Here is a 57,671-nt window from a genome sequence, read left to right on the forward strand (position 1 = left end):
GTGGACCTCGACCGGACGAAGCAGGCCGGCAAGGACGGCTTCGACGAGGGGGTGCAGGGCGCCAAGGAGGGCCTGAAGCTGGCCTCCGCCGGCGGTGGCGGTGGCGGGGGCAAGGGCTTCCACATCGAGCACGACGAGCACGACCAGGCCGGCACCCGGCTGAACGGTGTGAGCGCCGGCATCCACGGCAGGACCGCGGGCAAGCTGACCAAGGCCAAGGGGCATCAGGGCCGCAACAAGGGCCGGGACGACATCGCCGACGCCCTCGACCCGGTCATCGAGAAGGCCATGGGCGCCCTCGTGAAGTCCGCCAAGACCATGGGCGACCACATCGGTGACACCCTGCCCAAGGCCGTCAAGCAGATCTCCAAGGACCACAAGAACAACGACGACGACACGGCCGCCCGCATCGCCCGCCAGCGCAAGGGCGACCACGACAACGGCAGCGGCGGCAAGCCTGACACCGGCAACCGCAAGCGAGACGACCTCGGCACGGCGCGGACAAGGCCGGAGCCGCTGAGGGACGCGGCCTCCGATCCGCGCCGCAACGGCATCGAGCTCAGGAAGAAGACCTGCGAGACCGACCCGGTCGACGTCGCCACCGGGGAGATGACTCTGCAGCAGACGGACCTGTCCCTGCCGGGAAGCCTCCCCCTGGTCCTCGGCCGCACGCACCTCTCGGACTACCGTTACGGCCAATGGTTCGGCCCTAGCTGGGCCTCCACCCTGGACGAACGTCTTGAACTCGACCCGAGCGGTGCCGGCGCCGTCTGGGCCCGCGAGGACGGCTCCCTCCTCGTCTACCCGCACCTGCCCGTGCCCGGCGGCGAGCCCGTCCTGCCGCTGGAGGGCCCGCGCCTCGCACTGCTCCACGGCGGACAGGAGGAGGACCGGACGACCTACCAGGTCACCGACCCGCACACCGGACTCACCCGATCCTTCACCGGCAGCCCTTATCAGCCCTCCATCGGCTACTGGCTCACTGCCATCAGGGACCGCAACGACAACTGCATAGCCTTCTCCCGCCGCCCCGACGGCTCCCCGACCGCCGTGACACACAGCGGCGGATACACGGTTCAGGTCACCACCGACAACGCCCGCGTTCACGCGCTCGCCCTGCGAACACCCGCGGGACCGGTCACCGTCATGCGCTTCGGCCACGACGAGCACGGCCACCTCACCGAGGTCTTCAACGACTCCGATCTGTCCTTGCGGCTCAGCTACGACCCCGACGGCCGGATCACGTCCTGGACCGACCGCAACGACTCGTCCTACCGCTACGTCTACGACTCCGCCGGCCGCGTCGTGCGCACTATCGGCCCCGACGGCTGCCTCTCCGCGACGTTCTCCTACGACACGCACCCCGAAACCGGCGATCGGATCACCCGGTTCACCGACTCGACGGGCGCGACGAAGGTCTACGTCCTCAACGACCGGCTCCAGGTCGTCTCCGAGACCGACGCGCTGGGCCACACGGTCCGTCGGACCTGGGACCGGTACGACCGCCTCCTGTCCGTCACCGGCCCTCTCGGCCACACCACCACCTACGACTGGGACGAGCAAGGCAACCGGACGAGGATCACCTGGGCCGACGGACAGACGTCCACGGCTTCCTACGACGAGCGGAACCTCCCCACCACGGTCAGCGCGCCAGGTGGAGTCGTACGGACACTGGCCTACGACGACCGCGGCAACCGAACGGCCGAGACCGACCCGACCGGCGCCACCACCCTGTTCACCTACGACCGGGCAGGGCGGCTCACCGCCGTCGAGGACGCGCTGGGAAACGTCACCCACGTGCAGTGCGACGGCGCCGGACTCCCGGTCATGGTGACCGACCCGCTCCAGGGACGCAGCCGGTACGAGCGTGACTCCTTCGGGCGTCCCGTACGCATCACGGACACGCTCGGCGCGACCACGCACCTCGAATGGACGGTCGGGGGCAGGCCTGCCCGCCGCGTCGAGCCCGACGGCACGCAGCAGTCCTGGACGTACGACGGAGAGGGCAACTGCGTCGCCTACACGGACGCCATGGGCGCGATCTCCCGCTTCGAGTACACCCACTTCGACAGGCTCTCCGCGCGCACCGGACCCGACGGCCTCAGGTACGAGTTCGCCTACGACACCGAACTCCGCCTCACGACGGTCACCGATCCTCGGCACCTGACCTGGCGGTACGCTTACGACAGCACGGGCCGACTCGTCTCGGAGACGGACTTCGACAGCCGTGTGCTGTCCTACAGCTACGACGCCGCGGGGCGCCTGACCGAACGCCTCAACGGTGCGGGGCAGCGGGTCGGATTCGCCTACAACGAGCTCGGGCAGGTGACGAGCAAGGACGCCTCCGGTTCTCTGACGTCCTACGCCTACGACGCTTCCGGGCGCATGGCACGGATCACGAGCCCGGAATCCGAACTGAGCCGCACCTGGGACCTGAGCGGACGTGTCCTCTCGGAAACCGTCAACGGCAGGACGACGACCTTCGCCTACGACGCGGCCGGCCGGCGCAGCGGGCGCACCACGCCCACGGGCGCCCATTCCGGCTGGACCTACGACGCCGCAGGCCGCCGGTCCGCCCTCCGGACCGGCGGGCGGACGATCACCTTCGAGCGGGACACGGTCGGCCGCGAACTGGCCCGTCACATCGGCGAGTCGGTCGCGGTCACCCAGAAGTTCGACGTGCAGGGCCGGGTGGCCGTGCAGGTGGTCACTGGTCGGGGTCGCCTGGCCCAGCACCGTACGTACGCCTACCGTGAGGACGGTCATCTCGTCGCGGTCGACGACCGGCTCTCGGGGAGCCGCCGCTTCGACCTCGATGCCGGGGGCAAGGTTACGGCCGTCACAGCCGAGGGATGGTCTGAACGGTACGCCTACGACGAGACCGGCGGCCAGACCGAGGCCTCCTGGCCCGCCTCCCATCCCGGCCATGAGGCCGTCGGCCGCCGCACCTATTCCGGCACACGTCTCGTCGAGGCGGGAAACGTTCGCTACGAACACGACGCACAGGGGCGCGTCGTCCTTCGCCAGCAGAAGCATCTCTCGCGCAAGCCCAGTACGTGGCGCTACGGCTGGGATGCTGAGGACCGCCTCGTTTCTGTCACCACACCCGACGGCGACCGGTGGCGCTACACGTACGACCCCGTCGGACGGCGCATGTCCAAACAACGCATCGCCGCGGACGGTGCGAGCATCGTCGAGCAGACCGACTTCAGCTGGGACGGCAGCACGCTCTGCGAACAGACCACCCGGGCGGACTTCCTGCCGCACCCGGTCACTCTCACCTGGGATCACGACGGTCTGCGGCCCCTCGCCCAGACCGAGCGGATCCTCGGGCGGGACACACCCCAGAGCGAGGTCGACACCCGCTTCTTCGCCATCGTGACCGACCTCGTGGGTACCCCCAGCGAACTGGTCGACGAGAACGGTGACATAGCCTGGCGCACGCGGAGCACGCTGTGGGGCGGCACGACCTGGGCAGTTGACAGTACGGCGTACACACCCCTGAGATTTCCCGGTCAGTACTTCGATCCGGAATCCGGTCTGCACCACAACTTCCGTCGGCACTACGACCCGCAGACGGGACGCTATCTCTCCCCGGATCCCCTCGGCCTCGCCCCCGCTCCGAACCCGTCGGTCTACGTCCACAATCCCCACACGTGGAGCGACCACCTCGGGCTCGCACCCGAATGCGACGACGACACGCAGTCGCTCTGGAAGGCGCCGCAAAGGGGGCAGGGCGACGCCCAGGAGAGGGACGGATACCTGGAGGAGAACTTCCCCGGCGGCCCGGACGATCCCTACATGAACGGCCTCGTCTATTTCGCGAAGGAACGGGAGCTCGCCGAGAAGTACGCGCCTCACTACGGCGAAGGAATCATCGAGGTGAGGATTCCGAGGGCAGACTACGATGCACGCTACGCCCAGTACGAGCGCCCTTACGAGGGCGGCCCCCTGACGGAGCTCGAGATACCCAACACCGTGGTGGAAGAGCTCAACAAGTACCCGAGGTTTCGACACAGATGACCCATGAAGAGTCGTGGCAGAAGGCCAAGGAAAGATACCCCGTCGGTTCCACCGCGCGGGGCGTCGTCAAGGCCCGTTTCCCCTTCGGTGTATTCCTCGAACTGGAGGAAGCATCCGCGGTGAAGGGGTTCGTCGACATCGTTTCGTACAACCCGGGCGGTCCGGGCGATGAAAGCCCGGCACCGCTCCCTGAGGTCGGCGAAACAGTCGAAGGGACTGTGGTGAGCCTGGTCGACCGGGACCAGCAGATTCGGCTTCAGGTCGGACCGCCGCCCTGGGAAGGCCGCCCCTGACGGAGCCGGCGCGGCGTGACGATGCCGGGGGGGCAGGGTCCTTGGGCATCGTCACGGGCAGGCAGGCTTCTGCGGAGACGTGGGGCCGCGCCGCCCTGTCGAGGCGATCACCATGCGCACCAGCGCCGGCCGCGGCCGTGTCTACCGTCGCTGTGGCTGCCGGGATACCCACCGCCACTGGCTCGGTGCCCGCTGCCCCCACCTGATCGCCGACGGCACCCACGGTACCTGGGGATTCGCCGTCGACGTCCCCGCCCCAGAGCACCGCAGAACGACGGTGCAGCGGCGCGGCTTCACTAGCCAGGACTCGGCCGAAGAGGCACTGCGCCGGCTCCTCGAGGGTGAGGCCGGCGGATTCGACGCGGACCCGAACCAGACCGTCGCCGCCTACCTGGACACGTGGCTGGCAGCGAAGACGCTCGTACTGAAGCCGACGACGATGGCCCGATACCAGGACTACGTAGCAACGACCTGGTCCCCGCATTCGGCACCCTCAAGCTCGAACAGCTCGAACAGCTCGCCCACGTCCCCAACGGCGCCCAGCAGACGGCGGTCCGTACGAACCGGCCCGTGTGGCTGCGACCACCGCGCGACCACATCCGCCGCCTCCGCGCAGCCCTCCAGCCGCCACGACCGTGCTGGGGCCTCGATCTCCGGCGCCGAGGTCGGCTGCCGGGACAAAGCCGGCTCGGCCTGCTCGATGGCGGCCGGCGCCCCTCGCCGAGGCCTTTGGCGGCACCTCTGAGCAGGTCGAGAACGCGCCGGGATCGGCATGGAGCACAACCTCGGCGTGGCGGGGGTCAAGGCTGTCACGGCAGCGAGTCTGGCCATGCGCGGCGACGACAGAAGGTATCCGTCAACACCGCTTCCCCTCGTGCTGCTTGCCTGTCGAGGACGGCGAACACGCCCCGCCAAATTGCGAGTTGAGCGGGAATGCATCGTGCATGATGGGCGGGTGAGTCCGGCCGGTCATCGCAGGGGGAGACGACGTGGGAACCTCGAAGCCCAGTCGAGTGCTGATCGACCAGACGATGCTGTGTGAGGCAGCACGGCTCCTGTTGAGCGCTGACGCGCCCCGGATCCGGATGGGTCACCCGCTGGCGAGGACGCCTGACACGGCCGAGCGTCTGGTCCACTTGGCGACGCTGCTTGACGCGCTGCTGCTCTACGACGAGCTCTACGTCCTCGACGCGCAGCTTCCACACGACGCCGACACGCTGCCCCTGCGACAAGTCCTGCTCGACCGTCGCATCCTTCGACCTGTCGGCACCCGCGCTCTCTCAGCGAGCGTCGCAGACGAACTCACCGGGTTCCTGCGCGACGCGGAAACCTTCCAGGAGTCCTGGAGCCCACGCGGACTCGCGTCCGGAGAAGACGTGGCCAACAGTGTCCGCCTCCTGCTCGCCCACCCGGACGAGTCCGGGGGTCCCACGAATCCTCGTGGCCGGGGGATCGCTTCGGTCATGCGCGGCGAGGTGGAGGGTGATCTCTCCGCCGGCCGCATCTGGTCCTCGCGCCCCGAGCTCCAGTCCGATCCGTTGCGCACGCTCGGCTGGACCATGCTCACCAATATCGGCTACTTCCACAGCGGCGCGATATACGGAGGCGTTTCGCATCTGCGCACCTTCGTCTACTGGCGCGTCTCCGCCCATCTCCGCATTCCGTTCCTGCCGTCCCTCCACCGGCTACCGGCCTACCACCTCATCACGGATCACGTGCGCCGCACCGTCCAGGACCGCGTCTACGAGGTCGTCGCCGACTCCTTCCGTACGACCGTGGCCGAGGTGTACGAGGACGAGAACCCGGCCCCGCTGTACCTGCCGCCCGCGCTGGCTCTCTTCCTCAACCACCTCCGCGCACACGGCGACATCGCCATGGCCGTGGACGACTTGCGCCACCAGCACCGCAAACTCCGTCGGGTTTTGGCCGAGCTCCAGCAGTCTCTTGAGCCCGGCTCGACCCTGGGCGACACCAAGGCCGCCCGTCATCGACTCAACGCGGCTCTGGACGCCCTGCGCGGCGACCTCGACCCGCACGACCAGGCCGCGGCCGGCACGGTGGACCAGCTCATCGACATCGTGCCCGGCGTGGTCAACGCGGCCGCCAATCCGCTCGACGTGGGCGGCTACGCCGAGGCGCTGGTCGCCCGCCCGGCCGAGTGGATCCGCTCCTGGTGGCTGCGACGCCCTGTTCGGTCCGCCATCAGACTGAGCTCTCGGCTGGACAACCTGAGTCGATACCATCGCCTCCTCGGGGAAGCCACAGGCCAGCATGTCGACCCGGGCCGTTTCGAGCAGCTACGCCAGGAATACGGTGCCGCCCTGACCCTCTACGGTGGGGACAGTCGGCTTCCCGCCGCGACTCCGAGCCCGAGTCCGAGTCCGACGGCAGACCCTCCGGAACAGGAAGCCCCGCCTCGGTTCGCCTAAAGGGTGTTGCAGAAGGCTTCGTTCTGGGCATTTTGCCTGTATGGGTGGGGTGTTGCGGGCTGAGCCGGTGTGGGTGGAGACGTTCACTGGCTTGCGGATGGAGCGGTTCGCGAAGCTGGTGAAGGCGGTGCCCGAACGAGGCGGGAACGGACCCGGTGGCGGCCGGCCGTGGTGTCTGCCGCTGGCGGACCGGGTGCTGCTGGTGGCCGTGTACTACCGCACGAATCTCACCATGCGGCAGCTCGCGCCGCTGTTCGGTATTTCGCCCGCCACGGTCTGCCGGGTCATCCAGCGGCTCCGTCCGCTGCTGGCGCTCGAGCGGGCTCCGCGGCCGGTTGCGGACACCGAACGGTTGTGGATCGTGGACGGCACCCTGATCCCGGTCCGCGACCGCAAGGTAGGCGCCTCGTCCCGCAACTACCGGTTCTCGGCAAACGTGCAGGTCATCATCGACGCGGACACCCGCCTGGTCGTCGCGGCAAGCCGGCCGGCGCCGGGCAACAAGGCAGACGCACATGTCTGGCGCGAGTCGGACCTGCCCGCCCTGGCGGCAAGCACGACGGTCATCGCGGACGGCGCCTACCTCGGCACCGGCCTGATCGTCCCGCACCGGAAGAGAGCCGGCCGTCCCCTCCTGCGCGGGCAGGAGGAGGACAACGCCGAGCACCGTTTCGCACCGCCGGTCACCCTCACGGGTGAGGATGACATCACCTGGCAGGCTCGCGTGGCCGACCTGCCGGACGTCGTCCACGACTACTCCGCCGATGACGCAGCAGCAGGTCTGCCGGTCGTGTGGCAGCTGTGACCACACCCACGATCACCGACGCCCCCTACCACGTGTGGGACCTGCCGGTCCGCGATCAGCCCTGGATCACCGGCCAAGCCCTCGCGCCACTGCACCGCAGCTTCTCACGGTGGCCGAGGAACCCCTGAGCTCCTTGCCCTAGGCGGCACCGACTCATTGGTGGCGGGCGTCGTCGGCTGGACCGACCTGACCGCCCCGACGTCGCCGATACCCTCGCCCGCCTGCGCGAACTCCCAGGCGCGAATCGCTTGGTGGGTATACGTCACCAGGTCCAGGAAGAGCCCGACCCCAACTGGCTGCTCCACGCCGACGTCCGGCGCGGGCTGATCGCGGTGGCCGAGGCGGGGCTGGTCCACGACCCGGTCGTCAAGCCGCACCAACTCGCGGCCGCCGTCCCCGTCGCCGCCGACCTTCCCGACCCGCTCGAACCATCGGCTGCAGACCAGCCCGTGAGTACGCTGCCCGACGCGCGCCCTGACCCGGTCAAGGTGCGCGTCGCCCCGGTCAAGTGCGCTGGTCCCCAAGTGGCCCCCAGAACGAGTCAGGGGCCGTTTCAGATCTCTCTGAAACGGCCCCTGACCTGCGACTTCGAAAAGTCGGGACGACAGGATTTGAACCTGCGACCCCTTGACCCCCAGGAGTGAGAGTCGGGGGTATTTTCTGGATTTAGCGGACTTAATCCGGACGCAGGATGTGCGGGTGGGGGTCCGTCGTGCACCGTCGCGCACACCGTGTGGTCCCCAACTGGTCCCCAAGCGCGGTGCGCGCCACCTTCGGTCGCGGGACCAGAGAGGCAGCCCTCGTGGGACGAACCCCCACCGCCCGCGAGCAGCGCCACGGCCCTCGCAGACCGCTGGTATCGTCTGTCCGCCCTTCATTGGATAGCGGTGTCAGCGACGGGGACTGTCGGTCGACGCTGAAGCCGAAAGGCGCACAACCGAAAAGCTCCGCGCATCGGCGAAGGGGCCACGGTGCCGAAGCGAGCGGCACGCTGTCTCCAAGGCGGTGCGTCAGGGTCGGCATGACTGTCAGTGCCGCGTGTCATCCTTCTGGTGGATTTTCACTGGAGGTATGACCATATGGCCGTCGAGTGGGATCGGGTCGGGCAGCCGCGGTTCGACCGCATCGTGGAGGCGCTGGTCCATCGCCTGTATGACGACACTGCGGTGGTGCAGGCAGTCAACGGCCGGGGTGGCGATCGGGGCATCGACATCCGAGTGGTCAGCGGCAACCGTCTGCGTATCTTTCAGCTGAAGTACTACCCTGACGGGTTCGCCACGTCGATGAAGGGGCGTCGGCCCTCCATCAAGGAATCATTCCAGCGCGCCATCGAGCACGATCCGTATGAGTGGATCCTCGTCGTTCCGTGTACCGTCACCGACTCCGAGCGCGCCTTCGTCGAAGGGCTCTCGGAGGAACGCAACGTGAAGGTGCGGATCATGGACCGGGCCGAGCTGGACGACCGGCTGGCCGCTCACAGTGACATCGAGGCATCGTTCACGCGCGATCAATTGCTTGAGGCAGCGAAGGTCTACGGCCAAGAAAAGGCCATCCTGCGCCGAGGTCCGAGAGACCTTGCCAAGAGACTGAAGAAGCTTGGCCGGGTGGCCGATGAGGTCGATCCGCATTGGACGATGGACTTCGCCCGCGAGGGCGACAAGGTCATCCAGACGCTACGGGGCAAGCACCCGCGTGCTCACGAAGTCAGCCCGATCAGTCTCACCTTCGCCGGGCGCACCCAGGGCCTGACGCCAGAACTCTCCTCAGCCATGACAAGGGCGTTTGGCTACGGCGTCGCCGAGGAGGTCGTCCTGCCACCAGAGGCCGTCAAACGCCTGACGATCAGCGGTCCGGACTGGCTGACGAAGACGTTCAAGAACGTCGAGGTGGCGTGGAGGCCGGCCGGTCCAGTCCCCGGAGCTGGAACACCGGCCGAGCTGGCCTTCGTTGATGGCCAGGGTCGAGTGACCGCATCGTATGCAGGACTGCTCAATGGCCTGGGTTCAGGAACCTTGGGGCGCTCGATCGACGTCGCCGTGCCAGGTGGCCAGATCCGGATTCTCAATCCCTTCGACGACGCCATCCCCCCGAAGCTTGCCTACACGTTCTCCCTCGAGGGCCTCGCACCGCACGATGCGATGAAGGCCCTGCGGCTGCGGCGGCGCCTCCTTGAAGGAAGGGGCTTCCAGGTCACCGTGGATGGCCGCACCGCAGGGGCAGGGCGGCTCTCACGTGCCGCTTCTGACGACGTCGTGCGGCGACTGGAGCAGCTGCATTTGTTCGTCGAGGACCTCGACGTTGTCCAGCGTCACTGTGAGCAGTATTTCCCTGTGCCCTTCGAACTTCCGGCTGTGGACCGGATCGCCCTGCGGATGGCCCGGCTGCTGGTCGACGGCCGATGCGTCGCGTCACCCTTCTCGCGCACGCTCACCCTCACGGTCACCGGAGCGGAGGATCCAGCCATGCGGCAGCTACTCCGCGGAAGCCCCCAATCCGTACGCCTGACAACTCCCGACTGCGCCGTTCAGATCGCGGGTCGATCACTCGACCTCGGAACTGCTTGCATGTTCCACACACGCGTGGTGGCACAGGACGGACTCTCAGCACTCGCAGCTCTGGACGCAGGTGCAGTCGAGAAGGAGATCATCCTGAGGCCGGCAGACGACGAACAGTTCCGCATGTTCCTGGCGGACACACCCGATGACGGCCTGCCGCTGACACCTGCCCCCTTCGGCCTGGACGGGTACGCCGAGCCACGCTGAGACAACAATGGTGACCGCCTTTGCGGGGACCGGAGGGTCGTAGAAGACCGCACTCAGCTTGTCGGTGAAGGGGGTTTCTCCGGACAGGGGTTCGTAGAGGATGTAGCCCATAGCTACAGATCGGTCTGGGGGACGATGAGCCCGGACTGCACGACTTGCTCGGGGGGCAGGTATCCGACGGGCCGAGCACCCGGCGGTGGCGACTCAGCCGCTGACGGCGCTTGACTACGGGCGTCGCCAACGTCCTGGGCGCGCTCGGAGAGCGCCTCGCCGCGGCGCTTTCCGCCCATAGGCGGTTCGCCCATCAGCGAGCATCGGCAGAAGCCAGACCTGGAAGGGCCCGAGCACACCGAGCGAGGAGCGTGAAGCCCGACCGCGTTCGTGAGCCAGGACCTGCAACTCCAAAACTCCCGCAGGAAGGCTCGCCGCGGCGAGCCTGTCGTGGACGCCACGTCATCACGCCAAGCAGGATGAGGAACATGCTGCAGAAGATCTGTGTACTGCGCACTGGTCCCCAAGCCTGGTCCCCAGCGGCCCGCCGAGGTGCAGAGGCGAACTGCGTCCGCCAGGCGCTCTACACAGAGCGAAAGGAGGGTCCCCGCCGGGATGCAACGGCGTGCAGCTCCCTTGCGACGGCCCGAATGCCGTAGGTCATGAGGGGGCGCACGGCGCTCACCTCACGGCTGTCCTCCCAGATTCCGGCCTCCGGCGTGAGGAAGGGAATGACGGACACCCCCCGTGCCGCGAACGGCGCTACTGCGAGGTATCGCATGCCACCGGTACCGCATAGATATCCGCGGGCACCGATGGCAGCGGCCAGGTCGGCGAGACGCTGCGATCGCTCCGGCCGAGCGGAGAGCCGGCTGCTGTGCAGAACGCGGCCCCTCCACCCCAGTAGGCGGAGGAGGATCCGCGTGGACTCCTCAGCCACATCCGCCGTCCGGCCGGTACGCCTGAACTGGAGCAGTACGGACTCCAGCTCGTGGCGGAAGAGCGGCCAGTCATTGCAGTCCCCGTAGTGCTGCGCGAGCATGAGCATGACCCGCCGGCGGGATCGTTCCGGGTCGACCAGCACCGCCTCCCCCACCAGGGTCGACCGGCCGCGCGGAAGGTGCGTGGGGATCGAGAGCCACTGACGCTGCGCGGGGTCGGACGTGCTGCCCAGGCGGGCTCGGTGCTGGTAATCGCGGCGGGCAAACTGGACGTCGTCCAGGACGATCCAGTAGTCCGCCGCGAAGATTTTGGCGAGGGTGCTCAGCCGGGGGAAGAAGTTGGGCTGGTGAATGGCGCACAGGCCGCCCGGCGGGGGCTTATCAGGCGCCGATGAGTCGGCTGGTGAAGCCGGCGTGGACGAGGGATTCGTACGCGCCATGTACGTCCTCCGGGACATGCTGCTCGATGGCGAAACCGAGCGTCGGGTACCCGATGATGCGCTGGAGGTCGCCGACGAGCATGTCGATGACGAGCTTTTCGTCGCCGATGCTCTTGAGGTAGTCGTCGAATTCCATGGGCTCCGAGGCGCAGGTCACCTCGACCTCGGGCCAGAGCTTGCGGGCCGTGGCGTAGGAGCGGCGCTCCATGTATGGCTTGGAGACAAGGAGCACGGACTTCGGGTGGATGCCGGCGGAGGCGAGCAGCGTCCGGGAGAAGTCGATGTTCTCGCCGGTGTTTCCGGCGTTCGGCTCCACCAGGATCGCGCTGTCCGGGACTCCGAGCGTGAGGGCGTGCTCGCGGAAGTGGACGGCTTCTCCGCGGGGGAAGACCTTCGCGGTGGTGGGGCTGTTGCCGCCGGTGAACACCACGGTGGGAAAGAGGCCAGCGCGGTAGAGCTCCGCTGTGAAGGCGGCGACCCCGAGGTCGTGGCTGCCGAGGCCGATCGCGACGTCGACGGGGCGGACGTCGTGTCGCATCTGGTGGAAGTCCCAGACCAGCTTGGCGTTGTGGATCTGCTCTTCGTTGATGGCCGGCTGGTTGTCGGTCACGCGCTCGTCTCCCTGATCACCGTCGTGTGGGGCTGGATGCCCCGTCGGCCGTCCTCCGGATGTCCGTGATGCTGCGTAGCTGGTGGGTGAGCCCGTACTGGGCCGCCCGCTTGGCGGCGTCATCGAGGACGTGTAACCCATCATCCAGGGTGGCCGGGTCGGACAGCAGGATGTGGCCGTACGCGGTGTCCAGGCGTACCCGCTGCATGGGGGATTCCGTCACGCCCGTGCTGCGGGCGACGTCGATGAGGCGGAGCGCGGCGTCGAGGTTGCCTGCCCCACGGTGGGCGAGTGCGAGCTTCTGCTGGGCGACCGACCAGTCCTCCTGCTCGGAGAGGTCTTCGAACTCGCGGATCGCCGTTTCCATCACGCGGGCCGCGTAGTCGTGGTGCCCGTCCTTGCTCAGCGCCGTTCCCACCCACAGACGGGCACGGGCCCGGTCGCGAGCTGCGAGGCGTTCGTCGCCGGCGAGGTCCTCGTACTGACGGGCCGCAGGCTCCAGATCGCCGGCCATCTCGGTGACGACCGCGAGCGAGAGGTCGAGCTGCGCCACCCGGCGCGGAATCTGCAGCTGTGTGTAGAGCGAGCGGGCACCGGCATACGAGCGCTGGGCCGAGAGCGGCCCGACGACGGCGCCTTGGTCCCGTTTCAGGTCGCCCTGGAGAGCAGTAGCCCGGGCTAAGAGGTACAAGCCGCGTTCATCCAGGTCTGACGTGCTGTAGCGAGACGTCCACCGGTGAAGCAGGTCGGTGGCGAACGCGAAGTTCTGGTGTGACAGAGCGACGACGGTGCGCTCGATGTCCTCGGACCACGACTCGTACTCCCATGCCCGCGGACGGGGAATGGTGACTCGCGCGACGCTCGAGGCGGGGGCGCTTCCCTCGCCGAGTTTCGCGAGCTCCGTCTCGAATCGGACATGAGTCGTGGCATCCGCCTGGGCCAGCGCAGTGTCGAGGATGGCCTGGCTCTCCGTGTTGGGGCGCCGCGTAGCCCGGTGCTTCTCCCAGTTGCTGATCGTGTTGACCGCAACGCCCAGGTGCTCGGAGTAGGCGCGCACGCTCAACCGGAGGGCTTTGCGGAGGGCAAGCGCCTCCAGCCCGGTCCATTCGTGAACGGTCGCCACTTGCCTCTCCCTTCCGTTGCCATCGAAGCACGCGGACCACGGCGGGAGGGGCAGTTGTGGGACAGAAGTGGGACAAGCGTGGATTCCCCGATCGCCGCGTCACGGCCAGGCTCGGAGTGTCACTTCACCCGAGCCCAATGGACGGTCATGATCATGGAACTCCTCACGGAGCAGCGGAACGTCACGGGACCGCTCGTGTTCGGATTCCTCCGGCTCGTGGGAGTGTCCGCCCGCCGGCAGCAGGCATTGGCGACGACGATCAGTGATTACTGCCGTCGTCACGAACTGACCCTGGCCGCCGTGTACATGGAACGTTGTTCTTCGACGTCCTCGGCCTTCGTCGGGATGCTCGACGCACTCGCGGTCACGCGACCGTACGGCATCGTGATCCCCGCACCGTCCCACCTGGGGCCCAGGGACATTGCGCCTGACCGTCGGAGTCGACTCGCCGCCGCAGGAGCGCAGATCCTCCTCGTCCGGGGCGCTCAGTCCACAGCGACGAGTGGTTCAGCGCCGGCACCTGCCGCAGGGGGTGCCGCGTCGTGAACGCCTCCCAGAACCGGTTCGTTCAGGTACCGACCGCCATGAAGACCCGGCTGGTCAGACCAAGCATCCGGCCCGGCACCGGTGCCCCGTCAACGTTCGGCTGCATCCCGCCAGTAGTCCGTCAACATCTCGCCGGGCCACGAAGGCTGCGTTACGGGACCGCGCGGGAGGAACTCCTTGAAAACCGCGACCAGGTCGATCACGAGCGTGCCCTCGTCCGCGTCCAGATCGGTGACGTGCAGGTCGCGTCCATCCACGCGGAGCAGCCGCGGGAACGAGACGCCGAGCCTCGCCGGGCGCCGATGGTTGTGGTGCACGAAGGTGCCGGTCGCCGGCCACCCCGGATTGTCGCGTGGGCTGCGCGCGTGCAGTGCGACGTCCTCGGGCGAGCCCAGGTTGAAGAACCAGGTGACTTGGAGATGCGAGAACTCCTCGATCCCCTGCAGCGTCTCCACCGGGAACTCAGGACGAAGCCGGATGATCGACTCCACTCCCCCCTTGAAGTCGTCGAGCTTCCCGGTGTGCCCTCCGACCACGTCGGCGATCACCGGAACCTCGATGGACCCTGTGGACACGGACTCCCTCTTCTCGGCTCGCAGCAGGGCGATTCGGGCACTCGTACGGTGCCTCGGTTCGCCGCGATGACGCCGTCAGGCTACTCGTTCGAGTACGGCCTTGGCGCGCTCGTCGATCTCCGTCACCGCGCTGATTCCGCGGTGACGGAAGGGGGAGAGCACCCGGCGCATGTTCACGACGGCGTCGCGGGCCCGACCCGACTGGACCCCTTCCATGGCGTCCAGGGCCTGTCCCCACGTGGTGCAGGCGGCTTCGACATTGCCCTTTCGGGCCTGCACCGTTCCCATGTAGCCCAGCGTCACGGCGTGGGTTCGGCTGAAGGTGTCTGCCTTCCTGGTCAGGACGCTGTTGTCGAACTCCCTGAGCGCCCCTTCCAGGTCGCCGAGCGTCCACAGCGTGCGGGCGGTCTCGTGGGCCAAGGAAGCTCGCTGGAAGAACCAGACCCGATGCGGGTCTCCGTCACCGGGCGCCGCGGTAGCGAGATCGTCCTCAGCCCGGAGGAGCGCGGCGATCGCTTCCTGCCTCTGCCCGTTCGCGGCCAGGCTTCGCGCCTGCACCACGCAGAGCAGAGCCCGCTCGCGGGGCGTTGCCAGGGTGTACCGCTTGCGCTCCACGGAAGCGGTGGCGAGGTCTACGGCCGCCTGCGGGTGCCCAAGGTCGGTCGCCTGGTGCGCCATCGCTCTCAGGATGTGTCCCGCCAGCGGCGCGTCGTCAGCTTCGGCCGCCAGTTTGAGCGCCAGGCTGAAGTAGCGTCGCGCGGCCTCGTGGTGGGAGGCGTCGAAGCTCATCCAGCCGGCGACGTACACCGCCTCGGAGGCGGCGGCGAGGAGGTCGCGACGCGTCTCCTCGCTGGTGAAGACCCCGCCGACGTACCTCGCAACGTCGTCCACGAGGTACTGGTGAAGCGCCGTACGACCGTCCATCCCCCCGTGTCGCTGGTCTCGCCGGGAGAAGAACTCCGTCATCTCACGGACGTTGCCGACCTCGGCGAGCCCGACTCTGCGACCCGTGGCGCTGTGGCGAGACCTGGCCCGCTGAGGGGCCTCGTCCCACCATTGCTGCCCGGGCAGAGCCAGCCCGCCCACGGAGTAGGCAGCGCCTGCGAGCAGTTGGCGGCGTTCCAGGTCCACGTCGCTCCTCCCAAGGTCTACCAGCGCGCTCAGCGTATCCACGTGCCATTCGGATGCCTGTGCCGCGCTTCCGCCGGGCGTCGAAAGTCCGATCTCGGCCGGCGTGACGGGGCGTTGAAGTCGCCGGGACAGCGTCTCGCACAAGATAGCGGGCGCTCTGCCCGAAGGGTGCGTCCCTGCCACCCACATGGCGATGTGCGAGCGGCTCGTTCCCAGGAGTTCCCGCGCTCCGACCTCGGCCGCCACCCTCACGAAGGCGGCCGCGACCTTGGGCTGCGACCAGCCCGTTTCCGCGATCGCGTCGGCCAGCTTCACGTTCCGCTCGCGCGCCATCGTCTACCTCGGTTCACCAAAACGATCTTTGACGGGTTTGACGGCCTCCGGCGCCGTCCGGAGATACCGACTCCATGGGATTCACGGTTCGCTCGTGGTCAACGAAACCACCAACTGCCGCTGCCCGAGAGGAATCCGGTGATTCCCAGCCACTCGACGCGTGCCGATGCCCGGACGGCTCCGGGCAGCCTCGGCTCCCGCTCCTCCGCATCAGCGGAGCCGAGCGCCAGCCACCTTCCTGCGGCTGCCGTGCTGGTCGAGAACTTCCGCCATTTCGACACCTCCGACACCACCGCCGGTCGAGTCCTTCGGGGACTCCGGCACGAGCTGTGAGAAGGCGACCATGGAGCCCATCGAGAGCCTCGGAAGCGTCATCAACGCCCCCGAGCATCAGCAGAGTTTGACCCTGGTCGCCAACGACCGGGCACCGGGCAGGGCCCGATCGTTCACCCGCCAGACGCTGAGGGCGTGGGGGGCGGAGGACCTCATGGACGACGCCGTGCTGATCGTCAGCGAACTCACCACCAACGCCGAGCGCCACGGTCGAGCTCCGGCAGAGAACGCCGAGGTTCGCCCGGGGGTGGGGGGCGAGCAGGCCGATGAGATCACGCTGACTCTTGCCGTCCAGGCCGACGTCGTGGGAATCGAGGTGGAGGACAACTCCCCGGAGCCCCCAGCCCCAAGGATTGCCTCCCTCTACGCGACCAGTGGCCGCGGCCTGTGCCTGGTCGCCGCGACGGCCGCCGCCTGGACCGCCTGTCCCAAGGAGGACGGCAGCGGTAAGCGGGTGATCGCCTTCGTGCGGCGCCACAAGGCCACCGTCTCTTCCTGACCCCACTCCCCTGGAGATCTTCGTCATGCCATCACGGCCTACACCCCCGACCTCACCTCACGCCAGCAGGAGGTGGTCGCAACCCGGCTCCGAAGCACCCCGCGTGCTGCTGCTCGACCTGGACGGTGTGCTCGTCGACACGCGCCCCGTCATGGAGAGCGCCTGGCGTCGAGTCCAGCAAGCTCACGGCCTCGACGTGCCCTTCGAGGCATACGAGCGCCACCTCGGCCGGCCCTTCGGCGACATCATGGAGCAGCTCGGACTCGTGGACGCCGAACTGATTCACCGGACGTACGCAGAGGCGTCCACGGCCGCCTCTCACCTCGCCCGGCAGTTCGAGGGCGTCGCGGAGGTACTCCACGCCTTCGCCGCCGCCGGCTGGCTGCTCGGGATCGTCACGTCCAAGCCCTTGGACCGCGCGGCCCCGCTCCTGGCCCAGCTCGGCGTCCCGTTCGCCACCGTGCGAACGCCGAACGGGGTCGGGCGTGGCAAGCCGGCGCCCGACCCGATCCTGCTCGCCCTGATCGACGTCGGCGCCGACCCGGCCGATGCGATGTACGTGGGCGACATGGCGGTCGACCAGGAAGCGGCCCACCGCGCCGGTGTCGCGTTCGTGCACGCGGGCTGGGGCTACGGCCGCCCGAGCACCCCCACCCCCGAGGTCGCCGACTCCCCGGAGGACCTTCTGCGGTTCCTCGCAACCGCCGGCCACAGGGCTCCGTTCCTTGAAGGGAGCCTGCTGTGAAGACTCCTGGAGGGCGCGCTCTCGGCATCGTCCACACCGAGTTCCGTGGCCGGCCGCTCTGGGCGCTGGTCGGCGAGGGTGCCCTCGAAAGCATGCGGGCCGATGGGATCACCACGGGTGATCTGGAGGCCCTGCCGCTCGACGCGCACCGCGTGGAGACACTGGTCGACCACGTGATGACGGAGCTTGAGGCGTACGGCGCCGACCTCGCGAGTACACCAGGCGGTGCCGGATGGTTGTACGCGCAGCATGTGCCGACGCGGCGCCTGGTGACACAGCTCGTACGCAAGCTGCTGGCTCTCAGCACCTGGGAGCCTTTCGCGAAGACACCGGGACCGCTGGGGCTGGCGCCGTACGAGGGCTTCGTCGGATTACGGTCGAACAGCTCCCGGGAGTACCGGGCCTACACCGTCACATGGTCCGGCGTCGCCTACGTACTGGGAGCCGCAGCGCCGTACAACCCGCTGCGTTCAGCGCAGTTACGCGGCCTTCCTCCTGTCTCGTTGGCCACTGCGGCGCCGAGTCCACCTCCTTCGGAACTTCCGCAGACCGACGTCGTCGCGTTGTCGTGGTCCTCCCGTCACGCCGGCACCCTGCGCCCCGTCCTCGGCGAGCTGGCACGCGTCGGCCGGACGAGTCTCGTGATCGACCTGGCCACCGATCCGGCGGATCGATGCCCGGTCCCCGAAGCCGAGGGCGTGAGCCTCTGCTCGCCCCCGGCCGCACTCCTCAACGTTTCCGGCAACGTGGACCGCCTCCGCCTGCCGGACGACGATCACGTCGTCCAGGTGGAGGAGCACAGCGTTCACCTGGCGCGACTGGTGCGGCTCGTGTCGGTAGTCCTGGAGACGAGCGGGGGATGCACCCAGCCATCATGGCGGTCGGTCATCCGAACGGAGACGTGGCTGGACGGAGTCCTCTCCACGGTGCAGCCACACACGGTGCTGGTCAGCAACGACACCAGCCCCCTGGGCGCACTCGCCGTGCACACCGCAGGCCGCCACGGCATCAACACGGTCCACGTCCAGCACGGCGCGTGGACGGCGGAGTCGGTTGCGTGGCCGGCACTGCACAGCCGCGACATCGTGGTCATGGGCAAGCGTGACGTCCCGCTCGCGAAAGCCTGGGCGCGCCATCCGCATGCCGAGGTCCACGTCCTGGGCCAGCCCCGGTTCGATGCCCTCGCCGGACTCGACCGCAAGGCTCAACGGCGCTACCTGGAGAACCTGCTGGCCTCTGGCACACGCAAGAGCCCCACTCACATCGCGGTGTGGGCCTGCCAGCCCTTCGGCCCCGCTCGGCTCGCGGCCCAGGCCGACCTTCTCCTGGACGGGCTGTGGAGGGCCGATGGCGATTGGGGGCTCGTCATCGCCCCGCATCCCGCGCAGAGCGTCGACGTCTTCGCCTCGCTCCTCCGGCGGGACGGCAAGCCTCTCGTGGCCTTGGCCGATCCGAGGGTCGGCGCACGGAGCCTTCTCGCCGCCGCCGACGCCTTGGCGAGCGCCTATTCGACGTGCGGTATCGAGGCGGCCCTGCTCGACGTGCCGGTCCTCGAAATCGGCTCGCCCGGAGAGCGCACGCTCGGACTCGCGGAGCACGCTCTCGCGCGGCGCTGCACCAGCTCCGCCGACGTCGTCGAGGCGCTTTCCGAAATCCCTGATCCTCACCACCCGGCCACTCAGACGGCGAAGGACGGCGTGTGCCGCTGGCGCGGCGACAGCGCCGCTCAGGTCGCACAGCTCATCCTGCGCCGCGCCGGCCACGCCATGCGCCACACCCCTGTACACGACGAGGCCCACGGCACCGATTCCGGTCTGCCGCAGGGCGAAGGAGTTCATGCCCGATGACACACCTGACCGCCGACAGCGTCGCCGAGCTCTTCGTCGGTGCCGTCGCCCTGGCCAAGTCCGGCGAGCGAACCAGCCCGCGGGGCATGGCGACCCGCGAGGTTCTCGACGTCCACATGCGCCTGACGCAGCCGCGGGCCCGCCTGCTGTACGCGCCTCCGGCGCGCGTCATCAATCCCGCGTTCGCGGTGGCGGAGACCGTCTGGCACCTCTCCGGTTCGGACGCCCCGTGGATCTTCGACTACAACTCGCGCCTTCGGCAGTACGCCGACGACGGTGTCCTGCGCGGCGCGTACGGGCCGCGGATGCGGAGGTGGGCCGGCACGGTCGACCAGCTGCGCCGCGTCGTCGAGATCCTCAAGGAGGACCCCGACTCCCGCAGGGCCCTGATCCAGCTCTACGACCCGGCCCAGGACGCCGCCGGCCACAAGGATGTGCCCTGCACACTCGGCTTCCGCTTCTACCTGCGCGCCGGCCGACTGCACATGTCGACCACGATGCGCGGGCAGGACGTGTGGATCGGCATGCCGTACGACCTGTTCTTCTACACCACGCTGCACGAGCTGGTGGCCGGCTGGCTCGGCGCCGAGCTGGGCGAGTTCCACCACCACGTCGGCTCCCTACACATCTACGAGAACCACCTCGGCCAGGCCGACGAGCTGTCCTCGGTCACCGCGAGCGCGATGATGCCGGATCTCACCACCCCGTGGAACGGCTTCGACAGCCTCCTCGACCAGGTCCGGGACCGGGACGTGACCGGCCACCCGGGCTGGGACACGATGGCCGAGACGCTGCGCAGCTATCGGCTCTGGAAGGACGGCCGACGTGACGACGCGGGACGGCTGGCCGACAAGATCGAGGGACCTCTCGGTCAGGCGCTCGCCGCTTGGTACGGCGAGCTGAGCAGCCGGACCAGGACTTCCCCGGCGCGTGAGAAGGCAGGGACGAGGTGATGGCCGCCGTCACCCGTGTGCCCTCAGTGATCCTCGGACTGTGCTCGTACACGCACGACTCCTCCGCCGCTCTGCTGGTGGACGGGAAGCTGATCGGCTTCGTCGAGGAGGAGCGGCTCTCCCAGCAGAAGCACACCAAGGAGTACCCGCGCCACGCCGTCGAGTGGCTGCTGAGCGAGGCCGGGCTCTCCACCGCCGACGTGGACGCCATCGCGTACAACTTCCAGCCCGCCCGCTACCTCGTCGAGTCCCCGGCAGCGCTGCGCCTGGCGCTGTCCGCAACGACGCGCGACCGCGCGCTTCCGCGGGCTCGCGGATTCGCCAAGGTGGCCATGCGCACCCAGCTGCGCACGCGCGCCCTCGGCCGGCAATTCCCCACCGCCCGCGTCTCGCCCGTCCTGCATCACAGAGCGCACCAGCTGGCGGCCTTCGCTGCGTCCGGTTGGGATGAGTCCGCCGTCCTCGTCGTGGACAGCCTCGGCGAGCGGCAGACCACGACCATCGCGCGCGGGCTTGACGCGCTCCGCCCTTCCACTCGCACTCTGGAAGCGATCAACGATCCCGCCTCACTGGGGTACGTGTACGGCGCGGTCACCGAGCATCTGGGGTGGCGCCGCGGTGACGAGGAGGGCACCGTCATGGCGCTCGCCGCCCTCGGCGATCCCGAGCGATTCCGGCACCTCTTCGCCTCGGCCGTCCGCACCACGCCGACCGGCTTCTTCCTGGACCCGGCCTACTTCCCCCCACGAGTGCTGACGTCCGGCTACCCAAGGACGTCTCGCCGTTTCGTCGCCGAGACCTGCGCCGAGCGCCACCCGAGCGAGCCGCTCCTGGATGTCCACCGCGACCTTGCCGCGGCCCTCCAGGAGCGCACCGAACAGGTGATGCTGCACATGGCCCGCCGGGCGCGGATGATCACGGGATCGCGCCGTCTATGCGTCGGCGGCGGAGTGGCAACGAACTGCGTGAGCATCGGCCGGATCATCGAAGCCGGCATCTTCGACGAGGTCTTCGTCCCGCCGGCCCCCGGTGACGCCGGGACCGCGATCGGGGCCGCCATCGCCGTGCACACCGACAGCCCGAGCCGACGGCCGGTGTCCGGCGTCGCCCGGGCCTGCTACGTCGGCCCGTCGTACCGGTACCAGGCCCTCGACCTCACGCCGTGGCCCGAGCTCCAGCAGAAGACGCTGGGTGTCGAGACCGCCGAGTTCCTCGCCGACCAGCTCGCCCACGGCATGATCGTCGGGCTCTTCCAGGGCCGAGTCGAAGCCGGACCCCGCGCCCTGGGGAACCGCTCGATCCTCGCTTCTCCGCTGGAGCCCGGGGTCGTCGAGCGGCTGAACGCGACCGTCAAGTTCCGGGAGCCGTTCCGCCCCTTCGCCCCCATGGTCCTTGCCGAGCGCGCCGCCGAGTTCTTCACCCTGGGCCAGGAAGCGCCGTACATGTCGATGGCGTCCGGCGTGACCGACAAGGCATGCGAACGCGTGCCGGCCATCGTCCACGCCAACGGCACCTCACGCCTCCAGACCGTCGCCCGGTCGCAGAACCCGTTCATGCACGAGGTGCTGAGCGCTTTCGCCCGCCGCACGGGGGTTCCGGTGCTGATCAACACCTCGCTCAACGTCAAGGGCAAGCCGATCTGCGGGACGCCGGCCATGGCCCTGGACTGCCTGGTCAACTCCGGGCTGGACGCCCTGCTGCTGGAAGGGCGGTGGATCACCAAGTGAAGATCGGATACAGCTTCTGGGGATTCCTCGGCAACGGGATCGCCGACACACCGGACGGGGGCCGCAGCCACCGTCGCCCTCTGATCGACGCCCTCCTCAACCGCGGGCACGAGATCGTCTTCCTGCAGCCCAACCGCGACCTGCTTGAAGCCGGCGACGACCTCGGCGGTGCCTACGTCTTCGACTCCGGCCTGCCGGACATCGACGCCTTGTTCCTGGAGTGGCGCTGGGCCGTCGACGGCCGCAACACCACCGCGTGCGACGTCGAGGACCACACCTGCGACCTGCATCGCCAGGCCGAGCTGATCATGCGGTACACCGTGCGACGGGGGACGCCGACCACGATCTGGGACAAGGATCGCAAGCTCCGGCCCGAAAGCATGTGGCGGCGTTCCCCGCGCACCGCGGTGTGCGAAGCGGCCCTCGAACCGACGCCGGGCGCCCACCGTCTGCTCTTCCCGGTCGAGGACCGCCTCCTGGACCAGGCGGATCCGGCCGCACTGGCCTCGAAGCGCCGGGACATCGTGCTCGGGTACGTCGGCAACCAGTACGACCGGGACGAGCACTTCGACCGCTTCTTCTCCCCCGCTGCCGCGTGCTTCGACCACCTGGTCGCCGGCAAGTGGACGAGGACGAGCCGCTGGCCGCACGTCCGCTTCCTCGGCAGGATCCCCTTCGAGGCTGCTCGGGGCGTCTACGGCCGATCTCTGGCCACGGTGCTCATGCTGCCCGAGCGGTACGCCGTGGTCGGGCAGATGACGCAGCGCATCTTCGAGGCGGTGCTCGCCGGCTGCCTCCCGCTCACCCCGGCTGACATCCTGCACGTCGATCGGTTCGTGCCCACGGAGCTGATTGTCAGGTCGGGCCGTGAGGCGATCGAGCGACTGTCCTACCTCCAGCGGATCGCCGGCACCCAGGAGCACGCGGACTTGATCGCTGCGTGCCTCGATCGCCTGGACCTGTTCCGGCTGAGCAGGCAGGTCGATGCTCTGGAGGCCGTCCTGGAGACGGCCGCAAGCCCCGTCGCGGTGGAGCGGGGAGCGGCCTGATGCAGCTGACCATCCAGGCCCTCATGCCTGGATCATCCGAACGTGTCCCGCCGGGCGGTCCGGCCGGGCATCCGATCGACTCTACGCTGGAGCACCATGAAGAAGGTCGCCATCGTCGGCTGCGGAGGCAGCGGCAAGTCGTTCCTGGCGCGCGAGCTGGGCAGGATTCTCGACGCCCCGGTGACGCACCTGGACGCCGCGTTTTACGACGACGAGTGGAACGCACTGCCCTTGGACAAGTTCGCCGACCTGCAGCGGGAACTTGTCGCGCAGCCGCGGTGGGTAATCGACGGGAACTACAACTCGACGCTGCAGATCCGACTCGACGCGTGCGACACCGTGGTCCTGATGGACGTGTCGACCGTGGCGGCGCTGTACGGGATCTTCTCCCGGCAGATCCGGCACGGGGCCGGGCACAAGGGCAACGGGGTGCACAACCGCATCAACTGGGGCGTGATCAAGTACGTGGCGACGTACCGCCGCAAGATGCGCCCGCGCGTCATGTCCAAGATCGAGGAGTTCGCCTCCGGCCGGGCCGAAGTGGTGCTGCTGACCAGTCGAGGTCAGACGCGGCGCTGGCTGCAGAAGGTCGCCGCCGAGCACCGCTGAGCACTCCGCGCCCCCGAGGGGAGGGCGCGGAGTGAACATCACCAACCCCTTCCTCGACCCCAGCCGTCAGGCGGAGCTGTACGGCCACGCCTCCCGCCTGACCGGACGATCCAACGCCCTGTTGCGGGCCAAAACCTCCGGTCGGCCCGTACCGGACGCGATCGTCCAGCTGGTGCGAGCGCACCACGAACGACCGGGTCGTCTCGGTCTGGTGCTGGACGTCGGCTGTGGTCGCGGCACGAGCAGCATGGCTCTCGCCGAGCAGCTCCGGCCGCGACACGTCATCGGGCTCGACGCCGCCCCGGCTCTGATCGAGCAGGCTCGCCGACGCGCCCGTCACGTGCCCGGCCTCCAATTGAGCTTCCTCCGGGGTGACTTCCATCAGATCCCCCTGCCGACCAGCTCGTGCGATGTGGCCGTCGCCGCGTTCTGTCTGTACCACTCGACGCACCCGCAGAAGGTAATCGCGGAGCTCGGCCGAGTCCTCCGCCCCGAGGGCCTGGCCGTGCTTGTCACGAAGGACCTCGACAGCTACCAGGAGATGGACGAGCTGGTCGCCGCTGCCGGTCTCGATCTGCGGGCCACCGGGCACGAGAGCCTCTACGTCTCGGCGCACAGCGGCAACCTCGCCAGCCTGGTCTCCCCGTCGCTCGACGTGCTGCGCACCGAGGACGAGGAGCACAGCTTCACCTTCGACGGCCACGACCACGTGGCCGAGTACCTGGCCACCAACCCGAAGTACCACCTGCCTCCCGGCCTGTACGGCAACCCGGGTGCAGTGGCAGCAGCTCTGCGCGACATCCTGCCCGATCGGCCACTGACCACACGGTCCGTCGTCACGTTCGTCGTGGCCCGGCCGACGGGGGGTCGATCATGACGGCCGGCTGCTTCGTCAAGCACTTCGAGACTCCCGAACGAGCCACTGCTGCCGTCCGGCACCACACCTGGATCGCCGAGCACGCGCCTCCGCTCCGGCAGCCGGCCGTGACAGCCGTCGAGTCGACCAGCGTGACGTTCGAACGCGTCGAGGGCAGGCCGGCCCGACCGGAGGACATGCCGCTCCTGGCGGAGCTGCTGGGCAATGCCCATGGTGCCGCCTGGACGAGCGACCTCAGGTCGGCCCCACTGACCACGCCGCACCGCTTCCAGGACGGCACCACGTTCGGCGACTACCTGGGGCCCCGGCAAACAGCCCTACAGCGGCGCCTGGAGCAGGGGTATCTGCCGGACAAGGGCGCCCTGCACGCGATGCTCACTCTGCTGGAGAAGACCGCCGAGGGGCCCTCCGCTTTCTACAAGGACAGCAACCCCCGGAACTTCCTCATCACGAAGACCGGTGCCGTCTACACGGTCGACACCGACGACCTCACACTCGCCCCGCTGGCCTACGACCTTGCCAAGCTGATCGTGACGCTGGTCGCGACGTACGGTCCGCTGCCGGAGGGTGCCATCTCCGAGGCCCTGACGGCTTACAACCGAGCCGCCACATGCCACGACGTCCGACTCGGCGGGACGGGCCGTAAACGGCTCGACGACTTCGTCGCGCTGCACGCCGTCCTCACGGCCCCGTATGCCGGGCGCAACGGCTACCGCCATGGCTGGCTCCCCGGCCATCACCGACCCCGAGGTTCCGCATGATCACGACCGAACTCGTCTTCGTCCGCCACGGCGAGGCCCAGTGCAACATCGACGGCGTGGTCGGAGGGCCGCGCACCTGCACCGGACTGACCAACCTCGGCTACACACAGGCCGAGCGGGTCGCGTTACGGCTCGCCGCCGAGCACCAGGAGAAGCCCTTCGACGCGCTCTACGTCGGCCCGCGCATCCGCCTACGCCAGACCGCCGAGATCATCAGCCAGGCCCTCCAGATCCCAATGCTCGTGGACGAGCGCCTCGATGGTCCGGTGCACGGCGCCGCCGACGGCCTGCCCTGGCGGGACGTGAAGGATGCTGCCGACGGCGGGCCTCATGCCCACCCCGACACACCGTGGGCCGAGGGATCCGACACCTGGAACGGCTATCTGAAGCGCGCTGGGGGCTTCCTCCAGCGACTCCTCGATCAGCATGAGGGCGACCGCATCCTGTTCGCAGCCCACGGCGAGACGGTGATCGCCGCGAACACCCTGCTCCTGGGAGTTCCGATCGGTTCGCCGGCGGGGTTCGCCGTGTCCCACGGCTCCATCACGCGGTGGCAGCGCCATCTCAACCGGTTGGGACAAAGGCGCTGGACGCTCGACGGGCACAACGACACCGGGCATCTGACGGCCCTGACCGCTGCGGAGACCGGCTCGTGATCGCGACTTTCGACGACCCGCGCATCGAACTGGCCCGCGACACGATCGGAGCCGTCCGGGTTCTCGCCGACCCCACGCTCCCACCCCGCCTTCTGCGCCTGGCGGACACTCGTGGACGGGAGTTCTTCGCCAAGCAGCACAGCGACCGGGAGCGGTACCTGCGGGAGGTGCACGCCTACGGCGCGTGGGTGACCCACCTGAACGGCCGCGCTCCCACAGTGGTCGCTCACAGAGCCGCAACGTGCACGCTGCTGCTCACCGCTTTCCCCGGTCTGAGTGCGGACACGCTATCTCCGGGATCGGCAGAGGAAGAGGACGCCCACCAGGTAGCCGGGCGAGTGCTGGGACTTCTCCATCGCGCCACTGTGCTGCCGTACTCCGGCGCCATCGGCGTGGAGCTGGCACAGCGTCTGGGTTCGTGGATCGCCCGGGCGGACCGGGCCGACCTCATCTCCACGGCCGAGCACAACCGCCTGCGTCACAGTGCGGACGTCCTGGCGAGCACCCTCATGGACAGTGCGGTGTGCCACCTCGACTACCAGCCCCGGAACTGGCTCGTCGGTCCCTCCTTCGGGCTGTGCGACTTCGAGCACATGCGTCGTGACGCCCGTATTCGCGACTTCGCGCGGCTCGAGTTCCGCCGATGGCAAGCAGCGCCCCAGCTCCGGAAGGCGTTCTTCGCCGGCTACGGCAGGCCGCTGACCGATACCGAGCAGCGCCTGCTGGAGTCCTTCGGCGCCATCGAGGCGGTCACCTCCCTGGTACGCGGACACGAGCAGGACGACCTCACCCTCAGCACCCACGGCCGCACCGTCCTGGCCCGGCTGACCTGACATCCCCTCCCTTCATTCTGGAGACCTCTGTGTCACAGCACCTGCCCCACGTCAGCGCCGCCTTCCCGCGGCGAGCGGTGGTGACCGGCGCCGCCGGCTTCATCGGCTCCCACCTCGCCCACACCCTGGCCCAGGCCGGGACCGTCGTCATCGGCGTCGACCGCCGGAACCCGGCCGTCGACCACACGGCCGCGGCCAACCTCGCCCCGCTGCACGGGATCCCCGGATACGTGCACATCACCGCCGACCTGCTGAACTGCGCCATCGACCCGCTCCTGATCGACGCGGACGTGGTCTTCCACCTGGCCGGGATTCCCGGCGTACGGCCGTCGTGGGGACCGCAGTTCGGCGAGTACGTCGCCTCCAACATCCTCGCCACCCAGCGAGTGATGGAGGCCGCTACCCGGATCGGCGTGCCGCGACTGGTGGTCGCCTCATCCTCCAGCGTGTACGGCCCCACCAGCGGCGGTGCGAGCGTGGAGACGGATCAGCCGCGGCCCGCGTCTCCCTACGCGGTCACCAAGCTCGCTGAGGAGCAGCTCTGCCTGGCGCACGCCGCGCAGGCCCACTGCGCCACCAGCGTCGTCGCCCTGCGGTACTTCACCGTCTACGGGCCCCGGCAGCGCGCCGACATGTTCACGCACCGCGCCCTGCAGGCCGCCCTGACCGGCCGGCCGCTGCGCCTGTACGGAGACGGACACCAGCGCCGGGACTTCACCTACATCGACGACGCGGTCTCCGCCACGATCGCGGCGGCCACGACGTCGAACGCGAGGGACGTGATCAACGTGGGCGGCGGCTCCAGCGCCTCACTGCTCGAAGTGATCGGTATCGCGCGGAGCCTCGTAGGCCGCGAGATCGAGGTGCACCAGGAGAACCCACGGAGCGGCGACGTCCTCACGACCCGCGCCAACCCCGGACGTGCCCACGAGGTCCTGGGGTGGCAGCCTCAAGTTGACCTCCACAGCGGCATGCGCTCCCACATGCAGGCCCTTGCCGCCGAGCCGGCCGTGTACGGCCGAGCGGCATAACCCTCCCGCCTTAAGGAGAACGCCGTGGCCGCCACCACTGCGCAGCAGACCACACCACGCCACCACATCGCCGTCATCCCTTGCCGGTGGGGCTCTTCCCGGTTCCCCGGCAAGCCCCTGGCCCAACTCGGAGGCATGCCCCTGCTCTGGCACGTCCACCAACGTTGCTTGGAGGCGGAACGCCTCGACGGCGTGGTGGTCGCCACGGACGACGAGCGCATCGAGGAGCTCTGCCACCAGCTGGGCATTGAGTGCGTACGCACGGGAGAGCACCTCACCGGCACCGACCGCGTCGCGGAGTGCGCCGAACACCTCGCCGCCGACGCGTACATCAACGTCCAGGGCGACGAGCCGTTGATCGCCCCGGCCGCGATCGACGCCGTCTCCCAGGCACTGGACCACCTGCCCCCTGACACACTCGCGGTGAACGCGTACACGGAGCTGGACAGCGCCGGCGCCGTACTCGACCACAACGTCGTCAAGGTCGTCGTCGGGACCGGCGGGAACGCCCTGATGTTCTCCCGGACGCGATCCCCTACCCGCGAGCGGGCCGCCCGACATACCTCCGTCAGCTGGGGCTCTACGGCTTCACGCGCGAGGCTCTCAGCCTCTTCCGCCATCTCCCGCAAGGGCCGCTCGAACTGACTGAAGGCGTGGAAATGCTGCGCTTCGTCGAGCACGGCCACGGCGTACAGATGCTCGCCGTCGCGGACGACGGCGTCGCGGTCGACACGCCAGAGGATCTGGTGAGAGCCGACGCCATCCTTCAGTCCCTACGCACATGAGGAACCTTGATGAGCAACGACCCGTGGAACACCATCCGCACACTTGCTGCGCTCTTCGCCCAGCTCGACGGCGGACGCGGTCTGACTCCGGAGGAGCAGTGGACCCTGCAGGTCCTGAAGATCTCCGAGGAGGTCGGTGAAGCCGCCCAGGCCGTCATCGGTGCCCGGGCGACCAACCCCAGGAAAGGACACAGCCACACCTGGGACGACGTGCAGGAAGAGGTCACTGACTGCGTGATCACCGGCATGGTCGCCCTGGCACGGATGCGTCCCGACGACGCCCCGAACTACTTCGCCGCCGTGCTCGCGAAGAAGGCGGCGAAGTTTCTGCCCGCCTCCGCCGGAGCCGCTGAGGGCGTATAGCCGCGCTGGCTTTCGTCCGCCGGCTTCCGCCTCGGTGCGCCACACCCAACGCACCGAGGGGGAAGGCTCCGTCAGAGCTCGTCGGTCGGATCCCACACGTACGGAAGGGTGTTGTCGGCTTCCCACAGGTCTCGGTGAATGGCCTCAAGCAGCTGGATGCGCTGCTTCAACTGCGGTACCAGTTGCTGGATCCGGTCGACCGCTTCCTTGGGCTCGGCAGGGAGGACGGTGCGCGTCAGCAGCATCATCTCCTTCCTGGCGTCCTTGCTGATGGCTGCTTGCGGCACACGCACGATGACGGTGTAGGCGTCGACCTCTGAGATCCCCCACTGCCCGTCGGCATCCCGGACGGCCCAGATCACGGAGTGGGTCGACGGGGAGAGGGTGAGCTGTGTGTCGGGGCCGATCATGGCGCTCAGCACCGGGAGGTCGACTCCGTCATCGCCTGCGAGAGCAGCTGCCGCCTCCGCAGTGACGACCGACGGCCTCTTGGTCAGCGAGTTGGCGATCCGGCGCCTGGAGGCGTCGTCAAGAGACTCCGCTGGCGCCGAGGTGGGCATCTCAGGACTTGCGTTCTCGGCCCAAGCATTGCGCGCCCCGCCCAGCGGGTCCGTCTCGGTGTCTCCCTCATCGCTCCACCACGTGATCACGACGAGTCGGCAGTCGGGCAGACTCGCCGGGTACAGGACGTGGGAGACAACGTCGACGGTCTCCCAACCGAGCGCGGGCAGGGACATCTTGAACACGTGCCCATCCCGGTTGACGGAATGGCCGGCGTCCCCCTCCCATATGCGCGCCACGTCAGCGTCCTTACAGACGTCGCCGATCAGCCCGAGCAGCTCCGGGTCGTCGCCGTGCCCGGCGAGCGCGTACTTGAGCATGCGTACGTAGGCGGCAACGTGCTGGTGCCAGTCGTGGTACTGGACACGGGCCTCCTGGCTGGTCAGAGCCCAGCGCATGAGGTTCGCACCCGGCTCCATCACCCAGGGCCACCACTCAGCCATGGCTTGGTTGTAAGCGAGGATGTTCCACTTCGCGTCGCACAGGTAGGTGGGGTCAGGCATCTGCTTGTCCACCAACAGGCGCAGAGCGCTGCGCACGCGTGAGTCGCCGCCGGCGTCCGGGTCAGCGGTGTTGAGCTGGTTGTACAGGAGCAGGGCGTGATGCTCGTCGCGGTCGAGCTGCAGCAGGTCAGCCAGGTTGTCGCACTGCTCGCGGTCCAAGCGGCGGGCGGTGGCCCCTCGCTCCAGGTCGCGGTACCAGCGCTCCGACTTAAGGATCGCCCGGGCGACCTCTTCCTGGGTGACGACGCGCCCTCGCCGTCGGCCGGCGGCCTTGCGCCAGGCACGGAGCTGGCCACCGAACCCCATCACCTGGCCGGCGGTCGGTGTTCCCTGCGCGTCGCCGAGGGGGGTCTCCTGGCTTTCGCCTACGTAGCAGCCGGACCGGCTCCCCTTCGTGCTCATCTGAGCTGTCCCCTCTCCATCTACACGTGTACTTGTCCGAGAAGGCGACACTGCCTAGATCGAGGCGCACCAAAAAGGGGCCGCCGCAATATGCGCCGACCCCGCCCTCAATCTCCCTACTCCAGAGTACGTGATCGTTTCCGAACCCTTTGACCATGATCGGATCTATGTGGCGGACACCACTTCCACGAGTGGAGGTTGTTTAGAGATAAACCACAACGAGTGCGAGTTCGTGGCGAATCGGGCATTCAACCGGCAGATAATTTCCGGTTTCGAAACCGGAAAAAGATTGCCGCTTTTTCGCACGGGACACACCTGGCCCCTCACTTCCGCTCCCTGCCACCCATCGCCATCTCAGACGGCCCATCACATCACCAGCAGGATCAGTGGAGTTGGGCACACAAGGGAGAATGACGACCCTTCACTCCTTCCGTTCTACGCGCGTCACACCCTCGAGCTCGGCTCGTTGACGGAGGCACGACGGGAGGGCTTAAATCCTTCTGACCAGCCAGTTCAACAGCTTGTTCGTGACACGTGACACAGGGGTCGGATGAAAATGTGGCACCGGCCACGTGGCTCTACCGCTCCATCACGGGTGCAAGCCCGCGTCACGTTGCAGGCCGTATATCCCGGCAGGCGCGTTGCGATTAGTAGAGAGTTCTTGAGCCAAGTCTGGATCTTGACGAGGCCCCTGCGTATGTTCATCGTCCCCGCGGCGGTCGCACTGGGACCAATGAGCACGAGGAGCAGGGTGAGCGACAACCGAACCACATAGGTCCTCAAACGGCGGCGGCGTCCAGGAGCTGGAACTCCCGGACGCCGAACGCCTCACTGCGCAAACCCGCCCCGGCAAGGGCGGAGATCGCCCACCATCACCGCGCTGGTCCCTTCCGACGGGGCGCTCCAGCGTGGCAACACTGCAAAGGAGATTCTGGCATGCCCTCTTCCCTGCGCGAAAGACTCGAAAGTCCGGCCTGCACGGCCACCTCCTACCCGCCGGGCCTCATACGGCCTGGATCGCACCGCCGCCCGGCCGGCCTGCCGACATGTTCCCGCCCGTCAGACGGAAGCAGCCGATGAGCGGGGAAGCGCGCGAGTGGGTGTGGGAGAGCAGCGAGAGCAAGGGCACCGCGCGTCTGGTCCTCCTCTCGATCAGCGACCGGGTCGCCGACGAGCAGTGCGTCGCCTTCGCCTCCGTGGCCAGCCTCGTGAAGCGCACGAACGCCTCGCGGACCGCGGTGCGCGAGGCTCTGGACCGGCTCCTGGCCGGCGACGAGCTGGAGGAGCTCGTCGACCTCGAAGGCCCGCAGCGGAGCACCGTCTACCACCTGCCTCTCGCGGCCAAGGCTCTGTCTCAGGGCGAGACCGTGGCCGACGCTCCGCCAGCGGACGAGGTGATCCCGGAGCGGCCCCTCCACCTCTCGGCCCTCCGACGGTACGGAATCCGGCCCAGGAAGGGGACCGATTCCGCCCCCTCGCCCCGGACCCCGGCACGTACGGATTCCGACCCCTCCCGCAGGAATCCGACCCCCCGACGGCTCGGATTCCGGCCCCCGGAAGGAACGGATTCCGACCCCCAGAACCGTAGTGAACCGAAGGTAAACCGTAGGAACAGCAGTTCTGCTGCCGTCACCACGGCCGGCGAGTGGCAGATCGACCCCGCCTCGCACACCTGGGCTCTCCAGGAGGGCCACCTCGCCCGACTCGGCGAGCACGGCCTGCAGGCGGCCGACGAGAAGTGGCGCGCACACCGAGCCACCTGGTCACGCCGTTCGGCAGATGCCTGGGCAGCCGACTGGCGGGCCTGGGTCACCCGGGAGCGTTCGGGACGCCCGAACCTCTACGCGCTGCCAGGCAGCGGTACCGGGCCCGCGCCAGCAGGCCGGATGACCCGGGCGGAGGCCCACACCGCCGCCCTCCTCGCAGCCCTCGAAGAGCCGACCGGAACGGAGTAGCACCCCGTGGACCGACGAGAAGTCGCCGCAGTCCTGGCCTACATCGGCCGACTCGACCCCCGCACCATCCGCACCGAGACCGGCGAGGCCCGCGATCAGATCGCGCAGTGGCACGAACTGCTCGCGGACGTGCCCCTGGCGACAGAGCACGGGTGGGACGCCCGCGCCGCGATCAGGGCGCACATCCTCGATTCGCCGTATCCGATCCTCCCGGTCGACGTCGCCCGCAAGTGGCGCTCTCACCGACGCGACCGCCTCGGCCGACACACCGACCCGACGCCGGCCACGGATCCGGACAACGTCACCGCCTGGCGGGCTGAACTCGCAGGCCGCCGACATGCCGTTGCCACCGGCACCGCCGCACCCTCGACCCACCGGCAGATCACCAGCGGCAGAATCCAGCCCGACCTGGAGGCCCGGCTCCGCGCAATCGGCTCGTGCATCCCACCGGCTGTCCGCACGGAACTGGCCCCTTACCGGCCCGCCCGCGCAGCGCGAGAGGCGGCCATCGCCCAAGGCCACCCGGACTACCTCAGCGTCCGGTGCAGCTGGTGCCACGCCCAGGCGGGCGAGCACTGCCGCAGCCGGCGAGTCGGCCCCGACGGAGGCGCACGCGGCAACGCCCCGCGCGCCACGCCACACCCCAGCCGTATCGAGCTCGCAACCACGAAGGCCCATCAGCCGGCCATGGCGGCCTAGCCACGCCGGTCGGCGGCACCGTACGCGCCGGATCAAGCGCCGTACGACGCCCCGGCAGGGGGATCCCCGCTGCCCAATCTCCACCCGACCCGAGCGGATCCGGCCCCTTCCTGCGCCGTAGCCGCCCTCTTTACCGCGTCCGGCCACCCTCGGCCCCGCCTCCCGCCGGCCGACGCGAGTGACCTCGGAGACTCACCTTGCGCACCATCACCTCTCACGAAGCACCCACGACCTCCTTGCGCGGGATCGCCGACACCAGCTGGCACCCGCGCGGCGTGTGCCACGGCATGGACCCCGACGACGCCGACGCCACCTTCTTCCCGCTGCCCCGGGACCGCGAGGCCATCGACGAGGCCAAGACCCTGTGCGCCCAGTGCCCAGTGGTGCGCGACTGCTTCAACTACGCCCTCGAAAACAGCCTCAAGGAAGGCATCTGGGGCGGCCTGACCGAGTCAGAACGCCGCCCCTGGCACGACGGCCTGCATCAGCGGATCGACTACAGCCGCGTGATCGCCGTCTTCCACGGCCGCGACGTTCACCTCACTACCGCCGAGCGCCACGTCGTCGTCAATCACGCCTACGCCCGGGGCTGGCGCGCAGACCGCCTTGCCATGGCCCTGCAGGTCAGCCACCAGCATGCCCGCGACCTGCTGACCCAGGCCGCCAACGCCGTTGCTGACCGCGACCGCTACCACGGAGTGCCGAACCCGCGGAAGAAGCGAACGACGCGCAAGTCCGAGAGCAGCTCACCCGCGACGGTCCAGCCAGTGCCCCGGCCGGTCCGCACCGCCTCCCTGCCTACTTCGCTCGGAAAGGCCGCATGAGCCCCGACCTGTCCTTCAGTGCCATCTCCGACCTGCCCCTTCTCCTCGCGATCGGCATTCCCGGTTCCGCTGTCCTCGCTCTGGCAGGTTGGGGGATGCGGCGCCGGGGCTCCATGCGCCGCATCCGACAGGCCGGCAGTCCCGCGGTGAAGGTCGCGGCGATCGCGGCCCTCGGCTGCACTGCCTACAGCGCGGACACGAGCTGGCGGTTCGCCGCCGACTACCTCGACATGGCCGGCGCCGCCGAACGCGCTGGCATGTTCGCCGCCGCCGAACTCGCCCTCTTCGCAACTGCTCTGATGGCCCGGCAGAACCTGGCCGCCCAGGGCGCACCCGGTCTGCCGGGCACCCTGGTGTGGGTCATCACCGGAGTCCAGGTGATTCCCGCGTACGCCGAGAGCGGGCCCGTGGGCGGCACCGTCCGGGCCTTCGTCGGCCCGATCATGGCCGCAATGCTCTGGCACCTCGCCATGGGCATCGAGCTGCGCCTACGCACGCCCGGCGCCGCTTCCCACGGCCTTGTCGCGACTCTGGGTCGAGAGGTACGGGAACGGCTGCTGTCCCGCCTCGGCATCGCAGCGCGAGACCGCGACGCCGCGCAGATCACTCGTGACCGAGCCACGGCCCGCGCGGTCACCCTCGCCGCCCGCCTCGCCGAACTCGCTCCCCAGCGGCAGCAGGGCCGGCACGGTCGGCGCCTCGCACGGCGTCTGTCGAAGGCGATCGGCCGCTCAGCAGTCGGCACCGATCCAGCACAGCGGGCCGAACTCCTCGATCAGCTCGCCGCGCGCCGGCACGCACTCACCCTCGCCACGGTCCCCCTCCCCTCCCCCTGGTCCCCGCCACACCACGGCCAGGTCGCCGGCGTCGAACGGATCGGGGACCGGGAACCGACCGACACCGAAGCGGGGACTGGGACCCATGGGGACCGGGGACCGAAGGACACCGAGCCGGGGACCGGCGGACACCGGGACCGGGGACCGACCCATGCCGAGCCGGGGACGGGCGCCCCCGCGAACCAGGGACCGACCGACCCTGAGTCGGGGACCGGTCCCGGGGACCGGGGACACAAGGTCACCCGTCGGCGAAAGCCGACCACCAGGGCCAAGCCCACAGGCAGCGGCGTTGGCCGAACCCGAAGCCGGCCGGCCCAGCGCCCGTCACGCGAGCTGGAGGCCGCTGTCGAACAACTCGTGAAGCAGGTTCAGCCTCACGTCCCCGCCCTACTGGCACGGGACGGCAACGAAACCCTCACCCGAGTCCAGCTGCGCGAGATCCTGCGCCGTGAGGGCCTCCAGGGCGGCCGCAACGAACGACTCAGCCTCGTCCTCCAGCAACTGCGGAGTGAGGAGAGCAGCACCACGACAAGGAGTTCCGCCCTATGAAGACCTGCCACCGCTTCGACGTCATCCGCAAGGGATACGAGCGGGAGATCGGCTTCCTGAGCGCCCACTCCCAGCGGTATGCCGGCAGGCCATCCGCCAAGTCCAGCGCGCAACACGCAATCTCGGCGAAGACCCGCATGGCCAGAGCCCTGAGCGGCCACGTCGAGCGTTGCCTCGAATGCGGCTGACTCGGCAAGAACGCAGCCCGCAGCCCCCATGCCGATCCAGTGACTCGGCGCCGCGCCGGGCCACCGTCCCACTTCAGGAGGCACCCGTCGACGCACTCCGCAACCGCTCATCCGCTGTGACGACCACCGAGGCAAGCGCCTGGGCGGACGTACTCGTCAGCCGACAGCTTCTGCACGCCGCAGTCCAGGCTCCAACCGGCCAGTGGCTCGTCCAGCACGAGCCCGACGGTCCCGTCCTTGTCCTCGCGGGACCCGCCGACGTAGTCGAGCTCGCCGCCGCGATTCAGCACCGTATCCGCTCCACGAGGCACCAAATCCGATGACGCACCCGTACGCGAACGACAACACCCCGGGTCCCGGTACGAACAACAACTCGGTTTCGGGGCGAGCAAGTTATCCCCTTGGATACTCCGCCTTGAGCGGAGTATCCAAGGGTTCCCCCACCCCGCCGGGGCAGGGGAACGTCCGGCGCCGGGGGACGCCGGACGAAGAGGCTGCGACCGAGGGCGGATCGCAGCCAGGAGCACAGGAACGGGGCGCCGAACGTGCCGAGCCCGATCTCGTCCCGCCGACGAAACCCCGCACCCGTCGCCGCAAGTACCAGCGCCGCCAGCGTCCCCACGTACGCAACACGCGATTCAGCGACGACGAGCTCGCCCGTGTCACCGCCGGCGCTGCCGCCGTCGGTCTCACCGTCGCCGGCTTCCTGGCCCGCGCCGCCCTCAGCGCCGCTCGCGACCTCGACCGAACCGCCAGCGCGGTTGCCGGAGAGCGAGAGGTGATCGCCGAGTTCTTCGCCGCCCGCCGCCACCTCGGCCACGTGGGCAACAACCTGAACCAGCTCACCCTCGCGATCAACACCGGAGCGCACCCTCCCTCCCTCGACGCAGTCCTCATGGCCACGGCACGGGCCGTCCAGCGCGTCCAGCACGCCACCGACCGGCTCCTCGCCCAGGACTAGGAACGCACGCCAGGCATGATCCCCAGGATCCAGAAGCGCGGGCAGCGCACCCTCGGCCTCCTGAGCTACCTGTACGGACCGGGCAAGTACGAGGAGCACACCGACCCACACCTGGTCGCGTCCTGGGACGGCAACGCCCCCGATCCGGGGCGCCACGAGACCGCCACCCTCAAGCAGCTCCAGCAGCTCCTCGACCAGCCCCTGGAGAACATCGACGCCTCCGAGCGACCGACAAAGCACGTGTGGCACCTGTCCGTACGTAACGCGGCCGAGGACCGACTCTTCTCGGACGGCGAGTGGGGCGCCATCGCCCGCCGCATGGTCGCCGCCGCCGGAATCGACGACCCCGAACAGGGCGGAGCTGGATGCCGCTGGGCAGCGGTACGGCATGCCGACGATCACATCCACATCGTCGCCACCCTCGTCCGGGAGGACGGCTACAAGCCCGAACTCAACAACGACGCCTCCCGCGTCCAGGCCGCCGCCCGTGCCCTGGAGGTGGAGCTGGGGCTGCGCCGCCTCAACAAAGGCGACGGCACCGCCGCGCAGCGGCCGACCAGCGCCGAACGCCACAAGGCGGAACGCCAGGGACGCGAGCGCACCGCGCGGGAGGAACTACGCGAGACCGTGCGCCAAGCGATCGCCGGCGCGACGAGCGAGGCCGAGTTCTTCGACCGGCTGGCCTCCGCCGGCCTGCTGATCCGCAAGCGAATCGCCCCGTCCGGGGACCTGCTCGGGTACAAGGTCGCGCTCCCAGACGACCGCAACGCCCAAGACGAGCCGGTGTTCTACCCCGGTGCCCGGCTTGCGCCGGACCTGTCCCTGCCCCGCGTCCGTGAGCGCTGGGCCGCCGGCCCTCTCGACCCCAAGCCCGCGAGCGCGGAGCCGTCGCCGCGTCCGTTGGCGAGCGGTCCCGCGTCGGCCCGTCGGCGGACAGCCTCGGCCGCCTGGCAGGCAGGGCTGATCATCGAAGGCGGAGACGACAGGGTCGCCGCCGCCCACATCGCGGCGGCCGGCGAGGTCCTCGACGCGCTCGCCAAGACCTCCGCTGCGCACACCCGCAGCGAACTACGCGAAGCAGCCTTCGCGTTCGAGCGTGCCTGCCGCTCACACGTCCGGGCGGAACGCGGGCACGACCGCACCCTGCGGCAGGCCGCCCGCGAGCTCGTCCACAGCGGCCCCGCCCTCGGTCGCGGGGAAGACGGTGCGACCACGGCGATGGCCATCGACATGCTCTTCTTCCTGATCACCGCCGCCGCTCACTGGCACGCGAGCAAAGGCCACGCCCAACAGGCCGCCGCCGCACACCAGGCCGCCGTGCACCTGCGAGCCGCATACGAGGCCGCAGCCACCCAGCCCCTCGGCGCGCTCTACTCGCGCGGTCGGCAGCTCGCGCGTGCCGTGCAACAGCGGCAGACGGCGTTGCTGCGCGAGACGCTGCCAGACCTGGCCGAACAGATCCTCGCCGAGCCCGGCTGGTACGCCCTCGCTGCCACGCTCAACGACGCCGAGGCCGCAGGCAACGACCCGGTCTCGTTGCTCACCGAGGCTGCGGGGCGGCGGGAGCTGGCGAGCGCGGAATCGGTCAGCGACGTGCTCGTATGGCGGCTCCGCCGCTCCGCGGACCTGCCCGCCGACACCACCGACCAGGTGCCGGTCGGTCGCGCCGAGGGGGCGTCGGCGCAGCATGCGAAGGGGTCGGCGCGCGGCCCGTCGGAAACTCGGCGCCGCAAGAAATGACTATCGGCTCTGTGAATAGAACCTGGTCAGAGGCTTGTGGCACGGTCATGATGCATGCACGACGAGACCAGGGAGGACCACGGGTGTTTCACCGGATGCGCCGGCGCCGCACGGACCAGGAGATCACCGCGATACAGCGGCAGCAGGCGGGGATCGCAGCGTGGCTGGCCGCGCAGGCGCCACCCGTCGACTCCTGCCGGCCGACGGCAGCCATCGTGGAGCTGGCCACCGGCCCGACGGCCACGGTGGACGACTTCCTGCCGGCGGATCTCCGAGTGCCCAGCCACGACCAGCTCGAGGGCCGCATGATGCCCCGGCCTTACCCCCTCGTCATTGAGGATGAGGTCGTCGCCTGCGCAGGGTGCGGGGAGTACCGGGACTGGCTCATCCTCTCCACCCGCGACGAGATCTGGCTGCGCTGCCGTGCCGGCCACCAGCAAGTCGAGCCTCGCCTCGACACCGCCTGGTACAACCGCGCCGCCGGACCTGCGGACGCGACGCACGCCACGTTCGAGGACTGCCTGCGGCACCTCGGCCACTGACCCTTCTCCCTGCGACCCCACCGGGCCCGCTGGCCCGCACTGTCCGACCTGTCACCGACAACACAGGGGTCCCCATGCGCGTTCGCGTCGTCTCCATCCTCAGCCTCACGGCCGTCACTGCCCTCTCCATACCCGCCTGCTCCACCGCCTCCCACAACCCCACGGCGTCTCCCTCCGCACCCGTCGCTCCCACCAGCGCGCGGGCCGGAGGCGAGGCACTCCTGCCGTCGGCAGCGCTGGAGCCGCTCCTGCTCGACGAAGACGACCTCGGCAGCGACTACACCCGCAAGAACGAACAGCCCACCCGATACGACGACGTCACTGTCCTGGGCTGCCCGGCCCTCGACGAACTCGGCGGCATGGCCGCCACCGGCGGCTCGCTCGCCCTCCCCCACAAGGCGAAGGCGTCCTTCACCTACGCCGGCGGCGGCTCGGAAGTGTCCGAGGAGCTGTACAGCGACTCTGCCGACAAGCTGTCGGACAGCATCGGCCGGATCATCGACGCCATGACCGGCTGCCCCGAGTACCAGGTGCTCACCGGCAGCACCGCCATCGACATCACGACGCGAAAAGCAGCAGCTCCCCAGCTCGGCGACGAGCAGTGGAGCCAGCTCCTGACCTTCTCCGTCGGCGGACGGAGCACGGTCGTCAAGCAGACCGCGGTCCGCACCGGGGCCGTGCTGCTGATCGTCTCCGGCTCGCCAGCCCTCGTCGACCGGCACCTCGGGAAGGCGCACGCCAAGATGAGCGCGCCGCGCTGACTTCTGTTTTTCGTTCATCAGTGCCCCGGCAAGACGTGCTGCGGGTACCGATGAGCCCGCTATTGGACGGTGTCCTGACTCAAGGGGCGGGCGCGTGACTGGGATTGAGTATGGTCACAGCCCCGACTCGTCTGCTGTGAGGTCTGCTCTGCATGGATGCCACTGACGGCTACCCCAGTTACCCAGTCACCGTCCGGATGAACGGAACAGTCCTCTCAGGCCACACCACCGTTCCAATACCCGAGGACCGCTGCTGCTTCGCCTCGCATCTTGGCTTTTCATCGGAGGAGTCCGTGGAGAGTACGGCGATACACGAGGCGGGGCATGCGGTCGCCGGGTTCCTCGTGGGAGTGCCGGCTGTGCCCGTCGAGGTCGTCGTCGACCCCCCGTGTCCCGAGTGCGGTGCCTTCCGTGCACACGGCCGCAACGCGAGCGTTCCCCTGAACATAGCGTCAGCCTCGGACACACTGATGGTTCTGGCTGCCGGGGTACAAGCAGAACTCCTCTGGAACACGTCGAAGGGAGAACTGACTCCAGAGAGGCGTTGGGCAATCGAAGTAGGCGGGTTCGGCGACCAAGAGCTTGCCCAGCAGGTGGCCGAGGCCACCGCGACCGTGCCAGGCAGCGGATGGAGTGCACTCGACTACGGACCCCCCGGCCCAGGGTTGCCGCCGTGGAACTGGGCGTACCAACAGCAGCGGGCACTGGTCGCGCTGACCGTTGCCTGGCCCCGCGTCTCGGCGATAGCCGAGCACCTGACACGCGAGAACCTGCTGACGGCGGAGGCCGTAACCGACCTGTTGACCTCGCAATGACTCCCCCACGGGCTCGGACGGCGCGAGGCCCGGCGCACCACGAAGCCCGGCACCTGGATCAGGGGCCGGGCTTCGTGGAACGCGTGCGGGTAGCTCGCCTCCCCATGGAGAGCTGAGGGGCAGGCATCGGTGTTCAGCTGGCAGGGGCGCGAAGGAGCCTGTCCTGGGTGCTTGCGGGCAGCACCCCACGTAGGACCGGGGCACTGGAGCTGAGCGAGGCGGCGAAGCGCGCGACGAGGTCGTGCGGCACGCTGGCGCTGAAGGAGGCAGCCCACAGGTAGGACTCCCCAAGAGCGGGTTCCGCCCACGCCTGCCATCCAACCGGACCCACCACGTCGGCCCCAGCAGTGAGAGCGCGGGGGTCGGCGTCCTGGATGAGCGGCGGAACCTCGCCGAGGCTGAGGTGCGAGGTGAAGGTGGGGTCCGTCGCCCCTGCGTCGGGCTGGTCGATGTCGCGGAGCCAGCCATGCGCCGTGGCGGCGTCGAGGACCAAGTCGGGCCCGGCGAACGCGGTGGCGGTCTCCTCACGGGCGTCGAGCGCGACGAGGAAGTCTGCCAGGACTTCACCCGGGACGTCGGTCGTGAAATAGGCCGACCACTGCGCGAGCGGGCTGTCGGAGTCCACACGGGCAGACACCTGCCAGGCGACGGGAAGCTCGCCCAGGTGGAACGGCTCGTCCGGCAGGGCCCATTGCGCCCACCGGAGAGTGTCAGGGCTGATGTGAAGGACGGTGCTACGCAGGACCTGTCGGTCTTCCGGTGCCTCGTCCGGCTCCTGACGTCCGCGGACGATCGTGAGACTCGTCCAACCGAGGGCGGCGAGCGTGTCGGCTACGGCGTCGTAGAGCCGTCCGTCGTCACCGGCCAGGTGCCGGGGGCCGACCCAGTAGCGGGACTGGGCGCTGCCCGGGGTGGATGAATCGAGTGGGGAGTTGCGGTTCAGGGGCGCCTCCAAGAGCCGTGTACGGGAGTAATGCCCTCCGTGCAAGCAGAACGGCGGGGGCGACGCGAGGGCGCCAGTACGGGCGCCTGCCAGGTGAAGGCGACGGCGACCTCGGACGGAAGAGGACCGAGCTGGCTGTCCGCATCCCGCCCTTCGGAGAGGTAGACGACAGGCTTCCCCCTCTCATCCAGGGCTTCAACGATCTGCGCGGCCCGGTGAGCCATGGGGAAGAACGGGTTCATCGCCAGCCGCAACGACGCGCTGCGATCACACGCGGAGAGGCAATCGATGAGGTCGCCGACGGTCATCTCCGGTCGCTCCATGGGGGAAGCCTCCTTGAGCTCAGGTGCGTCTTGGGGAATTCGGACACTCGAACCGGCTGATGTGCACAGAGTTCGACGCTCGGCCTCACAGGTGCCGGGAAGTCTCCAGCACACGGGCCACGGCGGCTGCGACAACGTCGGCCGGCGTCTGGGTGTCGAAGGCGATGCTGTAACCGGGAACCTTCGCAGTACCGGTGACGGCGATCTTCCAGCCCTCCCCGTCTGTACCAGGACGCCCGAGCGGATACCAGCCGAGATAGAAGCGTCCGTCCTTCGAGCTGACGTGCACATCGGCCCGGTCGTCCACGACCACGTGAAAGTCCGCCGCGGAAAATTGGTCCATCACGAGCGTGGGCTCGCCCGGACCGAGCTGCCACTCGCGCAGCCGCAGGGCCTGGATGGTCGTGGAGAATCCGGGGCTCACAGGAGCCGCGATCATGGGCCTCACCTCGTTGACCTGTGGGTTTTCCGGGAAGGTCGTCTACGTTGACATGCCCGTACACCCGTTGACCAGTCTTCTGAGGCTCTTTCCTGTCTGCCCCAGGCGAACTGGATCCGTACATGGCTGCAGGTCACAGATCTTCCTGGCGCAGTCTCAGCCGCAGTGGCACAGCAGTGGCACTTATGTCGCCAATGTGAGACTGCCTGGTCGGGGCTTCCGCCTGGCCTCACGGTCGTACACCTTGCTCATGAGCCACTTTGCACCAGCACCCGCTCCGAGAAGAGCGATGCCGATTACAGCAGCCTGCGCCCGGCCCTCCTTCTCATAGTGGGACCGCAGTGCGTCAGGCCCGCCCAGCGACTTTGCTTCTTTGGTGAGTTCCGTGTAGTCGCTTGTCATAGCTTCGCCTCGGTTAGCATCGACTTCTCAGGGCAGAACGATGATCGCAGGAAGGCACTACGCGGTCGTGCTGAACTGAGCCAATCTCAGCGAAGGTTGGCGACAGCGCTAATCGCTACGTCCGGAACACGAGATCCGCTGCGCTTGAGCCAGCGGTCAACCCAGGCTGGCACGGGGAAGGCAAGCTGCTGCTGGGCAGCGTAAATCCCTGGACGGTCCTCCTTGATCCGCTTCAGACGGTCGCCGCGGCGTTGAATGGCACGAACCTCCAGTACTCCGGGCCGCTCGGCCAGGCCGGCGACGATGGCGGTGCACTGGTCGCTGTAACCAGTCGCCAGATGGCAGTTGCAGTGGTCGTCCAAGGGAGTGAGGGGCAGGCCCCAGCCGGGTGCTGTGAGCAGTGCCATCAGCCGCTGGTGGCCGGTGGCACCGGAACCTTCCGCGAACGTGGGGTCGATAATCCAGCGTTCGCCACCGCCGCGTTCGTGGTGGCCGAGCCAGCCGGTCACGGCCAGCGGTACCCCCAGGGTTCGGATCAGGCCGACCCGGCGCAGCAGTCCGCTAGTCAGCCAGGCCGACCCTGCGGTGCCCTGGCGGCCCGGCCGCCGGTAGGGACGCTCGGCCGGGTGCCACCGGGTCGGCAGGTCGCGGTGGCACGGCGTCATGCCGCAGGTGCCCATCTGCTGGTCCTGGACGTCGACCGCGCGCAGCCACTCGTCGGGGTCCAGACCCAGCAGGGTGACGGAGGCGGACGTGTCCAGCACGCGCAGCACCACCTGCCCGCCCTCGACGTGGGTACGGGCCCCGGGCACCCCCTTGATGTCACCGTACTCGTCGGCGCGCGGCAGCAGCGCTTCGGCCAGGTCCAGGGCTTGGGTCTCGTCCGGGTCGCGCCGTTCGACCGGGTCGGCCTCGAATCGGATCAGGAGGCGGTCGGAGCGCGGGTCGACGTATTCGATGCCCCACGGGTGCACAGTCGTGATCCGACGCCAGGCCAGTGTGGCCATCACCCGGGCCTCTAGCAAGAGCTGGTCGGCGTCCGGCTCCGGGATCAGCAGGGAGCCGGGCGCGGCTGTCTCGACCCGGCGCCGGGCGGACTGCCAGGGCAGCCCGGTGTACAGACGCAGCAGTTCGGCGCGACGTTCGACGGCGGTTGCCTTCATATCTCGGAGCCCCTCACACCGCGGAGCCGTCCCGACACAGCGCGCGCGGCAGAGAGCCACGGAAACATCTGGACCATGCAGCGGCGCCGGCCGAGCTGGCTTCTCCACGGCGTGCTCGATGTCGGGTCGAGCACGGGGCAGGGGCCCCGCCGGGCCCACCGCTCCGGATTTGACCACATCAACCGGGGGCAGGTCCTTGACGTCAGGATGACGCGCCGCCGTGTCACCCGAACGTTCGTAGGGGCGTGGCGCACGACATCAGGTAGTCCGAATGCCACAAGATGATGACGGCTATCCTGTGCACTCAGGAAAGGGCCCGCCGGGCTGTTGCCGGAGGGGGAAGCGCATGGACGGTGAACGATCTGCCGACGCCGGAGACGGGCGCCGGTTTGTCCCGCCGGGGCGCCGCTCCGGGCCCCCGCAGCTGGACTTCCCTCCCGTCCGCAACGGCATCGATTACCTTGCCAGTGTCGTCGAGCACCTCAACGAGGAGGAGTCGGCGGTCGAGCCTCGCGACCTCAAGTACGCGGTCCTGCATCTACAGGCGGCGGCCGAAGTGCTTCTCAAGGCCCGGCTGCTACGTGAGCACTGGAGCCTGGTCTTCAAGGACCCCGGCAAGGCGACCCGGAGAGACTTCGACAGTGCGGACTTCGAGAGCTGCGGCACCGGAGCAGCGGTCGAGCGCCTGCGCGACATCGCCGGGATCGACTTCGACAAGAAGGAGACCGAGGCGCTCGGTGCCCTCGCGAAGGACCGCAACGCGCTGCAGCACTACGGCCTGACCCACAGTGCCCACGCGGTAGAGGCCCGCGCCGGCAGGGTGCTTGACTTCCTCATGCGCTTCCTGGAAGACGAACTCCTGCCGCTGCTCAGCGGTCCGGAGCGGGAGAGGGCCGCCCGGGACATGATCCCGGTGAGCGACGGTGTGCGGAACATCAGCTCCTTCGTCACCCGGCGTCTGAACCGGCTCCGGGGCGAGCTGAAGGGACAAGAGAGCCTGACCGTCCAGTGCCCGGACTGCGAACAGATGACCCTCGTTCTTGTCCCAGGCGGGGGCCTCTGCCACTTCTGCGGCGCGTCCTGGTCCTCGGACGAGTCGATCGCCTCCGACTACTTGGAGGCCCGCGGCGAGACGGAGGAACTGATTCAACTGTGCCCGCAGTGCGACGACTACGACCTCCTGGAGGGGGTTGTGTTCGCGGACGATCCCACCGCGGTCGGCGGGCTGTACTGCTTTGGCTGCACCGCCCGCTACACCTCAGGCGAGTTGGCCCCCTGCGCAGGCTGCAGCCGATTGTGGCCCATTGAGGCGGACTACGACGGTGGGGCCGGCCCCCTGTGCCCGGAATGCAGGGAACAAACCCAGCCGGAAGGCGTCGGGTAGCAGCTGCCCACGCCGGCCCATCGCGTGCGCTGCTGCGGTGAAGGGCTGAGGAGCTCCTGGAAGAAATCCTTGAGTAGCGGCTTTGCACTCGGCCTGAGACTGCGAGAGAGCCTCTGGTCAGCGTGCACGGACTTTGCCGCGAGCTGCCAGATCCGACAGTGGCCCTGTAGGTTCCCCAGCCCTGCCGCCCTTTCCCATCGGCGATGCCCACCAGGGCCAGTGGGACAAGGGGATGGGACTCATACGTCCTGAGCGAGCAGTCCCCCTCTTTGCATGTAGCCAGCACAAGAGGCAGCACTACTCGCGCACCTGCTCACAGGGTCCCGGCATGGCGGCCCGTCACCACCAGTACGGCGTCACGAGTGCACGAGGCGGGCGATGGCGTCTGCGTCCTGCACAGCACGCGCTGCTGGCCAGACACACGGTGAAGGCCGAATGCGCGACACGGACACAACAGCAGGACGAAGCACAGCGGGCATGAGTGGGCATAGCGAAAACCGAGAGTCCGAGCGATGCCAGTGGACGAGGCGACGCGGAACCTGCAAGTCCTCTCGCAGCGGACTCAAGAAGTCACACCCCAGGGGAATACGGGTGGCCGATCACGGGCCTAGAGGTGCATCCTGGCCTGTTTCCCATGATGAGGAGAAGTACATGGAGATCCGGTCGTTTGAGGACTTGCGAGCTGCGGACAATCTGTCGCTGGCGTTCAACCCCTACGGCCTCGGCAGCCGGATGAAACCCGACGACGCGGCGGAGTTCCAACAGCGGCAGATCGCCGACTGTGACCTGGCGGAGGGTGTTGCGGCAGGAACACGCGCCTCCTTCGAGCGGCTGCGTACCGTCTTCGCCTACGGCGTGCTCTGCTACGACGTGTACACCATGGTCGGCGACCAGGCCCTCCTCATCTACGAGCAGGCGTTGCGCGACCGCTTCATGGAATGGTCCGCCGGCACCATCACCTTCCGCTTCTCCCAGGACCCGGACGCCTCCTTCGCCGTCACGTCGTACGACGATGTCAAGAGGCTCGCGGACCGAATGGCGCGGCGACGCGCAAAGCTGGTCGTCGCCACGAACACCATCGAGTTCAACGGCATGCTGCACGGCCTTCGCCAGTGGGCGCGCACGGCAGGTCTGCTCCGCGGGCGGCGCAGTCGCACGATCGAAGACGCACTGGCCAAGCTGCGCAACCACGTTGCCCATCCCTCCGGCCATCATGTCGACACCCCCGTCGGGGCGGCCCAGACGGTGCGGGACCTGGCGGAACTGATCAACCAGCTGTGGGGGTGGGCCACTCCCGGTGGGCGCCTGTACCCGGCGCCTCTGCACCGGGAGATCGCTGTGCTGAGCTGGAATGGTTCCGGGCGAGCGCGCATGGAACCCGCCGGAGCACTTTCCGTCCCGGACCCAGCGGAAGAACGAGAAGGCGACGAGTACCAGCACGTCGTGGTGCGGGCGGTCCCCTTCATCCCGAACAGCCGCTGGAATGACGATCACTGGGCGGAGTTCGACACCCGCTACGAGACCACGCGCTTCCCGACGGAGTACTTGTGGGGCCCCGGCACCCGCGAGGAGGCCCGGGCGTGGCTGGAATACGAGCGCCCAGAGGGGGACAGCGTCGATTTCACCGACCGAGTGTTCCTCATCCAGGACCACGAACGCCTGCTGCCACCGATGCGGCCGGCGGTAGCAGCCGGGCTGCTCGACGACGAACGCCTCGGTGTATGGCATGCCGTGCGGGCCGACTTTCCCGACGACGCCTTCGCGCATGTCCGAGGTTCCGGGGATCGCAGCACCGGCCACGTCCGACTCCCCGGAGACTGTCCTGCCTGTTCCGCTGAAGTCCTGGGCTCCGGCTCCTACGACGAGGCCGCTCGCGCCACGACAGCCGTTCTCGGGCCGATCCAGGCGGTACAGCTTCCCGCCGTCCGACTCCCCTTGTCGATCTTCTGGCCCGACCGGCCGTGAGCCGTGCAGTGTGAGGATGGCAGGCCAACAATGGGCGTTGTTCGGACGTTGCGGCTGGGGTCGATGCCAGCCGTCGAGCCGGTGGCGCGGCCCTGGGGCAGCCGCACGCGGCAGATGCGGCGAAGGGGCGTCGTGGACCTGATCGCCCGGCGCGATGCAGCCGCACTGGAACACGTCGAACAGGCCCACCCATGCCCCGCCTCGCGGCTGATGCAAGGGTCCCTCCGTCACACAGACGACGGTGGTCACAACTTCTCCCACCCGCTGCACCCGCCGCCCGCCCGTCACCTGGGCGCGCCCTCTGAAACTGGAAGGTGCGAGCGTGCCATGAGGAGTTGCCATACGGGCTCTGCTTGGTACACGGGCTCCTAGTAGTTCTCAGCCTCTGTCCACGAGGGTTGTTCCGGGTAGGGGCGCTGCCGGTCACAGCCTCCTGAGCCGGTAGCTCCACCGCTGATGACGCAGATATCTGGCCGTTTCCAGAATTGTGTGATCACTCGGTTACGTCACGCATGCGGACTGTGATACGCCTAAGGATCTTCGGCTCGCTGGCCCTCTGGGCTCGCGGTGTGCCTTACACAGCTTGGGGGTGGTTGTGGTCGACGTGGCGGTGGACGCGGGGGATGATGCCGATGACTTCGTGCATCCCATCTTTCAGCGGGCGCCCGGGGAGGACGGGGGAACCGACACCGCCCGGCTCTATCGGTATCAAGCCGAAGTGGCGGCCCAGGCGTGCCTGGCCATGCTCACGCGGGACGAGATCGAGTACGTCGTCTGCGAGTGGCATGAGGACTTCGTCATCGCCTTCAAGAACGGTTCCGTCGAGCTGGTGTCAGTTAAGCACCGCCAGTACCACCGGACCCTGTGGAATGTAGGCGACCTGTGCAAGGACGGGGGCCTCGCTCACCTGTTCAACAGCTGGCGCGCATGCGGTTCCGCAGACAACGTCCGGCTGCGCCTCACGACGAACGGCGCCCTGAACACGAACAAGGGAAACGCCGCTGCACTCGCCAAGATGTGCGGCCCGGAACCGGAGGTCACTACCGGCGTCGACGCTATGGCAACGACCGTCGCACAGTACTTCCTGAAGATCCGTTGGAAGCAGCCGTACCCGCACATTCCAGTGGTGACCGAAACCAAGAAGATGACTGACATCGTCATCCCCGATGGCTTCGTTGCCACGATCAAGCGCTTCCTGGCAGTGCTGCGCATCGACTACAAGAGCGTCCCCTCCTCCCGGTTCATCACTGACCACAACCTCCAGCAGCTTCTTCGGCCAGCGATCCTGGCTCTGGAGTTGGACCACGTAGATGACGAAGCCACCTACCGGCGAATCGTCGAGCGCATCGAGCAGGCCAACCGCGGCGAGGGCGAGCGCGGCCAGTTGGCCGAGTACATCGCGACGCCGAGCCGGGTCCTCCACAACGTGCAGATGCAGCAGCGCATCGCGCGCCGGACGCTTTACCCCCATACCGTGCGCGAGGAGTTCGTCTACCGCGAGCTCACGGTGCCGACATTTACTCCCGGCCGGCTCCCGATGGTCGCTCCCGGGGGAGCGAATCTCCGCAAGAAGTTGGTACGCGGGCACGTACCCGATGACGAGGTTGCACACGCAGAAAGCCTGCGCTCGGCCTGGTACGTGGCGTGGGCGGAGCACCGTTCGGGGTTGCCCGGCGACAGTTCCGACCTTGCGAACATGCGCTTGGAAGTGTTGGACACCGCCTTCGACTGCCGCGCGGATGCGCAGAGTGAAGCGGCGGAGGGCAGCCCGTACGGGGCGAGGATGAATCGGCTGCTGAGGCAGCGGTTGACGCCGGAAGCGATGTTGGCAACCCTGCCGTTCAAGATCAACGCCAAGCATCTTCGCGGCTTGGCGTATCAGCTGTGCGACGACTGCGACTACTACTTCTCCGACGTCTTCGATGTCTCCGAGGAGGAGGCATCGTGAGCAACGCCTCCGAGCGTCTGGCCTCCGAGGCGCGCATCAAGGGGCAGGCCCGCAACGAGGAACGCCGTGAAGCCCACTATCACGAGGCAAGGGTCCTGTTGCTGATCGACCGCTTCACCACGGCGCGCACGGGCTTGGCGGGACTGACAAAGCTGGCCAAGCTCGATTTCCTTCTTCGCTATCCGGCGATGCTGGAGCGCCTACTCAAGGAGGACGGCCACGCCTGGCCCCGCGGCATGGAACCCACGGCCGCAGAGCGACGGGCGGTCGAGAGCCGCATGACCCGCTACAAGTACGGGCCTTGGGATCAGCGCTACTACAGCGTCCTCGGCTCGCTCGCGGCCCGTGATCTCATCACGTACGGCGAGGGCGACCGGGCTGAGTTCCGCATCACCGCCTCCGGCGCCATTGCCGCGGCCACTCTGTCCGAGACGCCTGAGTGGGCGCTCGTTTCGCATCGGACGGCGCTCTTGAAGAAGCACTTCGACAAGTCTGGGTCAGCGCTAAAGACCCTCATCTACGAGCGCCTGCCCGACGCGGTGGACAGGCCCTGGCGAACGGAAATCTGATGGCGGTCCACCTGAAGTTTCTGGCCTTGACCGTCTCCACCGCCGACGCCGAGAAGACGTACCGGTTCGACCAGCCGGCCACCGTGATCAGCGGGCCGAGCGGCAGCGGCAAGTCCAGCCTTCTCATGCTGCTCAAGCACGCTGTCGGCGGCGACGCCATCCTGACGCCTGCCGTACGTGACCACGTCCACTCGGTGTGTGCGGAGATCCTCGTCGGCGACGAGCACGTGGTACTCAGGAGGATGATCGGCGAAGCCGGAAGCGACCGCGTGGACGTGCTCGACCCGGTCACACTGGATCTCCGCGAAAGCCTCATCATCCGCGCCGAAGAGGGTCAAACGACCTTGTCCGACCGGCTGCTGAGCGCCCTCGGCTTCCCCCGCGTATCGATTCCCGTACGCCGAGAAGGCAAAGCGGCCAAGGCCAACATGACCTTCCAGGCTCTGTTCGCCTACGTCTACCTCGAAGCGATCTACATCGACACCCAAATCGTTCGCCACCAGCAGTCGTACTTCGACGGCATGCGTCGAGCCCTCTTCGAAGTCATTTTCGGCCTGACGGACAGCGTGCTTCTGGATCTGAAGCAGCGCTCGGCGCAGCTCTTGACCGACATGAAGACGAAGACCGCTGAGCACGAGAACGTCAGCAACTTCCTGCGAGAGTCGGACTCGCGCAGCGATGACGCGCTCCGTGCGGAGCTCTTCCAGCTGCGCGAGATGCTGACCTTCGCCGAAAGGGCCCTCGGTGCGCTGCGCTCGGAGCTGGAGGAAAGCAGCGCGGCTGATGCCGTTCTCCGCCAGGAGCTTCGTCAGGCCGTCGCAGCGGCGAGGGACGCCGGCCAAGAGATCGTGGCGGCACGCGAGCTGCTCGAGGCGCGTGAATCAGTGGTCGCTCAGGTCGAACTTGATCTCCTACGGCTGGACCGCTCGGCGTCCGCGATTGAGAAGCTGTCCCCCTTCGACTTTGTCATCTGCCCACGCTGCATGCAGCGGCTGGAAGGGCGACCGGTCCAAGAAGACCACTGCATCGTCTGCCTGCAGCCCGATCCCCCGGACGAGTCCGTCGACCCCGCAGCCATCCAGGAGACACGTGAGGCCCTGGAGAGGCAGCTGCTGGACGCACGAGCAGTTCTAGATGCTGATGCACAGGTCCTTGCAGCTGCTCGCGACCGGGCTCAGCAAGCCGACTTTCTCGCCACCACCCTTCGACGGGAGCTGGACGCGCAGACCCGTGACGTCGTCGCGCCTCGCTTCGACGCGATCGCCGGCTCCAGCGCCCGCGTAGCCGCGCTCGGAGCGAGCATCGACGCCGTAACTCAGCTGCGCGATGCCTGGGCTCGCGCGCGGTCCATCGCCCAAGAGGTCAAGGACCTCAGAGCGACCCGCACACGCGTCCAAGCCGACGTCAAGACCCGCTCCCTGGCACTCGCCGCCCGCGGACAACTGGTCGACGACCTGAGCCAGGAATTCTTCACCCTGCTCGCCGAGCTGCACCTGCCTTGGGTACAGACGGCGATCATCGATCCGAAGACCTACCTACCAGTGATCGACGGAAGCCCCTTCGAGAGCCTGCAGGCTTCCGGCGGCGGGATCACGACATGTGTGAGCATCGCCTACAGCCTCGCGCTGCTTGAATTCGGGCTCACGCACCCCGATGTCCTCGTCCCCTCACTACTGATCATCGACTCTCCCCGCAAGGCACTGGGCAACAACCCGGACGACCAGGAACGTGGGAACCGCATCTACGGCCGCTTCAAAGCACTCGCGGATGCCTATGGCGATCGCGTGCAGCTGATCATCGCCGACAACGACACAGCTCCCGTCCCCAGTGACACCTTCAGCACCATCTCCCTCGACTACAGCCAACCCATGGTCCCTGGCGTGACGCACCCTGGCCCCGAGCACACCCACCGAGCCGAACACGGCTACGAGGCATAAGCCGCGGCCGCTCCCGGGGCGGCCACCGGGCCCGCACCAGCCGCGACAGGTCTGCACCAGCACACCGCCGGCACCGGCTGAGGCGTACAGCAGCGCCTGCTGCCTCTGCCACGGTTCCAGGAACGAGCGGTCCCCGCGCCATCCCCGCCCGTCGGGCTGATCGTTAGTCGACGGGGCTCGCCAGCGCTCGTCGGCGGCGGGCGGTCAGGTAAAGGGCACCGCCGATGCTGAGCAGGCTGCCCGCTCCCGCCAGGAACCACGGGGTGGTCTCGGCTCCAGTGTGGGCAAGGCTGCCGGACGGCGGGATGGACGAGGGCTGCTGGGTGGGCGTTGCTGGGGGTGCGGTGGGCGGCGGCACGGTCGGCGGGATGGCGGTGTCCGCGAGGGTGACGGTGACGTGCTCGCCGGGCTTGGCAACGAAAGCCACCGGCTGGGAGTCGAGTTGGTAGCCGTTAGGCGCAGTCGTCTCGGTGGCCCAGTAGCGGGTGCCGGCCTTCAGGGTGACGTCGAGCTTTGACGTGGCGGTGCCGTCCTTGCCTGTGGTCAGGGCGAGGAGCTGCTTGCCGGGCCGGTGCTCACCGTCTGGGCCGACCTCGTCCGAACGGATGTTGATGACCGCGCCGGGCAGCGTCTTGCCAGTTGCCTTGTCCGTCTTGCGGAGGAGGAAGTCAGCCTTCTTGAAGGGGTCAATGACCACTAGCGGGTTGGCGTGGACGGCGCGGCCCTCGGTGATGGTGACGTCCTGGTCCGGAACGAGGTCGTGGATCGTGTCACCCGTGGACGTTTCGCGCAGCCGGTAGGTGCCGGGCGCGATGCCGTCGAGAACGAGCAGGCCCTTCGCGCCGGTCTTGCCCTCGGCTACGACCTTGCCGGCCGAGTCGAGGAGCTGGAAGGCAGCCCCGGTGAGGACGAAGCCTTCAGGGTCCTTCTTGTGGATCTCCACGCCGCCAGGCGCTGCGGTGACGTCCACCGTGGTGGTGTCCTCGGCCGTGGTGGTGTCACCGGCCAGGAGCATGCGCTGCGCGGCGGGGTCCTGCGGGGTGAGGACCTTCAGCTGGGCCCCGGGCAGGCCGGTGGCGGTGGCTCGCACGGTGACCCTCCCGGCCCTCCCTACGGTGAACTTCCATGCTCCGGCGCCCTGCTGGTCCGTGGTGATCTTGCCGGTGGTGGTGCCGGAGCCGGACTCGGCGAGCTTCACGGTGACGCCGGGGACTGCGGCTCCGGTGAGCGTGGAGGTGACCTTCACCTGCAGGGTGACCTTCTGTCCGGTGTGGGTCTTCGTGACCGAGGGGCTGATGTGCAGGGCGTACGGACCGGCGTACCGCTTGGCCTCGTCGATGTACCGCAGCGCGAGCGTGCGTGCCGTCGGCGAGACCACCGGGTAGGCGAGGCGCTGCTTGCCTCGCGTGCCGTCTATCCCGTACGTGCCTCCCGCGAGCCACTCGTAGACGGACGCGTCGACCGCGGCGGCCTGGGCGTGGTCGCGGGTCTGCCCGTACCGGCCGATCACGTACGAGGCGTACGCCAGGTTCGCGCCGGGCACCGGCATGCCGGTCACCGAGGACGTCCAGGACGTGACGACCGTCGGGGCGCTGTAGCGGCCGGCGTCGGCCGGACCCTTGCGCTCAGGGTCCGCGCAGTAGGTCTCGGCGTTGCCGAAGACCTTTGGCCCCGGCGGGCCGTAAGCACCGATGTGCGAGGCGTCGACGTTGCCGTCCGAGTCCGGGATCGTGTACCCGGGGCCCAGCGGGCTCGGCGCGGGGGCGGCCTGGGCAGGTGACCAGGCCAGAGTGCCGGCCGCGCCGGCGGCGATGGCGACGGCCAGGGATCGGGCGGCGACGCGGACGATACGAGGGTGCACGAAGGTGGTGCTCCTTGATGGGTTGGGCGAGTCGGGGAAGCGGTAGGTCAGCGGACTCGGCTCATCGACGGACGTGTGGCCGTGGTCCACCGCGGGACGCTGCGCGTGGTGAGAGCCGGCGCGCGGCGAGCGGCGACGGCTCGCTGCAGGTCGCGCGGGGTCGGTGCCGGGGACCTGGGCGGCACCAACGGGGTGAGCTGAGCGCGCTCCACCAGCGAGAACAGCATGCTGTCCTTCCAGCGCGGTAGGGGCGCCGGGTCGGAGACACTGTCGGTGATGGCCCTCACGAGCGCGATCGGTGTATGCGTGGACGCTGTGGCGTACCAGCGTGCGTAGCTCTTCTTGGGACCACCCCACAGGTACCACCGAGCCTCCAGGGTGGTGAGTTCCTTCTCGACATCGAGGTCACCGGTGGTGTACTCGATGCCGGCCAGACCGTCGGGGGCCCGGAGTTCGAAGACGCCCCAGCGTGGGTGCTGGATCTCCCAGCCGCGTTGCATGAGCGGCACCATGGGCTGGAACGCGTCGAGTTCCTCGCTCTCCGGGCGGCGCCCGGCCAGATAGGCGTCCGGGCCGGCAACGTATGCCTTGGCCAGGGCGGTAGTGAAGGCGGCAACGAACTCAGTGGGCGCCGTGTCGTTGAAACTCACGCCCCAGACGGGCGGACCGAATCGGTCGCGGTACGCACTGATGCGCCACAGGCCGTCGTCCTCCCCCTCGGGAAGGAAGCCGAGCCGGACCTTGTGGTCGGGCGCATTGACGTAGGCGTTGCCGAGGTCGTCATGGCTGAGCTCCCAGCCCAGAGCGAACAGGGGTTGAAGAGCGGGATCCCCCGTCGCGGTGCTGCCAGCCAGGTAGCGGGGTGAGACGAATACGTCTCCGTCGATCTCCGCCGGATCCCCGGGGCCGTGGTTCATCGGGTCGTCCGGGTCTCGACTGCGGTCTCCTCGGCGACCAGGTCAAGACGCTCGTTGACCTCGGTCGTGTCGCGGCCGGTGACGATGTAGAAGCCGGCGCGGGCGGTGAACAGGTCACCCTCGGGCGGCAGGACGAGCTGGTCGCCGACCTCGCGGATCCACGTCACCTCTCGTAGCCACGGCGTGCGGGCGGCCAACGGCTGGTTGATCCGGCGCTCGGTGAGCACACCCGAGGCGGACGGGTAGAGCATGCGGATCCCAGCGGCGCGGTGGTGGGTTCGCGTGAGGTCGGGCGCGCGTCCGGTGGCGAGGCCGGCAGCGATGCCCGGCAGGTCGACGCCCGTGGCGAGGTGCACGAGGCGGCCGATCATGTCGCCGCCGATGCGAGCGTTGACCTCGATCAGGCGGGGCCAGCCGTCGACAAGGCGCATCTCGACGTGCTGGATGCCGTCGGTGATCCCCAGGGCCTTGATCGCGGCAGCGGCGACAGGGCCCACCTGGGGCAGGAGAGGGTCGCGGGCGTCGACGGTGTGCCCGGTCTCCTCGAAGTAGGGGGCCGGACCGAGCGACTTGCGGGTGACGGCGACGGCGGTGGTCACGCCGCGGTGGGTGACGCACTCGACGGAGATCTCCGGGCCGTCGAGGTACTCCTCGACCAGGACGGCCTTATCCTCCCGGCTCTGGTCGGCCCCGGCCGCGGCAAACTGGAAGGCGTCGGGCAGAGCTTCGGCCCGGTCGACGCGGATCACGCCGATGCTTCCGGCGAAGGCGGCGGGCTTCACGACGACGGGGTATCCGATGGTCATCGTGGCGAGGCCAGCCTCGACCAGGGAGCGGGCCTTCATGGATGCGGCCGACGGGACGCCGTGACGGGCGAACAGGGTGCGGGCCGTGGCCTTGTTCCGACACGCCTGCATCACCTCCACCGAGTTCGTGGCGAGGCTGAGAGCGCGAGCGAGCCGGGCCGTGGGGACGAGGTGCCACTCCGACCAGGTGACGATGCCGGCGAGTTCGTGGCGCTCGGCCAGAGCACGGCCGGCGGCGAATAGAGCCGTGGTGTCGTCGAGGTCGGCAACGACATGGTCGACGATGAACGGCTTCTCCCACGACGGCTCGGTGCCTGTGATCAGGACGACGTCGTACGCGGCGGCCACCTGCTCCAGGCAGTAGCCGCGGTAGGTGCGGTCACCAGGGGCGACGACGAGCACGACGGGACGAGCGGACAAGAAGACTCCAGGGTGCGAGGGACAGCATGGACGTGGGAAGAGTCAGGGGGTGCGGCGGCGGCGCAGCTCGAACGCGGTGGCCCACTCGGGGTGCTCGGCGATCAGCTTCCTGACGTAGAGGGCCGTGAAGTTGTTGTTCAGGCCGCGCACTCCGCTTGGCAGCCGCCACCGGAGGGCTTCGAAGAGAGCCTTGAGGCTGATGCGTGTGGCTCCCACCGTCAGCCGCTCGCGGGTGAGTCGTTCCAGAGCCTGGTAGACGTGCGGGTTCTGGGCATCGAAGGCGTGAAACTGCTCGGCGATCGTGAGGTGGGCGTCTCGGCGGCGCGGGGCCAGGCGGGTTGCGGGCATCGGGGGAACTCCACGAGGACGGGGCGGGTCAGGCAGCCAAAGCCGGGTCGGTGCGCAGGCGGGCGAAGGCGATGGCCAGGCCGAGGGCCTGCAGAGCGGCGCAGACGGTGATGACGTGGCCGAGCGCCCAGGACGGGGTCAGGGCGGTCAGGACGCCCGCCAGGGGGAAGGGCACCAGGAGGACGAGGACGGTGGCCGACAGGGTGCTACCGAACACCGCCGGGGGGATGAGGCGGGAACGCAGGGTGCGCAGGACGACGGTCATGCCGCCTTCGCCGGCCATCAGGACGGCGACGAGGAGCAGGTAGGAGAGGTAGTCGGGAGCCTGGGAGACGGCGAGGCAGGCGAGGGAGGCGATGGCGGCGCAGCTCGCTCCCACTGGCCACAACCCGAGGCGGTCGATGGCGAACCGGCAGACGGTGACGGCAACCAGAGTGGCCCCGGCGGCGGCCGACCAGACGATGCCGACGGCCGTGGTGGACTGGCCGTAGTGGTCCACAACGATCAAGGGGCCCGCGGCTTGAAGGAAACCGGTCGCCAGGTTGGAGATGGTCAGGCCGGTCACGAGCCAACCGAGTGCAGGCAATGACCGGATGGTCCGCAGGCCGGTGATCAACCCGGCGCTTGCACGCTGCTTCGGCGCACGGGTGGGAGCGACCACCGACGGCGGGGTGCTCAGGGCGAGCAGGGCGGCGACCAGCGAAAGGGCGGCGATGACGGCCAGCATCCGGGGTGGTCCGGCGAGCAGGAGCAGCGCGCCGAGCGCCGGTCCGGCGAGCGTCGCGGTCTGGTCGATGCCCAGCAGGACGGCCTGGACACGGTGCGCCCGCTCCCCCACCACTCGGCCGGCGGCGGCCCCCGCGGTCTCGGCTGCGATGTAGCTGAACTCGGTGAGCACTCCGGTGGTGGCGGCCAGGGCCATCACCGTCGCGGTCGCCACGATGCCGTCGGGGTGGAGTACGAGGATGATCGCGCCGGCGGCGATGACCAGGGCGCGGCCGAGGGAGGCGAGGAAGAAGACGACCGACGCGCCACGGCGGTCCACGACCGCGCCCGCCCATCCGAACGCGGCCAGGCGGGGCACCCACTCCAGGGCGAACGCGATACCGGTCAGAGCGGCCGAGCGGGTGGTCGCAAGCACCAGAAGCGGGATGCCGTACGTGGACATGGCGAACGCGAGGGCGTCCACCGTGCGCGGCAGGTAGATGCCGCGCAGCAGTCCTGCGGTGTGGAGGGCGTGCCGAGGTCCGGCGATCAGGTCGGTCATCGTCGCTTTCGTCAAAGAGCGCAGCCCGCCTCAGCGGGATGGAGGAAGAGAAGATCCGGTCGGGGGGCGCACGCACTGGGCGGATGCCGCGCGGCTGTGGGAGGCGTTCCGAGGTCTATGACCCCGCCGGTGGCCGGGTTACGCCGCCTGCCGCGCGCCTTCGAACGCCTCGGTGGCCGTGGGGTCGGCTCCGCCATGTCTGGCGATCCACGACTCCACGGCGTTCTTCGGGCCGGTGAGGCTTTCGATGGCCTCCAGCGAGACCACGAGACCGAGTTCGCCGTTCCGTTCCTGGCGCCGCACGGATACGTCGGCGCTGCCCAGGAGCTGGAGGGTGGCCCGTACCCGTGTCACGAAGGTGTTGGTGACACCCGGGTAGTCATGGGCGCGAGCCCAGCGAGCGGCTTCGTCGTAGACCTCGGCCAGCTGAGTACCCGACTCGGTGAGACTGAGGCCCCGGCGTGTACGGACGAGGCCGAGAGTGTGCGCCTGCGCGGCGGCGTGCCGGAGCTGGTGCGGCGAGAGATCCGGGAGAGTGCGCGCCAGGCCGCGGGGCGGGATGGTGCCGTTGTC

At 68.7% G+C, this 57,671-nt stretch carries 52 protein-coding genes and 2 pseudogenes (1 of these 54 running past the window's edge); 37 read left to right on the forward strand and 17 right to left on the reverse strand.

Features of this window, described 5'->3' with window-relative positions; all coding sequences use genetic code 11:
- From IE237_RS36805 to IE237_RS36830, 7 genes and pseudogenes are all read left to right on the forward strand, one after another.
- A partial coding sequence (locus IE237_RS36805; RefSeq protein ID WP_189806549.1) for a DUF6531 domain-containing protein occupies positions 1–4,023 on the forward strand: 4,023 nt, incomplete at its 5' end.
- Positions 4,020–4,316, forward strand: a complete 297-nt coding sequence (locus IE237_RS36810) for an RNA-binding protein (RefSeq protein ID WP_189806550.1) — start codon at positions 4,020–4,022, stop codon at positions 4,314–4,316. The genes IE237_RS36805 and IE237_RS36810, both read left to right, overlap by 4 nt.
- Before the next feature lie 634 nt (positions 4,317–4,950).
- Positions 4,951–5,157: pseudogene (locus tag IE237_RS41110) on the forward strand (L-serine ammonia-lyase, iron-sulfur-dependent, subunit alpha); the annotation flags it as partial.
- Between the two features lie 295 nt (positions 5,158–5,452).
- A complete protein-coding gene (locus tag IE237_RS36815) occupies positions 5,453–6,745 on the forward strand; it encodes a hypothetical protein (protein ID WP_189806551.1) in 1,293 nt (430 codons plus the stop codon).
- 40 nt (positions 6,746–6,785) lie between these two features.
- A complete protein-coding gene (locus IE237_RS36820) occupies positions 6,786–7,550 on the forward strand; it encodes a transposase family protein (RefSeq protein WP_229843912.1) in 765 nt (254 codons plus the stop codon).
- Positions 7,551–7,615: 65 nt separating this feature from the next.
- Positions 7,616–7,966, forward strand: a pseudogene (locus IE237_RS36825) (amidohydrolase family protein); the annotation flags it as partial.
- Positions 7,967–8,581: 615 nt separating this feature from the next.
- Positions 8,582–10,312: a hypothetical protein gene (locus IE237_RS36830; protein ID WP_189806552.1), complete on the forward strand. Its 1,731-nt coding sequence runs from the start codon at positions 8,582–8,584 to the stop codon at positions 10,310–10,312.
- A gap of 574 nt (positions 10,313–10,886) precedes the next feature.
- Here IE237_RS36830 and IE237_RS36835 read toward each other — a convergent pair.
- The 5 genes from IE237_RS36835 to IE237_RS36855 all read right to left on the reverse strand — a co-directional run bounded on the left by IE237_RS36835 (position 10,887) and on the right by IE237_RS36855 (position 16,002).
- Positions 10,887–11,684 carry a WbqC family protein gene (locus IE237_RS36835; RefSeq protein ID WP_189806553.1) on the reverse strand — a complete coding sequence of 266 codons (798 nt, stop codon included), beginning with the start codon at positions 11,682–11,684 and terminating at the stop codon, positions 10,887–10,889.
- On the reverse strand, positions 11,626–12,294 hold the full coding sequence (locus tag IE237_RS36840; RefSeq protein ID WP_189806554.1) for a YdcF family protein: 669 nt from the start codon (positions 12,292–12,294) through the stop codon (positions 11,626–11,628). Before IE237_RS36840 ends, IE237_RS36835 begins: the two co-directional genes overlap by 59 nt.
- Positions 12,295–12,310: 16 nt before the next feature.
- Entirely contained in the window at positions 12,311–13,417 is a 1,107-nt protein-coding gene (locus tag IE237_RS36845; RefSeq protein ID WP_189806555.1) for a helix-turn-helix domain-containing protein, read from the reverse strand.
- A gap of 635 nt (positions 13,418–14,052) precedes the next feature.
- Positions 14,053–14,538, reverse strand: coding sequence for a TrmO family methyltransferase domain-containing protein (locus IE237_RS36850; RefSeq protein WP_189806556.1), 486 nt, complete (start codon positions 14,536–14,538; stop codon positions 14,053–14,055).
- A gap of 75 nt (positions 14,539–14,613) precedes the next feature.
- The gene (locus tag IE237_RS36855) at positions 14,614–16,002 is read right to left on the reverse strand and encodes an NsdA family TPR-like regulatory protein (RefSeq protein ID WP_189806557.1); all 1,389 of its coding nucleotides are present in this window, start codon (positions 16,000–16,002) and stop codon (positions 14,614–14,616) included.
- 343 nt (positions 16,003–16,345) lie between these two features.
- Here IE237_RS36855 and IE237_RS36860 point away from each other — a divergent pair, with 343 nt between their 5' ends.
- The 15 genes from IE237_RS36860 to IE237_RS36925 all read left to right on the forward strand — a co-directional run bounded on the left by IE237_RS36860 (position 16,346) and on the right by IE237_RS36925 (position 29,070).
- A complete protein-coding gene (locus IE237_RS36860) occupies positions 16,346–16,834 on the forward strand; it encodes an ATP-binding protein (protein WP_189806558.1) in 489 nt (162 codons plus the stop codon).
- 103 nt (positions 16,835–16,937) lie between these two features.
- A complete protein-coding gene (locus IE237_RS36865; protein ID WP_229843913.1) occupies positions 16,938–17,579 on the forward strand; it encodes an HAD family hydrolase in 642 nt (213 codons plus the stop codon).
- On the forward strand, positions 17,576–19,426 hold the full coding sequence (locus IE237_RS36870) for a hypothetical protein (RefSeq protein WP_189806560.1): 1,851 nt from the start codon (positions 17,576–17,578) through the stop codon (positions 19,424–19,426). Before IE237_RS36865 ends, IE237_RS36870 begins: the two co-directional genes overlap by 4 nt.
- Positions 19,423–20,379: a thymidylate synthase gene (locus tag IE237_RS36875; protein ID WP_189806561.1), complete on the forward strand. Its 957-nt coding sequence runs from the start codon at positions 19,423–19,425 to the stop codon at positions 20,377–20,379. Before IE237_RS36870 ends, IE237_RS36875 begins: the two co-directional genes overlap by 4 nt.
- Positions 20,379–22,106: a carbamoyltransferase family protein gene (locus tag IE237_RS36880; protein ID WP_189806562.1), complete on the forward strand. Its 1,728-nt coding sequence runs from the start codon at positions 20,379–20,381 to the stop codon at positions 22,104–22,106. The genes IE237_RS36875 and IE237_RS36880 overlap by 1 nt, the downstream gene beginning before the upstream one ends.
- A complete protein-coding gene (locus IE237_RS36885) occupies positions 22,103–23,155 on the forward strand; it encodes a glycosyltransferase family protein (RefSeq protein WP_189806563.1) in 1,053 nt (350 codons plus the stop codon). Before IE237_RS36880 ends, IE237_RS36885 begins: the two co-directional genes overlap by 4 nt.
- Before the next feature lie 96 nt (positions 23,156–23,251).
- On the forward strand, positions 23,252–23,764 hold the full coding sequence (locus IE237_RS36890; protein WP_189806564.1) for a P-loop NTPase family protein: 513 nt from the start codon (positions 23,252–23,254) through the stop codon (positions 23,762–23,764).
- A 31-nt stretch (positions 23,765–23,795) separates the two neighbouring features.
- A complete protein-coding gene (locus tag IE237_RS36895) occupies positions 23,796–24,641 on the forward strand; it encodes a class I SAM-dependent methyltransferase (RefSeq protein ID WP_189806565.1) in 846 nt (281 codons plus the stop codon).
- Positions 24,638–25,402 (forward strand): phosphotransferase, encoded by a 765-nt coding sequence (locus tag IE237_RS36900; protein WP_189806566.1) that lies wholly within the window; start codon positions 24,638–24,640, stop codon positions 25,400–25,402. The genes IE237_RS36895 and IE237_RS36900 overlap by 4 nt, the downstream gene beginning before the upstream one ends.
- Positions 25,399–26,058 (forward strand): histidine phosphatase family protein, encoded by a 660-nt coding sequence (locus IE237_RS36905; protein WP_189806567.1) that lies wholly within the window; start codon positions 25,399–25,401, stop codon positions 26,056–26,058. The genes IE237_RS36900 and IE237_RS36905 overlap by 4 nt, the downstream gene beginning before the upstream one ends.
- Positions 26,055–26,891: an aminoglycoside phosphotransferase/kinase family protein gene (locus tag IE237_RS36910; protein ID WP_189806568.1), complete on the forward strand. Its 837-nt coding sequence runs from the start codon at positions 26,055–26,057 to the stop codon at positions 26,889–26,891. The genes IE237_RS36905 and IE237_RS36910 overlap by 4 nt, the downstream gene beginning before the upstream one ends.
- A 29-nt stretch (positions 26,892–26,920) precedes the next feature.
- Complete coding sequence (locus IE237_RS36915) at positions 26,921–27,922, forward strand: NAD-dependent epimerase/dehydratase family protein (RefSeq protein ID WP_229843914.1); 1,002 nt, start codon at positions 26,921–26,923, stop codon at positions 27,920–27,922.
- A gap of 24 nt (positions 27,923–27,946) precedes the next feature.
- Positions 27,947–28,567 (forward strand): cytidylyltransferase domain-containing protein, encoded by a 621-nt coding sequence (locus IE237_RS36920; RefSeq protein ID WP_229843915.1) that lies wholly within the window; start codon positions 27,947–27,949, stop codon positions 28,565–28,567.
- A gap of 14 nt (positions 28,568–28,581) precedes the next feature.
- Positions 28,582–28,707, forward strand: a complete 126-nt coding sequence (locus IE237_RS41450; RefSeq protein WP_268253846.1) for a hypothetical protein — start codon at positions 28,582–28,584, stop codon at positions 28,705–28,707.
- Positions 28,708–28,716: 9 nt separating this feature from the next.
- Complete coding sequence (locus IE237_RS36925) at positions 28,717–29,070, forward strand: MazG-like family protein (RefSeq protein WP_189806569.1); 354 nt, start codon at positions 28,717–28,719, stop codon at positions 29,068–29,070.
- 71 nt (positions 29,071–29,141) lie between these two features.
- Here the strand turns inward: IE237_RS36925 and IE237_RS36930 are convergent, their stop codons facing one another.
- The gene (locus IE237_RS36930; protein WP_189806570.1) at positions 29,142–30,536 is read right to left on the reverse strand and encodes a helix-turn-helix transcriptional regulator; all 1,395 of its coding nucleotides are present in this window, start codon (positions 30,534–30,536) and stop codon (positions 29,142–29,144) included.
- A gap of 1,076 nt (positions 30,537–31,612) precedes the next feature.
- Here IE237_RS36930 and IE237_RS36935 point away from each other — a divergent pair.
- The 5 genes from IE237_RS36935 to IE237_RS36955 all read left to right on the forward strand — a co-directional run bounded on the left by IE237_RS36935 (position 31,613) and on the right by IE237_RS36955 (position 35,587).
- Positions 31,613–32,491, forward strand: a complete 879-nt coding sequence (locus tag IE237_RS36935; protein ID WP_189806571.1) for a helix-turn-helix domain-containing protein — start codon at positions 31,613–31,615, stop codon at positions 32,489–32,491.
- Positions 32,492–32,497: 6 nt separating this feature from the next.
- On the forward strand, positions 32,498–33,190 hold the full coding sequence (locus tag IE237_RS36940; protein WP_189806572.1) for a zinc finger domain-containing protein: 693 nt from the start codon (positions 32,498–32,500) through the stop codon (positions 33,188–33,190).
- 197 nt (positions 33,191–33,387) lie between these two features.
- Positions 33,388–34,014: a WhiB family transcriptional regulator gene (locus tag IE237_RS36945; RefSeq protein ID WP_189806573.1), complete on the forward strand. Its 627-nt coding sequence runs from the start codon at positions 33,388–33,390 to the stop codon at positions 34,012–34,014.
- A complete protein-coding gene (locus IE237_RS36950; RefSeq protein WP_189806574.1) occupies positions 34,011–35,399 on the forward strand; it encodes a hypothetical protein in 1,389 nt (462 codons plus the stop codon). Before IE237_RS36945 ends, IE237_RS36950 begins: the two co-directional genes overlap by 4 nt.
- The gene (locus IE237_RS36955; protein WP_189806575.1) at positions 35,396–35,587 is read left to right on the forward strand and encodes a hypothetical protein; all 192 of its coding nucleotides are present in this window, start codon (positions 35,396–35,398) and stop codon (positions 35,585–35,587) included. The genes IE237_RS36950 and IE237_RS36955 overlap by 4 nt, the downstream gene beginning before the upstream one ends.
- 107 nt (positions 35,588–35,694) lie before the next feature.
- Here IE237_RS36955 and IE237_RS41575 read toward each other — a convergent pair whose 3' ends face one another.
- Positions 35,695–35,877, reverse strand: a complete 183-nt coding sequence (locus IE237_RS41575) for a hypothetical protein (protein WP_189806576.1) — start codon at positions 35,875–35,877, stop codon at positions 35,695–35,697.
- 125 nt (positions 35,878–36,002) lie between these two features.
- On the opposite strand from IE237_RS41575, the gene IE237_RS36965 reads away from it, so the two are divergent.
- The 5 genes from IE237_RS36965 (at position 36,003) to IE237_RS36985 (ending at position 40,406) form a co-directional block, all read left to right on the forward strand.
- Positions 36,003–36,548: a plasmid mobilization protein gene (locus tag IE237_RS36965; protein ID WP_189806577.1), complete on the forward strand. Its 546-nt coding sequence runs from the start codon at positions 36,003–36,005 to the stop codon at positions 36,546–36,548.
- A gap of 15 nt (positions 36,549–36,563) precedes the next feature.
- The gene (locus IE237_RS36970; protein WP_189806578.1) at positions 36,564–38,288 is read left to right on the forward strand and encodes a relaxase/mobilization nuclease domain-containing protein; all 1,725 of its coding nucleotides are present in this window, start codon (positions 36,564–36,566) and stop codon (positions 38,286–38,288) included.
- 83 nt (positions 38,289–38,371) lie between these two features.
- Positions 38,372–38,830: a hypothetical protein gene (locus IE237_RS36975; protein ID WP_189806579.1), complete on the forward strand. Its 459-nt coding sequence runs from the start codon at positions 38,372–38,374 to the stop codon at positions 38,828–38,830.
- A gap of 74 nt (positions 38,831–38,904) precedes the next feature.
- On the forward strand, positions 38,905–39,591 hold the full coding sequence (locus IE237_RS36980; protein WP_189806580.1) for a hypothetical protein: 687 nt from the start codon (positions 38,905–38,907) through the stop codon (positions 39,589–39,591).
- 152 nt (positions 39,592–39,743) lie between these two features.
- A complete protein-coding gene (locus IE237_RS36985; RefSeq protein ID WP_189806581.1) occupies positions 39,744–40,406 on the forward strand; it encodes a hypothetical protein in 663 nt (220 codons plus the stop codon).
- A gap of 133 nt (positions 40,407–40,539) precedes the next feature.
- Here IE237_RS36985 and IE237_RS36990 read toward each other — a convergent pair whose 3' ends face one another.
- The 4 genes from IE237_RS36990 to IE237_RS37005 form a co-directional block, all read right to left on the reverse strand.
- Positions 40,540–41,361 (reverse strand): SPDY domain-containing protein, encoded by an 822-nt coding sequence (locus IE237_RS36990; protein ID WP_189806582.1) that lies wholly within the window; start codon positions 41,359–41,361, stop codon positions 40,540–40,542.
- A complete protein-coding gene (locus IE237_RS36995; protein ID WP_189806583.1) occupies positions 41,346–41,672 on the reverse strand; it encodes a hypothetical protein in 327 nt (108 codons plus the stop codon). The genes IE237_RS36990 and IE237_RS36995 overlap by 16 nt, the downstream gene beginning before the upstream one ends.
- Positions 41,673–41,757: 85 nt before the next feature.
- The gene (locus tag IE237_RS37000) at positions 41,758–42,111 is read right to left on the reverse strand and encodes an SPDY domain-containing protein (RefSeq protein WP_189806584.1); all 354 of its coding nucleotides are present in this window, start codon (positions 42,109–42,111) and stop codon (positions 41,758–41,760) included.
- Positions 42,112–42,599: 488 nt separating this feature from the next.
- Entirely contained in the window at positions 42,600–43,676 is a 1,077-nt protein-coding gene (locus IE237_RS37005; protein ID WP_189806585.1) for a hypothetical protein, read from the reverse strand.
- 346 nt (positions 43,677–44,022) lie between these two features.
- On the opposite strand from IE237_RS37005, the gene IE237_RS37010 reads away from it, so the two are divergent.
- From IE237_RS37010 to IE237_RS37030, 5 genes are all read left to right on the forward strand, one after another.
- A complete protein-coding gene (locus IE237_RS37010; RefSeq protein WP_189806586.1) occupies positions 44,023–45,060 on the forward strand; it encodes a hypothetical protein in 1,038 nt (345 codons plus the stop codon).
- Positions 45,061–45,711: 651 nt separating this feature from the next.
- Entirely contained in the window at positions 45,712–47,025 is a 1,314-nt protein-coding gene (locus IE237_RS37015) for a hypothetical protein (protein WP_189806587.1), read from the forward strand.
- Between the two features lie 589 nt (positions 47,026–47,614).
- Complete coding sequence (locus tag IE237_RS37020; protein WP_189806588.1) at positions 47,615–48,973, forward strand: dsDNA nuclease domain-containing protein; 1,359 nt, start codon at positions 47,615–47,617, stop codon at positions 48,971–48,973.
- Positions 48,970–49,542 carry a hypothetical protein gene (locus IE237_RS37025; RefSeq protein ID WP_189806589.1) on the forward strand — a complete coding sequence of 191 codons (573 nt, stop codon included), beginning with the start codon at positions 48,970–48,972 and terminating at the stop codon, positions 49,540–49,542. The genes IE237_RS37020 and IE237_RS37025 overlap by 4 nt, the downstream gene beginning before the upstream one ends.
- On the forward strand, positions 49,542–51,479 hold the full coding sequence (locus IE237_RS37030; RefSeq protein WP_189806590.1) for a coiled-coil domain-containing protein: 1,938 nt from the start codon (positions 49,542–49,544) through the stop codon (positions 51,477–51,479). Before IE237_RS37025 ends, IE237_RS37030 begins: the two co-directional genes overlap by 1 nt.
- Positions 51,480–51,642: 163 nt before the next feature.
- Here IE237_RS37030 and IE237_RS37035 read toward each other — a convergent pair whose 3' ends face one another.
- From IE237_RS37035 to IE237_RS37060, 6 genes are all read right to left on the reverse strand, one after another.
- The gene (locus IE237_RS37035) at positions 51,643–53,340 is read right to left on the reverse strand and encodes an MSCRAMM family protein (protein WP_189806591.1); all 1,698 of its coding nucleotides are present in this window, start codon (positions 53,338–53,340) and stop codon (positions 51,643–51,645) included.
- Positions 53,341–53,387: 47 nt separating this feature from the next.
- Entirely contained in the window at positions 53,388–54,257 is an 870-nt protein-coding gene (locus IE237_RS37040) for an SPDY domain-containing protein (protein ID WP_189806592.1), read from the reverse strand.
- The gene (locus IE237_RS37045) at positions 54,254–55,483 is read right to left on the reverse strand and encodes an ATP-grasp domain-containing protein (RefSeq protein ID WP_229843917.1); all 1,230 of its coding nucleotides are present in this window, start codon (positions 55,481–55,483) and stop codon (positions 54,254–54,256) included. The genes IE237_RS37040 and IE237_RS37045 overlap by 4 nt, the downstream gene beginning before the upstream one ends.
- Positions 55,484–55,525: 42 nt before the next feature.
- Complete coding sequence (locus IE237_RS37050) at positions 55,526–55,831, reverse strand: hypothetical protein (protein ID WP_189806593.1); 306 nt, start codon at positions 55,829–55,831, stop codon at positions 55,526–55,528.
- 28 nt (positions 55,832–55,859) lie between these two features.
- Positions 55,860–57,098 (reverse strand): MFS transporter, encoded by a 1,239-nt coding sequence (locus tag IE237_RS37055; RefSeq protein ID WP_189806594.1) that lies wholly within the window; start codon positions 57,096–57,098, stop codon positions 55,860–55,862.
- Positions 57,099–57,236: 138 nt separating this feature from the next.
- A protein-coding gene (locus tag IE237_RS37060; protein ID WP_189806595.1) for a hypothetical protein crosses the window boundary here: on the reverse strand, positions 57,237–57,671 show its 3' portion. It continues 90 nt past the right edge of the window; 435 of the gene's 525 nt are visible here — the last part of the coding sequence; its start codon lies beyond the right edge, outside the window; its stop codon occupies positions 57,237–57,239.

The sequence above is a fragment of the Streptomyces tanashiensis genome, assembly GCF_014648895.1.
Classification (GTDB): domain Bacteria; phylum Actinomycetota; class Actinomycetes; order Streptomycetales; family Streptomycetaceae; genus Streptomyces; species Streptomyces tanashiensis.

Excerpts from the sequence above, each read along its gene's own strand:
- IE237_RS37040 (WP_189806592.1), bottom strand. The coding sequence starts at position 54,257 with ATGAACCACGGCCCCGGGGATCCGGCGGAGATCGACGGAGACGTATTC.
- IE237_RS37005 (WP_189806585.1), bottom strand. The coding sequence starts at position 43,676 with ATGAAGGCAACCGCCGTCGAACGTCGCGCCGAACTGCTGCGTCTGTAC.
- IE237_RS37015 (WP_189806587.1), top strand. The coding sequence starts at position 45,712 with ATGGAGATCCGGTCGTTTGAGGACTTGCGAGCTGCGGACAATCTGTCG.
- IE237_RS36820 (WP_229843912.1), top strand. The coding sequence starts at position 6,786 with ATGGGTGGGGTGTTGCGGGCTGAGCCGGTGTGGGTGGAGACGTTCACT.
- IE237_RS36980 (WP_189806580.1), top strand. The coding sequence starts at position 38,905 with ATGCGCGTTCGCGTCGTCTCCATCCTCAGCCTCACGGCCGTCACTGCC.
- IE237_RS37030 (WP_189806590.1), top strand. The coding sequence starts at position 49,542 with ATGGCGGTCCACCTGAAGTTTCTGGCCTTGACCGTCTCCACCGCCGAC.
- IE237_RS36890 (WP_189806564.1), top strand. The coding sequence starts at position 23,252 with ATGAAGAAGGTCGCCATCGTCGGCTGCGGAGGCAGCGGCAAGTCGTTC.
- IE237_RS36855 (WP_189806557.1), bottom strand. The coding sequence starts at position 16,002 with ATGGCGCGCGAGCGGAACGTGAAGCTGGCCGACGCGATCGCGGAAACG.
- IE237_RS36955 (WP_189806575.1), top strand. The coding sequence starts at position 35,396 with ATGAAGACCTGCCACCGCTTCGACGTCATCCGCAAGGGATACGAGCGG.
- IE237_RS36905 (WP_189806567.1), top strand. The coding sequence starts at position 25,399 with ATGATCACGACCGAACTCGTCTTCGTCCGCCACGGCGAGGCCCAGTGC.
- IE237_RS36925 (WP_189806569.1), top strand. The coding sequence starts at position 28,717 with ATGAGCAACGACCCGTGGAACACCATCCGCACACTTGCTGCGCTCTTC.
- IE237_RS36900 (WP_189806566.1), top strand. The coding sequence starts at position 24,638 with ATGACGGCCGGCTGCTTCGTCAAGCACTTCGAGACTCCCGAACGAGCC.
- IE237_RS36810 (WP_189806550.1), top strand. The coding sequence starts at position 4,020 with ATGACCCATGAAGAGTCGTGGCAGAAGGCCAAGGAAAGATACCCCGTC.
- IE237_RS36875 (WP_189806561.1), top strand. The coding sequence starts at position 19,423 with ATGACACACCTGACCGCCGACAGCGTCGCCGAGCTCTTCGTCGGTGCC.
- IE237_RS36935 (WP_189806571.1), top strand. The coding sequence starts at position 31,613 with ATGAGCGGGGAAGCGCGCGAGTGGGTGTGGGAGAGCAGCGAGAGCAAG.
- IE237_RS37050 (WP_189806593.1), bottom strand. The coding sequence starts at position 55,831 with ATGCCCGCAACCCGCCTGGCCCCGCGCCGCCGAGACGCCCACCTCACG.
- IE237_RS37000 (WP_189806584.1), bottom strand. The coding sequence starts at position 42,111 with ATGATCGCGGCTCCTGTGAGCCCCGGATTCTCCACGACCATCCAGGCC.
- IE237_RS36950 (WP_189806574.1), top strand. The coding sequence starts at position 34,011 with ATGAGCCCCGACCTGTCCTTCAGTGCCATCTCCGACCTGCCCCTTCTC.
- IE237_RS36930 (WP_189806570.1), bottom strand. The coding sequence starts at position 30,536 with ATGAGCACGAAGGGGAGCCGGTCCGGCTGCTACGTAGGCGAAAGCCAG.
- IE237_RS36995 (WP_189806583.1), bottom strand. The coding sequence starts at position 41,672 with ATGGAGCGACCGGAGATGACCGTCGGCGACCTCATCGATTGCCTCTCC.
- IE237_RS41450 (WP_268253846.1), top strand. The coding sequence starts at position 28,582 with ATGCTGCGCTTCGTCGAGCACGGCCACGGCGTACAGATGCTCGCCGTC.
- IE237_RS37055 (WP_189806594.1), bottom strand. The coding sequence starts at position 57,098 with ATGACCGACCTGATCGCCGGACCTCGGCACGCCCTCCACACCGCAGGA.
- IE237_RS36970 (WP_189806578.1), top strand. The coding sequence starts at position 36,564 with ATGATCCCCAGGATCCAGAAGCGCGGGCAGCGCACCCTCGGCCTCCTG.
- IE237_RS36835 (WP_189806553.1), bottom strand. The coding sequence starts at position 11,684 with ATGGCGCGTACGAATCCCTCGTCCACGCCGGCTTCACCAGCCGACTCA.
- IE237_RS36880 (WP_189806562.1), top strand. The coding sequence starts at position 20,379 with ATGGCCGCCGTCACCCGTGTGCCCTCAGTGATCCTCGGACTGTGCTCG.
- IE237_RS37010 (WP_189806586.1), top strand. The coding sequence starts at position 44,023 with ATGGACGGTGAACGATCTGCCGACGCCGGAGACGGGCGCCGGTTTGTC.
- IE237_RS36985 (WP_189806581.1), top strand. The coding sequence starts at position 39,744 with ATGGATGCCACTGACGGCTACCCCAGTTACCCAGTCACCGTCCGGATG.
- IE237_RS36860 (WP_189806558.1), top strand. The coding sequence starts at position 16,346 with ATGGAGCCCATCGAGAGCCTCGGAAGCGTCATCAACGCCCCCGAGCAT.